The organism is Aeromonas sp. R7-4 (assembly GCF_040908055.1).
GTDB lineage: Bacteria > Pseudomonadota > Gammaproteobacteria > Enterobacterales > Aeromonadaceae > Aeromonas > Aeromonas sanarellii.
In genome coordinates, this window is sequence record NZ_JBFODA010000026.1 from 306,773 (window position 1) to 364,443 (window position 57,671).

At 64.2% G+C, this 57,671-nt stretch carries 41 protein-coding genes (1 of these 41 cut by a window edge); 18 read left to right on the top strand and 23 right to left on the bottom strand.

Annotation, left to right across the window (positions count from 1 at the left end; translation table 11 throughout):
* Positions 1–125: 125 nt before the first annotated feature.
* The 4 genes from aroA to AB5Y72_RS06260 form a co-directional block, all read right to left on the bottom strand.
* Complete coding sequence (gene aroA, locus AB5Y72_RS06245; protein WP_368198707.1) at positions 126–1,409, bottom strand: 3-phosphoshikimate 1-carboxyvinyltransferase; 1,284 nt, start codon at positions 1,407–1,409, stop codon at positions 126–128.
* 172 nt (positions 1,410–1,581) lie between these two features.
* Positions 1,582–2,670: a 3-phosphoserine/phosphohydroxythreonine transaminase gene (gene serC, locus AB5Y72_RS06250; protein ID WP_209791945.1), complete on the bottom strand. Its 1,089-nt coding sequence runs from the start codon at positions 2,668–2,670 to the stop codon at positions 1,582–1,584.
* A 224-nt stretch (positions 2,671–2,894) separates the two neighbouring features.
* Positions 2,895–3,824, bottom strand: a complete 930-nt coding sequence (locus tag AB5Y72_RS06255; protein ID WP_368198708.1) for an electron transfer flavoprotein subunit alpha/FixB family protein — start codon at positions 3,822–3,824, stop codon at positions 2,895–2,897.
* Positions 3,825–3,921: 97 nt separating this feature from the next.
* Positions 3,922–4,671: an electron transfer flavoprotein subunit beta/FixA family protein gene (locus tag AB5Y72_RS06260; protein WP_368198709.1), complete on the bottom strand. Its 750-nt coding sequence runs from the start codon at positions 4,669–4,671 to the stop codon at positions 3,922–3,924.
* A 126-nt stretch (positions 4,672–4,797) separates the two neighbouring features.
* Here AB5Y72_RS06260 and AB5Y72_RS06265 point away from each other — a divergent pair, with 126 nt between their 5' ends.
* The 3 genes from AB5Y72_RS06265 (at position 4,798) to AB5Y72_RS06275 (ending at position 8,432) form a co-directional block, all read left to right on the top strand.
* On the top strand, positions 4,798–6,441 hold the full coding sequence (locus tag AB5Y72_RS06265; protein ID WP_368198710.1) for an electron transfer flavoprotein-ubiquinone oxidoreductase: 1,644 nt from the start codon (positions 4,798–4,800) through the stop codon (positions 6,439–6,441).
* A gap of 448 nt (positions 6,442–6,889) precedes the next feature.
* Positions 6,890–7,837 carry a magnesium/cobalt transporter CorA gene (corA, locus tag AB5Y72_RS06270; protein ID WP_042075357.1) on the top strand — a complete coding sequence of 316 codons (948 nt, stop codon included), beginning with the start codon at positions 6,890–6,892 and terminating at the stop codon, positions 7,835–7,837.
* Between the two features lie 133 nt (positions 7,838–7,970).
* A complete protein-coding gene (locus tag AB5Y72_RS06275; protein WP_042075354.1) occupies positions 7,971–8,432 on the top strand; it encodes a DUF2919 domain-containing protein in 462 nt (153 codons plus the stop codon).
* On the opposite strand, the gene AB5Y72_RS06280 is transcribed toward AB5Y72_RS06275, so the two are convergent.
* Positions 8,426–9,178 (bottom strand): hypothetical protein, encoded by a 753-nt coding sequence (locus AB5Y72_RS06280; RefSeq protein WP_368198711.1) that lies wholly within the window; start codon positions 9,176–9,178, stop codon positions 8,426–8,428. The genes AB5Y72_RS06275 and AB5Y72_RS06280 overlap by 7 nt on opposite strands.
* Positions 9,179–9,392: 214 nt before the next feature.
* Between AB5Y72_RS06280 and AB5Y72_RS06285 the strand changes: the two genes are divergently transcribed.
* From AB5Y72_RS06285 to AB5Y72_RS06305, 5 genes are all read left to right on the top strand, one after another.
* Positions 9,393–10,628, top strand: coding sequence for an MFS transporter (locus AB5Y72_RS06285; protein ID WP_368198712.1), 1,236 nt, complete (start codon positions 9,393–9,395; stop codon positions 10,626–10,628).
* Positions 10,629–10,688: 60 nt separating this feature from the next.
* Complete coding sequence (locus tag AB5Y72_RS06290; protein WP_368198743.1) at positions 10,689–12,662, top strand: siderophore amonabactin TonB-dependent receptor; 1,974 nt, start codon at positions 10,689–10,691, stop codon at positions 12,660–12,662.
* Positions 12,663–12,737: 75 nt separating this feature from the next.
* The gene (locus tag AB5Y72_RS06295) at positions 12,738–13,754 is read left to right on the top strand and encodes an amonabactin ABC transporter permease subunit 2 (RefSeq protein WP_368198713.1); all 1,017 of its coding nucleotides are present in this window, start codon (positions 12,738–12,740) and stop codon (positions 13,752–13,754) included.
* A gap of 12 nt (positions 13,755–13,766) precedes the next feature.
* Positions 13,767–14,816, top strand: coding sequence for an amonabactin ABC transporter permease subunit 1 (locus tag AB5Y72_RS06300; protein ID WP_368198714.1), 1,050 nt, complete (start codon positions 13,767–13,769; stop codon positions 14,814–14,816).
* Between the two features lie 43 nt (positions 14,817–14,859).
* Positions 14,860–15,663, top strand: a complete 804-nt coding sequence (locus AB5Y72_RS06305; RefSeq protein ID WP_368198715.1) for an amonabactin ABC transporter ATP-binding protein — start codon at positions 14,860–14,862, stop codon at positions 15,661–15,663.
* Positions 15,664–15,721: 58 nt separating this feature from the next.
* Here the strand turns inward: AB5Y72_RS06305 and AB5Y72_RS06310 are convergent, their stop codons facing one another.
* Positions 15,722–16,453 carry a 4'-phosphopantetheinyl transferase gene (locus AB5Y72_RS06310; RefSeq protein WP_368198716.1) on the bottom strand — a complete coding sequence of 244 codons (732 nt, stop codon included), beginning with the start codon at positions 16,451–16,453 and terminating at the stop codon, positions 15,722–15,724.
* A gap of 185 nt (positions 16,454–16,638) precedes the next feature.
* Here AB5Y72_RS06310 and AB5Y72_RS06315 point away from each other — a divergent pair, with 185 nt between their 5' ends.
* Complete coding sequence (locus AB5Y72_RS06315; protein WP_368198717.1) at positions 16,639–17,577, top strand: ABC transporter substrate-binding protein; 939 nt, start codon at positions 16,639–16,641, stop codon at positions 17,575–17,577.
* Positions 17,578–17,653: 76 nt separating this feature from the next.
* Here AB5Y72_RS06315 and amoH read toward each other — a convergent pair whose 3' ends face one another.
* From amoH to amoC, 7 genes are read right to left on the bottom strand one after another with little or no spacing between them, the layout of a single operon-like run.
* The gene (amoH, locus tag AB5Y72_RS06320) at positions 17,654–19,198 is read right to left on the bottom strand and encodes an amonabactin biosynthesis glycine adenylation protein AmoH (protein ID WP_368198718.1); all 1,545 of its coding nucleotides are present in this window, start codon (positions 19,196–19,198) and stop codon (positions 17,654–17,656) included.
* Entirely contained in the window at positions 19,195–25,467 is a 6,273-nt protein-coding gene (amoG, locus tag AB5Y72_RS06325; RefSeq protein ID WP_368198719.1) for an amonabactin biosynthesis non-ribosomal peptide synthetase AmoG, read from the bottom strand. Before amoG ends, amoH begins: the two co-directional genes overlap by 4 nt.
* A 14-nt stretch (positions 25,468–25,481) precedes the next feature.
* On the bottom strand, positions 25,482–26,231 hold the full coding sequence (amoA, locus tag AB5Y72_RS06330) for an amonabactin biosynthesis protein AmoA (protein ID WP_368198720.1): 750 nt from the start codon (positions 26,229–26,231) through the stop codon (positions 25,482–25,484).
* 20 nt (positions 26,232–26,251) lie between these two features.
* Entirely contained in the window at positions 26,252–29,353 is a 3,102-nt protein-coding gene (amoF, locus tag AB5Y72_RS06335) for an amonabactin biosynthesis non-ribosomal peptide synthetase AmoF (RefSeq protein ID WP_368198721.1), read from the bottom strand.
* On the bottom strand, positions 29,350–30,261 hold the full coding sequence (amoB, locus tag AB5Y72_RS06340; RefSeq protein WP_368198722.1) for an amonabactin biosynthesis bifunctional protein AmoB: 912 nt from the start codon (positions 30,259–30,261) through the stop codon (positions 29,350–29,352). The genes amoF and amoB overlap by 4 nt, the downstream gene beginning before the upstream one ends.
* Positions 30,262–30,275: 14 nt before the next feature.
* Positions 30,276–31,949, bottom strand: coding sequence for a (2,3-dihydroxybenzoyl)adenylate synthase (locus AB5Y72_RS06345; RefSeq protein ID WP_368198723.1), 1,674 nt, complete (start codon positions 31,947–31,949; stop codon positions 30,276–30,278).
* Positions 31,946–33,139 carry an amonabactin biosynthesis isochorismate synthase AmoC gene (gene amoC, locus AB5Y72_RS06350; RefSeq protein ID WP_368198724.1) on the bottom strand — a complete coding sequence of 398 codons (1,194 nt, stop codon included), beginning with the start codon at positions 33,137–33,139 and terminating at the stop codon, positions 31,946–31,948. Before amoC ends, AB5Y72_RS06345 begins: the two co-directional genes overlap by 4 nt.
* Positions 33,140–33,460: 321 nt before the next feature.
* On the opposite strand from amoC, the gene AB5Y72_RS06355 reads away from it, so the two are divergent.
* Both AB5Y72_RS06355 and AB5Y72_RS06360 read left to right on the top strand, forming a co-directional pair.
* Positions 33,461–34,012, top strand: coding sequence for a lipoprotein (locus tag AB5Y72_RS06355; RefSeq protein WP_368198725.1), 552 nt, complete (start codon positions 33,461–33,463; stop codon positions 34,010–34,012).
* 146 nt (positions 34,013–34,158) lie between these two features.
* Complete coding sequence (locus AB5Y72_RS06360; protein ID WP_223915552.1) at positions 34,159–36,159, top strand: hypothetical protein; 2,001 nt, start codon at positions 34,159–34,161, stop codon at positions 36,157–36,159.
* A gap of 58 nt (positions 36,160–36,217) precedes the next feature.
* Here the strand turns inward: AB5Y72_RS06360 and glgC are convergent, their stop codons facing one another.
* Complete coding sequence (glgC, locus tag AB5Y72_RS06365; RefSeq protein WP_039038908.1) at positions 36,218–37,492, bottom strand: glucose-1-phosphate adenylyltransferase; 1,275 nt, start codon at positions 37,490–37,492, stop codon at positions 36,218–36,220.
* A 188-nt stretch (positions 37,493–37,680) separates the two neighbouring features.
* Here glgC and AB5Y72_RS06370 point away from each other — a divergent pair, with 188 nt between their 5' ends.
* Positions 37,681–39,318, top strand: coding sequence for an EAL domain-containing protein (locus AB5Y72_RS06370; RefSeq protein WP_368198726.1), 1,638 nt, complete (start codon positions 37,681–37,683; stop codon positions 39,316–39,318).
* Here the strand turns inward: AB5Y72_RS06370 and AB5Y72_RS06375 are convergent.
* From AB5Y72_RS06375 to recR, 9 genes are all read right to left on the bottom strand, one after another.
* Positions 39,281–39,775 carry a hypothetical protein gene (locus AB5Y72_RS06375; RefSeq protein ID WP_216990067.1) on the bottom strand — a complete coding sequence of 165 codons (495 nt, stop codon included), beginning with the start codon at positions 39,773–39,775 and terminating at the stop codon, positions 39,281–39,283. The two genes, AB5Y72_RS06370 and AB5Y72_RS06375, sit on opposite strands and share 38 nt — an antisense overlap.
* Before the next feature lie 158 nt (positions 39,776–39,933).
* Positions 39,934–40,296, bottom strand: coding sequence for a DUF2750 domain-containing protein (locus AB5Y72_RS06380; RefSeq protein ID WP_042075319.1), 363 nt, complete (start codon positions 40,294–40,296; stop codon positions 39,934–39,936).
* A 124-nt stretch (positions 40,297–40,420) separates the two neighbouring features.
* The gene (locus tag AB5Y72_RS06385; RefSeq protein WP_368198727.1) at positions 40,421–42,049 is read right to left on the bottom strand and encodes a methyl-accepting chemotaxis protein; all 1,629 of its coding nucleotides are present in this window, start codon (positions 42,047–42,049) and stop codon (positions 40,421–40,423) included.
* A 161-nt stretch (positions 42,050–42,210) separates the two neighbouring features.
* Complete coding sequence (locus AB5Y72_RS06390; RefSeq protein ID WP_042075314.1) at positions 42,211–43,515, bottom strand: inosine/guanosine kinase; 1,305 nt, start codon at positions 43,513–43,515, stop codon at positions 42,211–42,213.
* 176 nt (positions 43,516–43,691) lie between these two features.
* Positions 43,692–44,084, bottom strand: coding sequence for an MAPEG family protein (locus AB5Y72_RS06395; protein ID WP_216990066.1), 393 nt, complete (start codon positions 44,082–44,084; stop codon positions 43,692–43,694).
* Between the two features lie 67 nt (positions 44,085–44,151).
* Complete coding sequence (hemH, locus tag AB5Y72_RS06400; RefSeq protein ID WP_216990065.1) at positions 44,152–45,126, bottom strand: ferrochelatase; 975 nt, start codon at positions 45,124–45,126, stop codon at positions 44,152–44,154.
* Between the two features lie 114 nt (positions 45,127–45,240).
* The gene (gene adk / locus AB5Y72_RS06405) at positions 45,241–45,885 is read right to left on the bottom strand and encodes an adenylate kinase (RefSeq protein ID WP_005301834.1); all 645 of its coding nucleotides are present in this window, start codon (positions 45,883–45,885) and stop codon (positions 45,241–45,243) included.
* Between the two features lie 283 nt (positions 45,886–46,168).
* The gene (htpG, locus tag AB5Y72_RS06410; RefSeq protein ID WP_219144052.1) at positions 46,169–48,082 is read right to left on the bottom strand and encodes a molecular chaperone HtpG; all 1,914 of its coding nucleotides are present in this window, start codon (positions 48,080–48,082) and stop codon (positions 46,169–46,171) included.
* A gap of 135 nt (positions 48,083–48,217) precedes the next feature.
* Positions 48,218–48,817, bottom strand: coding sequence for a recombination mediator RecR (recR, locus tag AB5Y72_RS06415; protein ID WP_318163096.1), 600 nt, complete (start codon positions 48,815–48,817; stop codon positions 48,218–48,220).
* A gap of 553 nt (positions 48,818–49,370) precedes the next feature.
* Here recR and AB5Y72_RS06420 point away from each other — a divergent pair.
* The 6 genes from AB5Y72_RS06420 to hypE all read left to right on the top strand — a co-directional run.
* On the top strand, positions 49,371–50,372 hold the full coding sequence (locus tag AB5Y72_RS06420; protein WP_325782161.1) for a hypothetical protein: 1,002 nt from the start codon (positions 49,371–49,373) through the stop codon (positions 50,370–50,372).
* Between the two features lie 613 nt (positions 50,373–50,985).
* Positions 50,986–52,854 carry a low affinity potassium transporter Kup gene (kup, locus tag AB5Y72_RS06425; protein ID WP_368198728.1) on the top strand — a complete coding sequence of 623 codons (1,869 nt, stop codon included), beginning with the start codon at positions 50,986–50,988 and terminating at the stop codon, positions 52,852–52,854.
* Positions 52,855–53,290: 436 nt separating this feature from the next.
* On the top strand, positions 53,291–55,696 hold the full coding sequence (gene hypF / locus AB5Y72_RS06430; protein WP_368198729.1) for a carbamoyltransferase HypF: 2,406 nt from the start codon (positions 53,291–53,293) through the stop codon (positions 55,694–55,696).
* Positions 55,697–55,701: 5 nt separating this feature from the next.
* On the top strand, positions 55,702–55,953 hold the full coding sequence (locus AB5Y72_RS06435; RefSeq protein WP_124253047.1) for a HypC/HybG/HupF family hydrogenase formation chaperone: 252 nt from the start codon (positions 55,702–55,704) through the stop codon (positions 55,951–55,953).
* On the top strand, positions 55,947–57,065 hold the full coding sequence (hypD, locus tag AB5Y72_RS06440; protein ID WP_368198730.1) for a hydrogenase formation protein HypD: 1,119 nt from the start codon (positions 55,947–55,949) through the stop codon (positions 57,063–57,065). Before AB5Y72_RS06435 ends, hypD begins: the two co-directional genes overlap by 7 nt.
* A protein-coding gene (hypE, locus tag AB5Y72_RS06445) for a hydrogenase expression/formation protein HypE (protein ID WP_368198731.1) crosses the window boundary here: on the top strand, positions 57,062–57,671 show its 5' portion. Its footprint extends 395 nt past the window's final position; the window shows 610 of its 1,005 coding nt (coding positions 1–610); the start codon lies at positions 57,062–57,064; the stop codon falls past the right edge of the window. The genes hypD and hypE overlap by 4 nt, the downstream gene beginning before the upstream one ends.

Consider the following 57,671-nt stretch of genomic DNA (forward strand, 5'->3'; position numbering starts at 1 on the left):
GAAAATTACATTCCCTGATAAAGAATTTTATTACGTAACCTTGCAAGTTTTATCAATGCTGCTAAAGGCGGGAGCTGGCGGGGAGCAGAAACGAAAAGGCCCGCACCAAGGCGGGCCCGACGGGCTTAAACGGCCTGACTGACGCTGGCCAGCTTGTCGAAGTAATCCGGGAAGGTCTTGGAGGTACAACCCGGATCGTTGATGGTGACCGGGGTGTCCGACAGGGCCACCAGGGAGAAGCACATGGCGATGCGGTGATCGTTGTAGGTGTCGATGGCCGCGTGCTTGAGCTGCTCTGGCGGGGTGACGGTGATGAAGTCGTGCCCCTCCTCCACCTCCACGCCCAGCTTGCGCAGCTCGGTGGCCATGGCGTGCAGGCGATCCGTCTCCTTCACGCGCCAGTTGTAGATGTTGCGGATGGTGGTGGTGCCCTTGGCGAACAGCGCCGTGGTGGCGATGGTCATGGCCGCATCCGGGATGTGGTTCATGTCCATGTCGATGCCGTGCAGCTCGCCCTGCTCGGCCTCGATGAAGTCGTCGCCCCAGGTGATGCGGGCGCCCATCTTCTCCAGCACGTCGGCGAAGTGGATGTCCCCCTGGATACTGTGCTTGCCGATGCCGGTGACCCGCACCTTGCCCTTGATGGCCCCCGCCGCGAGGAAGTAGGAGGCGCTGGAGGCATCCCCTTCCACCAGGAAGTCACCGGGGCTGACATAGCTCTGGTTGCCCTTGATGTAGAACACCTTGTAGTCGTCGTGCTCGATGACCACCCCGAACTGCTTCATGATGTGCAGGGTGATGTCGATGTAGGGCTTGGAGACCAGCTCCCCCTTGATGTGGATGCGGGTGTCGCCGGCCGCCATGGGCGCCGCCATCAAAAACGCCGTCAGGAACTGGCTGGAGACGGAGCCGTCGACGTGGACGTCGCCGCCCCAGAGCCCCTTGGCATCCACCACCAGGGGCGGATAGCCGTCTTTCTTCAGGTACTGGATGTGGGCGCCCGCTTCGCGCAGGGCATCCACCAGGTGACCGATGGGGCGCTCTTCCATGCGTGGCTCGCCCCCCAGGGTGTATTCGCCGGAGCCCAGACACAACGCGGCGCACAGCGGACGCATGGCGGTGCCGGCGTTGCCGAGGAACAGGTTGACCGGATCCTTGACCGCGAAGCTGCGACCCAGACCGAGCACGGTGCACTCCGTCTTGTCGGCGGAGAGCTTGTACTTCACGCCAAGCTGGGTCAGCGCCGCCAGCATGTGGCGGATGTCGTCGCTGTCGAGCAGGTTGGTGAGCCGGGTGGTGCCACGGGCCAGGGCTGCCAGCAGCAGGGCCCGGTTGGACACGCTCTTGGAGCCGGGCAGATTGACCACCCCGGCCACGCTAGAAATGGGTTCCAAACGCAACGAATTCATAGACTTCCTGTACGATCTCAAGTAAATCACCTGACCGGACGTTAGCAGCCCGCGCCCCGCGCGGCAAGACCGGCGGCGGCACAAAACCGGGACGAGAACGTCGGCGGTCAGGATCTTCTGGAAAAACAGACGCCGGGCATTCCCGGCGTCAATGCTATCGGGGAAACACGCCTCAGCCGTGGCGTTTGGCGAAGTCATCCATAAAGCTCACCAGGGCCTTGACCCCTTCCAGCGGCATGGCGTTGTACAGGCTGGCACGCATGCCACCGACAATGCGGTGCCCCTTGAGCGCCAGCAGGCCGGCGGCCTCCGATTCGGCCAGGAAGAGTCCGTCCAGGGCCTCGTTCTTGAGCTGGAACGGCACGTTCATGCGGGAGCGGCAGGCCGCATCCACCTTGTTGCCATAGAAGCTGGACTGATCCAGGTAGCCGTAGAGGAAGTCGGCCTTCTCCTTGTTTCGCACCTCCATCGCTTCAAGCCCCCCCTGCTCCTTGAGCCACTCGAACACCAGGCCGGCCAGATACCAAGCGTAGGTGGGCGGCGTGTTGAACATGGAGTCGTGCTTGGCGGTGAGCCGGTAGTCGAAGACAGAGGGCACGTCGGCGCGGGCCTGGTTCAGCAGATCGTCCCGTACTATGGCGATGGCCAGGCCCGAGGGGCCGATATTCTTCTGGGCGCCGGCATAGAGGATGCCGAAGCGGCTCACGTCGAGGGGACGGGAGAGAATAGTGGAGGAGAGATCCGCCACCAGGGGTACATCGCCGGTGGCCGGGATGTCGAACATCTCGATGCCGTCGATGGTTTCGTTCGGGCAGTAGTGCACATAGGCGGCATCGGTGCGAAACGCCGGCGTCGGCAGCAGGTGGGACACTCCCTGCTCGTTCTTGGCCACCCCCTGGAAGGTCTGGATGTCGCCATATTTCTGGGCTTCATCCACGGCGCTCTGGGCCCAGACGCCGGTCACCAGGTAATCCGCCTTCTTGTTGGCGCCCCCCAGCAGGTTCATGGGCACGGCGGAGAACTGGCCCCGGCCGCCGCCGTGCATGAAGAGCACCTTGTAGTTGTCCGGCACGGACAGCAGGTCGCGCAGGTCCGCTTCGGCCTTCTCGGCGACCGCCATATAGGGCTTGCCACGGTGGGACAGCTCCATGACCGAGGCTCCCAGCCCCTGGAAATTACAAAATTCGCGCTGGGCGCGCTCCATGACTTCAACCGGCAGCATGGCGGGGCCGGCGCAGAAGTTGTAAATCTGTTTGCTCATGACGCTTTCCGTGAGTGGATGAGAGTGATCGATGACTCGAACGTTTTTACACGACAGGCCCCCGTGGGGGCAAAGGCTTTTTGGGATCCGGCGCAAGCTTTTGCCCCCGCGCCACCGGGTACCGACCAGAAAAAAGCCCTGAACGAGTCAGGGCTTGCAGAGAACATGCGTGGATATGGGAGCAAGCGCGCACCATTGACGCCTCCCGCCCCGCGTCGACAGATTTACAGCTTGGCGGTGAGCTCCGGCAGCAGGGTGAAGAGATCCCCCACCAGGCCGTAGTCCGCCACCTGGAAGATGGGGGCCTCGGCATCCTTGTTGATGGCGACGATCACCTTGGACTCCTTCATCCCCGCCAGATGCTGGATGGCGCCCGAGATGCCCACCGCGATATAGAGCTCGGGGGCCACCACCTTGCCGGTCTGTCCCACCTGCAGGTCGTTGGAGACATAACCTGCATCCACCGCCGCCCGCGACGCCCCGACCGCGGCCCCCAGCTTGTCCGCCAGGGCGTCGATAAGGGCAAACTGCTCCCTGGAACCGAGCGCCCGCCCGCCGGAGACCACCACCCGGGCCGCCCCGAGCTCGGGCCGTGCCGAGCGCACCGCACGCCGCTCGATGAGGCGGGTACGGCAGCACATCTCGGTCACCGGCAGACGCTCTATCACGGCGTGACCGCCGCCGGGTCCGGCCTTGGCGAAGGCGGTGGGCCGCACGGTGAGCACCTTGACGGGGGCACTGCTCGCCACCCGGGCAATGGCGTTGCCCGCATAGATGGGGCGCAGGAAGGTATCGGGCCCCTCGATGCCGATCACCTCGGCGATCATCTCGACGCCGAGCCGCGCCGCCACCCGCGGCAGCAGATCCTTGCCCTGGCTGCTGGCCGCCATCAGGCAGTGCTGATAGTCCTTCACCACGCTGGCCAGCAGCTTGTCGACCCCGTCGTTCAACTCCTCAGCCAGCATGGGGTGCTCGGCCAGCAGCACCCGGCTCACCCCCGTGAGGGCGGCGGCCTGCTCGCCCGCCTCCGTCAGCCCCTGCCCCAGCAGCAGGAGGTGCACCTCGCCCCCCAGCAGGCCCGCCGCCGTGACCAGCTGGGCCAGGTTGTCGACGATCCGCCCCTGATGATGTTCCGCAATCACAAGTACGCTCATGGCAGCACCTTAATGTCATCCATTGATCTCTCGCTCCCCGGGGCCCTTGCCCCACGCACGGCGCCCTGGCCTGCGGGAGGCATCCCTACCCCGCCCATCAGAGCACCCCGGCTTCGTGCTTGAGCTTGTCCAGCAGCTCGTCCACCGAGCCCACCCTGATGCCGGCACGGCGCACCGGCGGCGCCATCACCCCGAGCTGCCGGGTCTGGCCGGCCGGTACCACCCCGAGGGCGGCAAACGGCTGGCTCTCCAGCGGCTTGCGCTTCGCCTTCATGATGTTGGGGAGCGAGGCAAAACGCGGCTCGTTGAGGCGCAAGTCCACGGTCACCACGGCGGGCAGCGCCATGCCGAGGGTCTCGAGGCCGCCGTCTATCTCGCGGGTCACCTGCAATTCCCCCTCCACCAGCCTGATGGCAGAAGCGAAGGTGGCGAGTGGCCAGTCATTGAGGGCGGCGAGCATCTGCCCCACCTGATTGTTGTCAGAATCGATGGACTGCTTGCCGAGCAGCACCAGACTGGGCTGCTCCTGCTCGCACACCGTTTGCAGCGCCCTGGCCACGGTGAGCGGAGTCAGGATTTCGTCGGTCACATAGTGCAGCGCCCGATCCGCCCCCAGGGCCAGGGCGTGGCGCAGCTGTTCGGCCGCGGCCTCGGGGCCCAAGGTCACCACCACCAGCTCGCTCGCCACCCCGGCTTCCCGCAGCCTGACCCCCTCCTCCACCGCGATTTCACAAAACGGGTTCATACCCATCTTCACATTGGCGAGCTCCACATCGGAGCCATCGCCCTTGACCCGGATCCTGACGTTGTAATCAACGACCCGTTTGACTGCGACCAGCAGCTTCATGGCGGTCATCCCTCGTGCCTGTTGTGTGGGTCCACCTTGTCGTCACTCACTTTTCTGCTGACAAAGTGATTTACGTTTACGTAAACTACCAGCACTACCCTAGGCCAAGTCGAGTGCAGAGGCAAGATGGAACGCGAAGCAATGGAATTTGATGTCGTCATCGTCGGTGGCGGCCCGGCAGGCCTGAGTGCCGCCATCGCACTGAAGCAGCAGGCCCCGGCCCTCTCGGTCTGCCTGCTGGAGAAGGGGGCCGAGATCGGCGCCCATCTGATCTCCGGCGCCCTGTTCGACCCCGTCGCCCTCAAGGAGCTGCTGCCGGATACGTGGCAACAGGCTCCGCTCGGAGTCGAGGTCAACGACGATCAGGTGCACCTGCTGCAAAGCGACAGCCGCGCCCTGCAACTGCCCCACTGGGCGGTGCCGCCGCGCATGCACAACGACGGCAGCCACATCATCAGCCTCGGCAACCTCTGCCGCTGGCTCGGCAAACAGGCCGAGGCCCTGGGGGTGGAGATCTACCCGGGCTTCGCCGCGAGCGAGCTCATTCTGGAGGCGGGAAGGGTGAGAGGCGTGATCACCGGTGATCTCGGGCTGGATCGGGAGGGCAACCCCAAGGGGGATCACGTGCCCGGCATGGCGCTATATGGCCGCTACACCCTGTTCGCCGAGGGGGCCCGCGGCCACCTCGGCAAGCAGTTGATCGACGCGTTCAACCTGGAGAGCAGGATCCAGCCGCAACATTACGCCATCGGCTTCAAGGAGTTGTGGCAGGTGCCGGCGGGGCAGTCCCACCCGGGCCGGGTGCTGCACGGCAGCGGCTGGCCGCTCGGCGAGGGGAAGGGCAGCAAGAGCCAGGGGGGCTTTTATCTCTATCATCTGGCCCAGGATCAGGTGGCGGTCGGCCTTATCGTCGATCTCAACTACCAGAATCCCTGGCTCAGCCCCTTCGACGAGTTCCAGCGCCTCAAGCACCACCCGCTCATCGCGCAGACCCTGCAGGGGGGCGAGCGCATCAGCTACGGTGCCCGCGCCATCGCCAAGGGGGGCTGGCACTCCTTGCCGCGCATGCACTTCCCCGGCGGCCTGCTCATCGGCTGCGACGCCGGCACCCTGGATTTCTCCCGCATCAAGGGGATCCACACCGCCATGAAGTCCGGCATGTTGGCGGCCAGCACGGTCGCCATGGCCCTGCGCGAGGGCGATGAAGGGGGGCGGGATCTGGCCGAGTATCAGGACGCGCTGCAACAGAGCTGGCTGGCCAGGGAGCTGATCGCAGCCCGCAACTTCGGCGCCGCCCTGCACCGCTTCGGCCCCTGGCTGGGAGGCGCCTTCAACTGGCTGGAGCAGCGCCTCTTTGCTCGCAATTCCCCCTTCACCCTGAAGGATCGGGAGCCGGACTACCGCCAGCTGCGCCTGGCGGGACGCTGCCAGCCCATCGACTATCCCAAGCCGGACGGGCGGCTCAGCTTCGACAAACTCTCTTCCGTTTATCTTTCCAACACCAGCCACGACGAGGATCAACCCTGCCACCTGAGGCTCCAGGACGCGCGCATTCCGGTCGAGGTCAACCTGCCCACCTGGGCCGAACCCGCCCAGCGCTACTGCCCGGCCGGCGTCTTCGAGATCCTGGATGAAGAGACCCGGCCAAGGCTGCAGATCAACGCAGCCAACTGTATCCACTGCAAGACCTGCGACATCAAGGACCCCAGTCAGAACATCGTCTGGACCCCGCCTCAGGGGGGCTCGGGGCCCAACTATCCCAATATGTGAGGAGACCCGCTATATCCGGGATGCTCGGTACCAGAATACAGTCCCGGCCCGCCCCAGGGGGTTTGGGGCCCCACGATCCCGATATGCGAGGAAGCCGGTGGCCTTGAGGATCCACCGCCGCGGCCCCTTTACGGCTGGGGTCTGCGCCCCACAACCCACAAGAAGACGGCTCAACCTCCCCCATGGGGGGATGGGAAAGGGCGGCGCCAGGATCCCCGCTTTCGCGGCCGGATCCGCTGCTCCGACCTCGCCGCTTTTTTGAGCAAACAGGCTGAACCCCCGATGAATAGGCCCTGACAAGCGGGGCCCGCCCCTGTATAGTTCGCCGCATTCAGGTTGTCCATCGGCCTCGTTATGCTATTTCATGGGATCGCTTTCCGTGCGATCTAAGGCCGCATGAACCTGTGCAACCATCCCTGATTACCCATGACTTCTTAAGGGGGGACAGATGATCACCGCCTACATTCTCAACAACAAGGTGCTGGACATAGTCACGCTCGGGCCGGACGACATCGTCCCCGACAACACCGTCTGGCTGGATGCCTACAAGCCGGATACAGCGGAGCGAGAATGGTTGACGGGCCTGTTCCTGGAAGAGGTCCCCGACAAGGAAGAGCTGGATGACATCGAGGCGTCCGCCCGTTTCTACTGGGACACCGACGGTCTGCACATTCACTCCCTGTTCCCCCAGCGCATCGGCCGCGACACCAAGGGTGTCCACGTCTCCTTTACCCTGCGCAACAACCTGCTAATCAGCATCCGCGAGGATGACATCGGTCTGGTGCGCCTGCTGCGCCATTACATGCGCCAGGACAGGCTGGAAGTCGAAGATGCCCTGGACATCCTGCTGGAGGTGCAGAACCTCAAGGTCGAATACCTCTCCGACCTTATCGAAGATGGGTACAAGACCCTGGAAAACACCGCCGATCAGATCTTCGAACCGGACCAGATCAACCCCATGCTCAAGGAGTTGATGGCCCAGGAAGAGGCCAACGGCCAGATCCGCCTCTCCCTGCACGATACCCGCCGCGCCCTGCGCTTCCTCAAACGCAGCCTGCGCCAGCGCATGACGAGCGAGCAGAACAAGTGGATCGACGAGATGCTGCACGACGTGGAGTCCCTGCTGCCCCACACCCAGTTCCTGTTCGACAAGATCAACTTCCAGCTGGAGGCCTCCATGGGGGTAACCAACCTGGAGCAGAACAAGGTGATCAAGATCTTCTCGGTAGCCGCCGTCATCTTCCTGCCGCCGACCCTGATCGCCAGCATCTACGGCATGAACTTCGGCCGCATGCCGGAACTCGCCTGGGAGTATGGCTACGCGATGTCCCTGGTGCTGATGGTGATGTCGTCCCTCGGCACCGGCCTCTTCTTCAAGCGCAAGGGCTGGCTGTAACGGCCATCCGGGCACCGGACAAGAGAGACGTGGATTGGGGGGCAGGGCCCCCCGATTAATTCCCCCGCCTTGCAAAGGGCAGACCCCCGCCCCATATCCCCTGCATCAATAGTTCAACCCCGGAACGGGCCTTATGACCCTCTACCCCGAACACCGCTACGACGATCACGGCCAGTTGCGCCCGCCGCTCTGGTTCTGGCCCATCGCCCTGCTGCTGACCCGCTCGGTCTGGCTGTTTCTGATGGCCGGCGTCACCCGGGAGAGCGGCAGCGCCATCCTGACCCTCTTCTACCCGGACAGGATCACCCTCTATCTCAGCCTGCTCACCGACCTGCCCGCCATGCTGGCGCTGCTCGCCTGCGGCGGCACCTATCGCCAGACCCGAAGCCCGCGCGCCTGGCTCAGGCGCCACAGCCGCGCCCTGTTGCTCTGCTCCACCGCGAGCGGCCTGGTAATGCAGTTGCACAGCCTCAACCTGCAGCAGTGGTCGTTCAGCTGGCCCACCGCCCTGGTGCTGATCGCCAGCCTCTGGGCGCTCTGGTATCTGCTAAAGAGCCGCCAGTTGCGGGATTACGCCGTGGATCAGCCTCATTGACGGGTGACCCGGATCTGCAGGGTCTGGCGCTCGCTGCCGCTGGCCGTGTTTATGCCTGATGGGTTGGCGATCGCGGCCCCCTGGCTTCCCTGGGTGGTGGAAAGCTCTCCCACCGTCATCCACTCACCCGGCGCGCCGCTCACCTCGGTGGCACTCTGGCCTGTCTTGACATCCCCTCTCTCCAGGCGAGCCTGCTCGCTGCTGAGCGCCACCTGCACCCTCTCCCCTATCAGGGTCGCGGTGGCGTAGAGGCCGTTCACCAGCGGCATCATGGCCACCACCCTCCCCCCCTGCCACCGGTAGAAGGTGACCGGCTGATAGGAGCCCATCTGCAGCAGCACGGGCCGCCCGGAGAGGCCGCGTACCTGCCAGTTGTCCTGCTGGGTGCGCTGGTAATCCTCCGCGCCCCCCTCCACCAGCCACTCTCGTCTGGCATTGTCATTGCCAACACCCACTCCCAGTTGCCGGCTGCTGGACGCCCCCGCCACCCGCCACTCGATGAGCAGGCTCTGGGGGGGCAGGTTGAGCTGGGCCAGAGTTGCCTCGGCCTCCTGCAACTGGGCGGGCGTCCCGCTCAGCACCAGCTGGTTGCCCATGGCGCTCACCCCGAGATCCGGGTAGATCTCCTTGAGGGTCTGCACCATGGCCTGCGCCTCAAACACCGGGATCACCTTGACCTCGGCCCGCAGGGGCTGGGCCCAGAGCCAGCAGCACCCGAGCACCCCATATAACCACACTCTCGTCATCGCCTTCCCCTCGCATCCATCACTCCTGCCATCATGGGCCATGGCACCCCGATTGCAATGAACGTGCTCGTCCAGACTCCCGCCGGATGGCGGGAACCTCCTTCATAAAGACTCATTGAGAGACCACCCAATACAAATAAAAATGGTTATCATTTGTTGTCACATCAAAAACCCTCGGATACAATTCGGACTCATTTTTTCGAGTCAGCCTCTGATGAAGCCAGAACCCGTCGTCCCCACCCCTGCTGCCATCCATCTGGCCCTGCTCATCAACATGCTCTCCATGGGCAGCATGATGATGGTGATGCCCCTTGGGCCGGATCTGGTGACGAGTCTCGGCATGGCGCCGGAGCAGACCGGTGACTTCAGCGGCGGCGCCACCCTGGCCGCCGCCCTGATGGGGCTCCTGGCCGCCCCCTGGATGGATCGGGTCAATCGCAAGCCCGCCCTGATCCTGTTGCTGACGCTGCGCTTCCTGCTGCTGATGGCCTGCGCCCTGGCCGAGGATAGCCAGACCCTGCTGCTGCTCTTTATCCTGTCCGGCTGCGTGGCGGGCCCGCTCTCCGCCATCCTGATGGCGGCGGTGCTGGATCTGGTTCCCCCAAGCGATCGCGGACGCCGTCTCGCCTACGTGGGCATGGCGTTCTCCCTGGCCGCTATCCTGATCGTGCCCGTCGCCCTCACCCTGGCCCAGTGCCTCGGCTGGCAGAGCCCCTTCCTGCTGTTTGGCGCCAGCGGCCTGTTGCTGGCCCTGCTCTGCGCCCGGCTGCTGCCGTCCCTGCCGGTCAACCGGGCCCCGGCAGGCCAGGGCGTGCGCCAGTTGCTGGGGTCGCCGCTCTGCCAGGGGGCCCTGTGCATTCTCTGTTTGCAGATGTTCGGCCACTTCCTGCTGATCCCGCACTTCGCGAACTACTTCCAGTTCAACCTGGGTTTCCCGCGCGAGCAGATCGCGACCCTCTACCTGTGCGGCGGCCTCGCCAGCATGGCCACCATGCGCCTGTGCGGCGGCTGGATTGACCGCGGCCGCGCCCAGGGGGCCATCCTCATCACCAGCCTGCTGCTGGCCCTGGTCACCCTGCTGGGCTTCGCCCTGCCGGCAGGCCTGCCCGTCTATCTGCTGTTTACCCTCTTCATGGCCCTGAGCTCCGCCCGCGCCAGTACCACCCTCGCGGTCACGGCGGCCATTCCGGCCCCCCATCAGCGCGCCGCCTTCATGTCCTTCCAGGGCACGGTCACCAATGTGGCGGCCGGGCTCGGCAGCCTGCTCTCCGCCAGATACCTGGTCTCCGACGAGCGGGGCGCCCTGCACGGCTTCGCCACCCTGGCCTGGATCAACATCGCCTGCGGCCTCCTGGCCTGCGCCGGCGTCTGGCTCCTCATCCGGAGCCTGAAGAGCACAAGAGATAACAATAATCCTGCCTCTGGTACTGCCAGACAAGGAAGTCAGTGAGCACCGGATCAGAAGAATCCGGACCCCATAACCTCGGTTTTATTCATGGAGTTTTTGACAATGCAGTTGCAGCACGGCCCGTTTAAATTGAACCCCATCCTGCTCTCCCTCGGCCTTATCGCTCTGCCGGGCCTCGCCCAGGCCGAGTCGGTCAAGGCCAACGAGACTGTGGTGGTCACCGCCACCCAGACCCAGCACACCGAGCTGACCGCCCCGGCCAGCGTCTCAGTGGTGACCCGTGCCGATCTGGACAAGATGAACGTCAACAACATCGGCGATGCCCTCAAGCACGTGCCCGGCGTCAACATCATCGCCACCAACCCCACGGGTCGCAACGAGATCAAGATCCGCGGCATGGGCGGCGACTACACCCTGCTGTTGATCAACGGCAAACGGGTCAACGCCCGCGAGACCCTGGGCAGCGCCTACGGCAACGACTTCGACCTGAGCTCCATCCCCATGGCCGCCATCGAGCGCATCGAGGTGATCCGCGGTCCCGTCTCCTCCCTGTACGGGGCCGATGCCCTGGGGGGCGTGGTCAACGTGATCCTGCGCCAGGCCAAGGAGAAGACGGAAGCCGCCGTGGGTTACACCCACAGCATGCCCACCAAGGGGGAAGGCGGCGATGCCAACCAGGGCAGCGCCTTCGTCTCCGGCGCCCTCATCGACGACAAGCTGCTGGGCAGCGTGGTGGTGGAAGGGTATCAGCGCGACAACTGGAAGAGCGATCAGTCCAACAACCCGGACGCCGACGCCCTGGAGAAGCGCGAGGTGGTCAACGTGCTGACCAGCCTGAAGTGGCTGGTGGCGGACAACCAGGACATCGACTTCGATCTGGGTTACAACCAGAACGACATGGACAGCTACTTCAACAACGTGCCGCGCGCCCCGACCGCACCGGCCACCCCGCACAACGTGCAGAAGCTCGATCGCCTGAGTCTGGGGCTGACCCACAACGGCCGCTGGGAGCACTTCGACAGCCGGGCTCGTTACTACTTCGAGCAGACCGATCTGATGGACGACTCCCAGCTCAATGGCGGTGCCGCCGACATCACCCAGACCAACAACACGGTGGACGGTCAGGTCAGCGGCTACCTCGGGGATCACCTGCTCACCTCGGGCGCCGAGCTGCGCAAGACCGAGCTGGAGCACAGCCGCAACATCGCCAATGGCAGCGTGGATGCGACCCAGAGCGCCGTCTACCTGCAGGACGAGTTCGGCTTCGGCGATCTCGCGCTGACCCTCTCCGGTCGTCTGGATCACCACGAGACCTATGGCTCCGAGTTCAGCCCCCGTGCCTATGCCCTCTACACCCTGACCGACGAGTGGGTGATCAAGGGTGGCGCCGGCAAGGCGTTCAAGGCACCGACCCTGGCCCAGTCCAGCGAAGGCTTCTCCACCACCGCCTGCCGCGGCGCCTGCCAGGTGATCGGCAACCCGGATCTGAAGCCGGAAACCGCCGTCAGCTATGAGCTCGGCACCGCTTACGAGGCCGCGCGCTTCGGCGCCGGGGTGACCGGCTTCCACAACGAGATCGAGGATCTGATCCAGAGCGATCAGTGGGGCCCGGGCTACCGTCCGACCGTGATGACCTACCTCAACGTCAAGGAGGCCCGCATCAAGGGTCTGGAGCTGACCGGCTGGGTCGACGTGCTGGACAACGTGAAGCTGACCGGCAACCTGACCCTGCTGGACTCAGTGGACAGGAGCACGGGTGACGATCTGGCCAAGACCCCGGATCACACCGGCAACCTCGGCCTGGACTGGCAGGCGAGCGAGCTCGTCAGCGCCAACCTGGCCTGGCAATATGTTGGCAGCCAGGTGATCAAGGTGCCGGCCCGCAACTCCCAGGCGTTCACCTCCAAGCACTACCAGACCCTGGACGTGAACACCAACTGGACCGTCACCCCGGCGCTGGATTTCAAGCTCGGCATCACCAACCTCACCAACACCCAGCGTGACGAGGTGGCCACCGACGCCGACTTCATCCTGGAAGGGCGTACCGTCTACGCCGGTGTCGATTACAAGCTGTAAGTTCTCCCTGTGGGAGCCCCGAATTCGGGGCTCCCTTTTTGCGTTTCTACCGCCCCGTATCAAAGGAGTTCTTGCGTGCTCAGATACCAAGCACAGCTGTTCTGGCTCAGCGTGCTGCTCCTCTTCCTGCTGATTTGTCTGTCACTGGCCACCGGGGCCGGTGTCTATGGTGGCCGCGAGGTCGCCGGTTTCCTGCTGGGCGATCCCGCCTTCGTGGCCGATGAAAAGCTCGCCATGATAGTCCACACCCTGCGATTGCCCCGCACCCTGGCGGCCCTGGTGGTGGGGGCCTGTCTCGCGCTCGCCGCCTCCATGCTGCAGAGCGCCACCCGCAATCCCCTGGCCGAACCCGGCCTGCTCGGGGTCAACGCCGGCGCCGTGTTCGCCCTGGTGATAGGCCTCACCTGGTTTGGCGTCGAGTCCGCCTACGGCTATCTGCTCTGGTCCGGCATGGGGGCCCTGCTCGGCAACCTCGTCGTGCTGGGCCTCGGCCTCATGGTGGGGCGCTCCAACCCCCTCAAGCTCATCCTGGTGGGGGTCGCCCTCTCCGCCACCTTCGGCGGCCTCTCCAACTTCCTGCTGCTCTCCAACCGGGTGGTGCTGGAGCAGTTCCGCTTCTGGAACTTGGGATCCCTTGCCGCCTCCAGCCTGGAAGCGGTACTCACCGTGGTCCCCTTCGCCCTGGCCGCCCTGCTGCTGACCCTGGCGCTCTGTCGCCCCCTCACCCTGATGCAGATGGGGGATCACCAGTCCAGGGCCCTCGGCATCCGCCCCACCCGGGTACGGATCGGCGTGCTCTTGGCCGCAACGCTCTTCACCGCCTGCGCCATCGCCATCGCCGGTCCCATCGGCTTTGTCGGCTTCCTCGCCGCCTACTGCGCCCGCCTGGTGGAGCCGGTACGCCTCGCCATCCAGGTGCGCTTCTCCGCCCTGTTCGGGGTGCTCTTTCTGCTCGGTGCCGATGTGCTGGCCCGCTGGCTGATCCAGCCCTACGAGCTGCCCAACGGCGTCATTCTGGCGCTCATCGGGGCGCCCGTGCTCATCCTGGTGGTGCGCAGCGGCGGCTTCCGCTCCCTGCTGGCCGTCAAATAAGGTGCCACGCCCATGAAGAACTCTCTCTCACTCCCGAGCGGCACCCTCTGCCTTCGCCTTGGCAGCCGCACCCTGTTGCTGCACCGCCGCGCCTGGCTCATCACCCTGGGGCTCCTGGTCGCCCTCACCCTGCTCTCCCTGCTGGCCCTCACCCTGGGTTCCGGCAAGATCACCATGATGGGGGTGATCCAGACCCTGCTCGGGGAGGGAAGCCGACTCGATCAGGTGACCGTCTTCAAGATCCGCCTGCCGCGCCTGTTGGCGGTGCTGGTGGCCGGCGCCGCCATGGGACTCTCGGGCTGCCTGGTGCAGACCCTGGTGCGAAACCGCCTCGCCACCCCGGACATGATCGGGGTCAACGAGGGGGCATCCCTTGCCATCATCATCTTCTCCCTCTATCTGACCCTGGGCAGCTGGCCCTGGTGGGCCGCCCCCTTCGGCGCCCTGTTTGCCGCCGCCGTGCTCTATGCCCTGTGCAACAAGCCGGGGGAGCAGGGCTACCTGTTCGTGGTGATCGGCATCGGGGTCTCGGAGCTGATGAACGCCCTCGGCCAGTTCGTCATGTCCACCCAGTCCCTGGTGCACCTCACCAGCCTCTATCTGTGGAACATGGGCAACTTCGTCGGTCAGGGCTATGGCACCCTGCTGCCGGTGAGCCTGCTGCTCCTGCTCATCTGCCCCTGGACCGTCTGTCTCTCCCGCTCCCTCGGCGTGCTGCGCCTGGGACCGGTGACGGCCAGCACCCTCGGGGTCAACGTGAACCGGGTCCAGCTCGGGGTACTGGCCCAGGCCATCATAGTCGCGGCCCTTGGCACCGCCATCGGCGGCCCCGTGGTCTTCATCGCCATGGCGGCCCCCATCCTTGCCTCCTGGCTCAGCCGGGATCGCATCGTGCCGCTCTGGATTGCCGCCCTGTGCGGCGCCCTGATGCTGCTCGCCAGCGACACCCTGGTGCGGGTGCTGGCCAGCCCCCACGAGGTGGCCACCGGCATCATGACCCGCATTCTCGGCGGCCTGATGCTGCTCTTCATCCTGCTCAAAGATCGCCAGAAGGCCGACTGACCATGGCATTCATCCATTTTCAACACAGACCGAGGGCCGCCCGATGACGCTCACCGTGAACCGACTCCAGTTCGGCTACCCGCAAAAGACCATCTTCAAGGAGATCTCCTTCTCCCTCCCCCGGGGCAAGCTGGTGGGGATCGTCGGCCCCAACGGCGGTGGCAAATCCACGCTGCTCAAGCTCCTTGCGGGACAGGAGCAGCCCCGGTCCGGGGAGATCCTGCTCAAGGAGAAGCCACTCGGTGCCTATGGCGCCAAAGCCCTGGCTCGGGAACTCGCCTATCTGCCACAACGTCCCCTGGTCCCCCCCGGTATCCTGGTGGAGCAGCTGGTGCAATATGGCCGCCATCCCCATCAGGGCTGGTTCAATCAGTGGAGCGAGGAAGATGCCCGCATGGTGGACTGGGCCCGGGAGCGGATGCATCTCGATGCCATCTGGCACCAGAGTGCCAGTTCGCTGTCCGGCGGTCAGGCCCAGCGGGTGTGGCTCGCCATGGTGCTGGCCCAGGATGCGGACATCATCTTGCTGGACGAGCCCACCAGCGCGCTGGACATCGGCCACCAGACCGAGGTGATGGAGGCCATCCATCGGGTCGCCGCCGAGGGCAAGACGGTGCTTATCGTCATCCACGATCTCGCCACCGCCGCCCGCTACTGCGACGAGCTGATCGCGCTGGGGGATGGCGCCATCCAGGCCATGGGCCCGGCCCGGGAGGTGGTGACCAAGCCCCTCATCGATCGCCTCTACCAGACAGACGTGGACATACTGCACGCCCCCGGCGACGGGGCCCCCGTCATAGTGCCGCGCCGGCGCACCGAAGCAACGGCGGACCAGCAGCGCGCCTGACACCAACAATAAAAAACCGCCCATCGGCGGTTTTTTATTGTCTGACGTTCTGGCGGATTCAGAGCGCCAGCAGGGTAAACAGGCCTCCCGGCAGCCGCTGCCAGCGCAGGGTACAGCGCCAGCCGGCGGGCAGGTCCGGGGCAAGGGCCGTCTTCAGACTCAGCCTCAGGGTCTGGGCCCCCATGGCCGACCAGCTCGCATCGAGAAAATCGAAGTAGCGCCCCACTCTGGGATGGAGCGCCTTGAAGAGGCTCTCCTTGGCGGAAAACACCAGGGTCACGCCCTCTGCCAGGCTCAACTGGGCGTCGTGAACCCCCGCCTCCAGCCGTCCCCACTCCTCCCCATCCACGATGCCGGGCCAGAGCTGCGCCCCTTGGTCGGCCTCAAGCCAGGCCTCCAGATCCAGGCCCAGCCCGCCCTTGCCTGGGCGCACCGCACACAGGGCCACCCCCTCCCCCAAAAGCACGCTGTGGCTGATGCTCCCCTCCACCCCTTCAGGCCAGAGCGGCTCCCGGGCAGCTCCGATGGCCACGCAGTTTCCCGCAAGACCGAAGGGACGCAGGGCCTCGCGGGCTGCGAGACGCCCCGCCAGAAACTCCCCGAGGCGCTTGGGGGCAGCCCCCTGCAATGAAGCAGGCAGCATGATGCCCTGTGCCCCAAAGCACTCCGGGGAGAAGGCGGCGGGATCAAAACAGACCCGATGAAGAGGCAGCGTCTCCAGGCCCGGCAGGCACAAGGTATCGGATTGACGGACAAAGGATCCGTCGAGTGAGGGACAAAGAGGCAACATGAAAGGCTCCTGACAGGGGCCTGCGATGGTACCAAAACAAGCCGAGGCCATGCCACAAATACAAATGACAACGTTTCTCACTTGCTTTGTGGTAGCATATCCCCGCCCATTCGGGGCTGGCCGGGCGGCTCTCAGGCACTTTCCACAGGCTCCGGCCCACCGATTTCACCCATAAGGATGTCACCATGAAGATCTTCTCCCCGCTGGCCACCTTGCTCATGCTGGCCAGCCTGACGGGCTTCCAGGCCCAGGCGGGCAGCCGCCAGGTCATCGATGCCAACGGCCAGCCCCAGAGCGTCCCCGATGCGCCCCGGCGGGTCGTGGTGTTGAGCGAACTCGATCTCGACAGCGCCCTGACCCTGGGGGTGCAGCCGGTCGGCACCGTCAATGGACGCGGCCAGTCCACCCTGCCCCGCTATCTGCTGGACAAGGCGGGCAAGGAGATCGCCGTGGTCGGGGATCTGGACAACCCCAATCTGGAGAAACTCATCGATCTGGAGCCCGACCTTATCCTGACCGGCCAGACCAAGCCAGAGCTGCTGGCCCTGCTGCAGGAGATAGCCCCCACCGTCGTCACCGGCAACTGGGGCGAACCCTGGAAGACCGTGTTCGGCCGCAGCGCCGACGCGATGAACCGGGGTGCCGAGGCCAAGGCCTTCCTCACCCGGTATGACGCCCGCCTGGCAGAGGCCCGCAGCAAGCTTGCCAAGCACCAGGGGGAGCAGGTGAGCATAGTGCGCTGGAACCCCAAGGGGCCGAGCTACATGCACGGCGGCACCTTCGCCAGCAGCGTGGTCACCGAGATGGGGCTGGCTCGCCCTGCCCATCAGATAGGCGACAAGAGCCCCCACTCCCCGGCCCTGAGCCTGGAGTCCCTCAACCTGCTGGACGGCGACTGGCTGGTGATCGGCACCCTGAGCACCAGCGGCGATGCGGTGGATGCCATGAAGCAGGCCGAACAGACCCCGGCCTTCCAGCAGCTCGGCGCCATCAAGGGCAAGCGTTTCGGCGCCGTGGACGGGTCGCTCTGGACCTCCACCGGCGGCCCCCAGGCGGCGCTCAAGGTAATCGACGACGTAGAGCAACTGCTGACCAAACCGGATGCGGCCTCCATCGCTCACTAAGCCCGCCCTCGGTTGACGGCCAACAAGAAGCCCGCATGATGCGGGCTTCTTTTTTATCCATGGCTCGGCAAGGCACTTACTCCGGCAAGGGCAGCGCCTTTCTGTCCAGTTTGCCGCTGCCGGTCTTGGGCAGGGCATCCAGCAGGATAAGCCGCGCCGGCACCATGTAGTGCGGAAGCGTTGCCTGCAACCCCTTGCGCAGGGCGAGGCGATTGAGGGTCACTCCGGCCCTGGCCTCCACATAGCCCACCAGCATAGCCTCGTCCCCCTCGCCCACCAGACGCACCGCCGCCTCCTGCACTCCGGCCTGGCGGCGCAGCCCCGCCTCCACCTCCCCGAGCTCGATGCGAAAGCCCCGCAGCTTGACCTGATCGTCGCGCCGCCCCAGATAGAGGAAGCGGTCCGCCCCCAGCCGCCGCACCCGATCGCCGGTGCGATAGAGGCGGTGGGTGGCAAGGCGCAGGAAGGCCGCGCTGGTCAAGGCAGGCTTGCGCCAGTACCCCTCGCACAGGGCCGGGCTCTCGATGCAGAGCTCGCCGCACTCCCCCTCTGCCACCGGCTGCCCCGCCTCGTCCAGCACCCAGTGCCGATAGCCTGGCAGGCTGTGGCTGATGGTGATCTGACCATCGACCGGTGGCCAGCGCACCTCGCTCACCAGGGACCAGACGGTGGCCTCGGTGGGCCCGTAGCAGTTCCACAGTCGCCGGGTGCGGGCACAGAGCTGCTCGGCCAGACCTGGGTCCAGCGCCTCGCCGCCGCACAGGGCGGTGAGGGTATTGCGCCCCTGCCAGCCAGCCTTGAGCAGCATGCGCCAGCAGGCCGGGGTGGCCTGCAGCCAGTTGATGGAGGACTCGGCCTCGAGCAGCGCCAGCATCCCCAGGGGATCCTTGTTGTGCTCGCCGCCGGCCACCGTCAGCCGGCCACCGCCCCAGAGCGGCCCCAGCATCTCCAGCAGGGAGATGTCGAAGGCCGGGGTGGTGATAAAGAGCCAGTGGCAGCCCGGTGAGAGCCCGAGCCGCTCGCGGATCCCGTCGAGGAAGCAGAGCAGGGCCCGCCGGCTGATGACCACCCCCTTGGGCTCGCCGGTGGAGCCCGAGGTGAACATCATGTAGGCAGCCAGGGCGTCATCCACCTGAGGCCAGGCAACCGGCCCTGCCGCTGCCGGCCCATCCAGGGTGCGCAGCGGACAGCCAAAGGCGGGAGCCGGCCTGTCGCCGTCGCAGATCACCGCCGACAGGCGCGCCTGACGGGCGATCCCCTGCAGCCGCTCCACCGGAAAGTCCGGCTCAAGAGGCACGAAGGTGAGACCGAGGCGCAGGCAGGCCAGCAGGCTGGCCACCAGATCGGGGCTGCGGGAGAGATAGAGGCCGACCCGCTCCCCCACCGCCAGCCCCTGCAGGCGGGCGGCAATCTCGCCGACCCTGGCATTGAGCGCGCCATAGCTAAGCCACTGCTCATCTGATCCGCCCTCACTGATGTCCTCCCCGCCCATACGGATGGCAGGAGCCAGCGGAGTGGCGGCCAAACAGGCCGCCAGCCGCGCACCCAGGTTGGCCGCCCCCTTGGGGGCGTCTCTCAGGGGGGACACGGCCGGGGCCTTATGCTTGATGGTCATCGTCATAGCGCTGCCTCCGTTTGGCGCACCAGCCAGTGCCGATAGAGCCGGCTGGGGGATGGATGGGCCTTGAGCATCTGCAGGGTAAGTGGCGCCCGATCCTGCGCGAACGCCTCGTTGAGGGCCGCCAGCAGGGCGAGCTGCTGCACCGAATCCACCCCGAGTTCACACAGGGTCTGCTGCCAGATGCCGGGCACGCCGCATTGGCGCTCCCACAGGGCCACCAGCACGCGGGCCTCGGCCGGCGGTTGCGTCAGGCCGGGCTCCGCCTTGGTGGCGGCCACCAGCGGCATCACCGGGGACTGTACCGCCGCCACTCTGGCCAGCTGGCTCAGATCCGCCTGCGCCAACCAGTCGAGCTCGGCCAGCCAGTCAGCCAGCACCGCCTCTGCCCGGGCCTCGGGGATCTGCTCGCCATCGAACTCGAGGCGCAGCTGGAGCGTCTCGCCCCGGCTGCTGACCACGAGCGACAGAGGAAGCTCCACCTTCTCCACCACGGTGCCAAAGCGCGGCACCAGTTGGTGGGGTTCGGGGGCGACAGGGGCCGCCGGCATGGGGTAGTTCTCGAACACGAACAGGCTCTGGAACAGACGCGCCCGACCTTTGGTCAGTGCCGCCAGCGACTGGGTGCCGTGCTCGTTGAGCGCCATCAGGTCGGCCTGCAACCTGGCGATATGCTCGGCCAGGGTCAGCTCGGTGCGCCACGCCAGCGCCAGTGGCAGGCTGTTGATGTAGAGCCCGACGCTCGCGGTGATCCCCTCGATGGGGTAATCCCGGCCCGGGGTCACGTTGCCCACCAGGGTGACGGCATCGCCAGAGCGGCATGCCAGCAGACGGTGCCAGGCATATTGGGCCAACAGGCCCGCGGTCACGCCAAGCTCGCGGGCACGGCGCGCGAGCAAGGTCGCCACCTCGGTCGGCAGCACCGTGGCGCACACCGCCGGTCGCTGCTGGGTATGGCGCCCGCTTGAGCCAGCGTCCAGCGTCACCCCGAACAGGCAGGCGAGATCGTTAGGCTTGGCCAAGAGCTCGCCCCGCCCCTGCCAGTAGGCCTCGGCGCTGCGGGCTTGGCTCGCGATATGGCGGCCAAATTCGAGCCAGGCGGTATCCGGATCTCGCTGCGGCAACAGGCCGTTCATCAGCGCCTGATAGGCGCGATGCAAGGAGCCCAGCAACACGGGGCCGCTCCAGCCATCCAGCACGCCGTGATGGGCGCTGAAGATCACCTTGTGGTGATCGGGGGCCAATTTGAAACAGGCAAGGCGCAGCAGGGGCGCTTGCTCCAGCGGGATCGGGCGGGCCAGATCCTGCTCACGGTAGGCCTGGACCCGTGTCTCTGCATTTTCCACTTCAGACAAGTCCTCATAGTGGAATGGCAACTCGGCGCGCTTGAGGATGCGCTGCAGCGCCACCCCGTCTGCCAGCACCAGTTCGCTGCGAAGGGCCGGCCAAAGGGCGATCTGCCCCTGCCAGGCCTGACGGTAGACCGCCACGTCCAGAGGCTGGTGATAGGCGATCTCGGTCTGCAGGTGATAGGCGTGATCCCCGGGCAGCAACGCCCTGTGATGGAACATGCTCTGCTGAAGCGAGGTCATGGGCAGCAGGGTCTCCACCTCGCGTCCGCTCAGCACCCCATCGAGCGCGGCTTGCGAGAGGCCAAGCCCCGGGAAGTCGCTCGGGGTATGGCGCGGAGCCTTCAGGTTGCAGCAGTGTTCCACCAGCGCCGTCAGGTTGTCCGCCAGCCGCGCCATCAGGGCGTCGCTCGCCTGCTGGTTGAGGGCGCCCACCTGGCGCAAGGTGAGGCGCCCGTCATAGACGCCCCCGTGCAGGCTGACAAGCTCGCGCGGCAAGTTGTCAGGGGAACTAGGTGCCCCCGGCGCCAGCGGCAGCGGCTGCCAGGGCTGAGCAGCCTCGCCCTGATGGCTGACCCCCAGATAGTTGAAGACCACCAGGGCTTCGGGCAGTGCCCAGCCACGGGGGTGGTGCAGCCGCAGGGCGTTGAAGCCCACCCCCTTGTCCGGCACGGCGCGCAGCTGCTCCTTGGTGGCGCACACCAGTGCATCCCACTCCTTGGCATCCGCCAGCGCCAGCGGGTAGGTGCTGGTGAACCAGCCGAGGGTACGGCTCACGTCGAGTTCGGCATCGATGGCCTCTCGGCCGTGTCCTTCCAGCATCACGCAGTGACGGCTGCCGTAACCCTGCTCGCTCAGGGTACGAGTCAGGGCCGCCAGCAGCAGGTCGGGCACCCGGGTGAAGTAGGCCTGGTTGGCGGAGTCGATGAGACGGGCCGTGGTCTCCTGACTCAGTTGCAGCAGGCTGGCGGCGGCGCGGCCATCGGCGGCGCGGGCCGCTTCCAGCAGGTGACCCTGGCTGCCCTCCCCCTGAGCCAGCCAGAAGCCAAGCTGCTCCTCTTCCCGCTTGGCGTAGGCCGCGAGCCCCTCGCCCCACTGGCGATAGCTGCTGCCCTTGGCGGGCAGCGGCTCGCCCCTGCTCACCCGAGCCAGATCCTCGGCCAAAATACGCCAGGAGACCGCATCGATGACCAGGTGATGGAAGGCGAGGAAGAGCCCCTCCACCGTCTCGCCCTCGCGATCGCCCGCCAAGGAGAGATTGCGCAGGCGAGCCCAGGCCAGGGTGTGGCCGCTGGCAGGGTCGAAATCTCCCTGCAGCTCGGTCAGGCGGGCCTGCAGCTCGGCCTCATCAAGATTGGCGGCATCCAGGGTCGGCAGCGGCGGCAATGGCAGTTCGGCCAGGTAGCGTTGGCCGGTCGGGGTCACCGCCAGACGCAGGGCATCGTGGTGCTGGCGCAGGGTATCCAGCCAGCCGCGCAGGGCCTCATCGTCCACCCCGGCCGGCAGGCGCAGGATCACCCCCTGGTTCCAGTGACCGGACTTGGCAAAGCCCTGCTCGAAGAACCAGTGCTGAATGGGGTGGAGCGGGAACTCGCCGGTCAGGCTGCCCTGCTCGCTCCTGTGGCTGACGGCCTGCTGCTGGCCGAGCTGGCGGCAGAGGCGGCGCACCGTCTTGGCTTCGAACACGTCCTTCACGCTGCAGTGCAGCCCCGCATCCCGCAACCGGGTGGTGAGCTGGATGCTGAGGATGGAGTCACCGCCCAAGCGGAAGAAGTCATCCTCCACCCCGAGCGGTTGCTTGAGCACCCCTTGCCAGATGGCAAGCACGGTCTGCTCCAGTTCGTTTTGCGGCTCGCCCTTGCTCTGCTGCCAGACGATGGCGGGCAGGCGGCGCAGGTCCAGCTTGCCGTTGGGGGTGAGGGGCATCTCGGGCAACCAGCACAGGCGCGCCGGCACCATGTATTCGGGCAGGCACTCGCCGGCACGCTGCAGCAGGGCATCGCCGTCGGGCTCCCTTGCCCCGGCCTGCAAACAGGCATACGCCAGCAGGCGCCCCTCCTGCACCACCACCTTGATCTGGCGAATGGCCGGGCACAATTCGGCAAGCCGGGTCTCTATCTCACCCGGCTCGATGCGATAGCCCCGCAGCTTGATCTGCTCGTCAAGCCGGCCCAGATACTGGATGTTGCCGTCGCGGCGCCTGAGGGCCCGATCGCCGGTGCGATAGAGGCGATGGGTACGTTCCTCATTCGTTGCATCAAAGGCCAGCTCGATAAAGGCCTCCTGGGTACGCTGTGGCAGATTGAGGTAGCCGCGGGCTAGCCCCAGCCCCGCCAGGCAGAGCTCGCCGGGGACCCCCACCGGGCAGAGGTTGCCCGCCTCGTCCAGGATCAGCGCCTTCAGGTGGTTGACGGATCGACCTATGGTGATGGGCGCCCCCGGGGTGAGCCGCGCGCAGAGCGCGGTGACGGTGCACTCGGTCGGGCCGTACATGTTGAACAGGGCCACCCGCTCTCCCCAGCGCTCCACCAGGCTGCTCGGGCACGCCTCGCCGCCAAAGCCGATAGCCTTGAGGGAACCGAGTTCCGCCGGAGGCAGCAAGTTGGCGAGCAGGGCGGTAGGCAAAATCATATGGCTGGCACCCCGAGCGATGGCGGCACTGATCACCCCCTCGCCCGGCTCGCCAAAGTGCAGGGCCGCGCCGCAGTAGAGCGGCAGCAAGCTGGTCATGTTGCCCGCATCAAACGAGAGGGACATGCAGTTGAACATGGCGCCATTTTGATCAAGGGCGATGCGCTCGCCGTGATCCGCCATCAGGTTGACCAGGCTGCCCTGCTCCACCATGACCCCCTTGGGCAGGCCGGTGCTGCCGGAGGTGTAGATGATCTGGGCCAGCATGGCGGCGTCCCGAGGCAGTGCCGGCGTGCTGGTTGGCATCCTGTCCAGCGCAAGCCCGTGCAGATCGTGATATTCGGCCGTCGTACCCGCCAGCGCCTCGCCAAGCCGCGGGTCCGGCACGCCACCCAGCACCAGGCTGATGGAGGCATCGCCGAGGATATGGGCCAGCCGCTCGGCGGGATAGGCAGGATCGAGCGGTACATAGGCCGCCCCCGCCTTCCAGCAGGCGAGCAGGGCAACCACGAAAGCGACATCCCGTCTGGCCTGGATGCCGATGGCGGCGCCCGGGGTGACGCCGCGAGCCTGCAGCCAGTGAGCCAACCGGTTGGCACGCACCTCCAGCTCGCCACAGGTCAACGATTGCGCGCCGTCGCTCACCGCCAGCGCGTCCGGCAACTGAATCGCGCGCCGCTCGATATGACAGAGCAGGGTGTCGCGGCTCGGGTAATCCCGCGGCAGGTCGGCAAGCTCGGCGGCCAGCGCGGCCTGGTCGGTGCCCGCCTCCAGCGGCAACTGCCAGATGTCGGTCTCGGGGGCCGCCACCACGGCGCGCATCAGGTGCAGCAGGCGATCGGCAAAAGCCTGGATGGTCTCTCGCTCGAACAGGGCGGTGGCGAACAGCCAGTCCACCCTGACGGAGTCCATCAGCTCGGTCACCTTGACCGAGATGTCGGTCTTGGCCGGCAACACAGGCGAGGTCTCCTCCACCAGCTGGCAGCCGGGGATGAGATCGTTGAAGTCCACCTTGGCCTGATAGACCAGCATGATCTGGAAGATGGGGTTGATGGCAGTGGTGCGATCGGCGCCGATGGCTTCGGCCAGCGCCTCGAAGCGGTAGAGCTGGTGATCGAAGGCCGCCAGATCCTCCTCCCGGCACTGCTGTAGATAGTCGACAAAGCTGGGCTTGCCGCTGAGTTGAGTGCGCAGCACCAGGGTATTGACGAAAAAGCCCACCAGGGACTCGATCTCGTGGCGCTCGCGATAGGCAAGCGGGGTGCCGATCACCACCTCCTTCTCGCCGCTCTGGCGCACCATCAGCAGGGCAAACAGGGCGTGCAGACCGATGAAGTTGGAGGTGCTGTGGCGCTGACAGAGGCGCTTGAAGCTCTCCCACAGGTCGCTCTCGATGGTGGAGAAGACCAGCTCGCCGCCGCTGTCCTGATGGGCCGGGCGCGGCTTGTCGAGCGGCAGACCGTGCACTTCGGGGCTGCCACCGAGCCGATCGACCCAGAACGGCTTGAACTCGGCGTGATAATCGAGAAAACGCGGTGAGTTGAACCAGCGGGCATAGTCGATGTAGGTGAGCGGCAGCTCGCTCACCTGCAAGGGCTCGCGGTTCTGATGGGCAAGAAAGGCACGCTTGAGATCCGCGAACATGTTCTTGACCGACCAGCCGTCGGAAATGATGTGGTGCTGGGTGATCAGCAGTACGTGCTCGCGGCTGCCCAGCCGAATAAGATGCACCCGACTGAGATCCCCCTGGGTCAGGGAGAAGGGGCGGCCTATCTCTTCCCGCACCCGGCGAGCCACATAGGCCTCGCGCTCGGCAGCGGGCTCTGCGCTCACGTCCTCAATCTGCAGCTTGAAGGGCGTATGGGGAAGGATCTCCTGGGCCCCCCTGCCCGCTTCGTCCTTGATGAAGCGGGTACGCATGCTGGGGTGGCGGGCAAACAGGTGGTCGAAGGCAAACTCCAGCGCCGCCGTGTCCAGTTCTCCCTTGACGCGAAAATAGACCGGCATGTTGTAGAGGTGGGAGGCCTCCTCGTACTGCTCGATAAACCAGAGTCCGCTCTGGGACGAGGAGAGCGGCCCCTGCCGGGCGCCCTCGGCGGCGATAGGTTCTTCGAAGGCGGCACGGGCCGCCAGGCAGCGCACCAGCTCATCCTTGTGGGCCTTGATGGTGGCACCGATGGCCGGCGTCACCGCCTCCTTGCTCGACTGGGAGATAAGCTGACCTTTGTCGTTCAGAGCCAGCTTGACCCCCTGCCGTTCCAGCTGTTTCAACAGCAAAATCATATTGTTCATCTGTTTCTCAAGCCTCAGGCACTCAGGGTGGCGCCGCCGTCGACGACCAGATCCTGCAGCGTGATGTGGCTGGCCAGATCCGAGGCCAGGAAGAGGACGGTATGGGCGATCTCCGCCGGGGTGGCGACCTTGCGCAGGGGGATGCCGAGCTTGAACTGCTCCGGCAACCCGGCAATGGTGCGGGCCATGGCCTCCTCGCTTGGCAGCATGCCGCGCAGCATGGGGGTATCCGTCGAGCCCGGCGACACCAGGTTGGCGCGCACGCCGAAGGGGGCCAGCTCCAGCCCCACCGTCTGGGTCAGGCTGGTGACCGCCGCCTTGGAGGCGCAATAGGCCGCCATCTGCATGCGCGGCACATGGGCGGCGTTGGAGCCGATGGTGACGATGGCACCGCGCTGCTGCCCCTTGAAGTGGGGCACCAGGGCCCGCAGCAGATAGAAGACGCCGCTGGCGTTGACCGTCATGCAGTCGTGCCAGTCGTCATCGCTCAGGGCGTCGGTGGGGCCGAGGCGCAGCACTCCGGCCCCGTTCACCAGCACATCGAGCCCGCCGTCCGCCAGCAGCGCTGCGCAGCAGGCGTTGACCGCCTTCGAGTCGCCGATATCGAGCCGCCGGGTGGCATAGGGGTAGTCGGCTTCGGGAAACGCCAGATCAAGCCCCACCACGGATGCGCCGGCCGCCACGAACTGCGTTGCCACCTCGCGGCCGATGCCGCGCCCGGCCCCGGTCACCCAGACCCGCTTGCCAGTGAAATCAAAGGCCATTGCTTGTTGCTCCTTATCCATCACCACACCATCTCCACGCTCTCTTCGTCCTCGGCAAGCAGGCCGTCGAGGAAACGGCAGAAGTCGTCCAGGCGCGGGTGATCGAACACGTCGGAGACCTTGACCTGCACCCCGAACTCGGCGCCGAGCCGGTTGACGATCTGAATGGTCTGCAGGGACTGGCCCCCCAGTTCGAAGAAGTTGTCCGTGGGCGCCATGGTGGCCAGCCCAAGGATCTGCTGCCAGATAGTGCCGACCCGGTTCTCGGTCTCGCTGCCCAGGGTCAAGGCTTCGCCGCCCGCCTGGTAGGCGGCCAGCAGGGCCTTGCGATCCAGCTTGTTGGAGCCGGTGCGGGGCAGCTGGTCATAGTGGCGATAGTCGGTGGGGATCATGGCGGCAGGCAGCACCTTGGCCAGCTGCGCCTTGATGACCCGGCTGTCGCGCTCCGACCCCGCCACGAAGGCCACCAGCCGGCGCACGCTGCCGATGCTCACCCCCTGCACGCAGGCCTCGTCCACCCCCGGCAGGGCCAGCAGCTGGGCCTCCACCTCGCCGGGCTGGATGCGATAGCCGCTTATCTTGAATTCGTTGTCGCGCCGACCAAGGTAGACCAGCCGGCCGGCCACCAATCGCACCCGATCGCCGGTGCGGTAGACAGGCATCTGCTCCGCCCCAACACGCAGGGTATCGAAACTACCTTGCACGTCCCCCACGTAGCCGTTGGCCAGCTGCGGGCCGAGCAGCACCAGCTCCCCCTCGCTGGCGGGTTGCTCCCCCGCCCCCAGAATGAGCGCCTGCATGCCGGGCAGCGGCAGGCCGATGGGCAACTGGGCCTGGCTCGGGTCTTCCTGTTGCAGCTCCTGGGTGGTGACCACCACTGTGGTCTCGGTGGGGCCGTAGGTGTTGAAGAGGCGCACATCGGAGCGGCACTGGCGCTGCCACTGGGCCAGCTGCTCGGGGTAGACCGCCTCGCCGCCGATGATGACGGTGGTAAGCCCGGCAGGAATGTGGGCCTGACCCGCCGTCAGCGCCACCACCCACTCGTTCCAGAACGCGGTGGGCAGGTCGAGGTGAGTGATCCCCATCTGCGCCACCCCGGCCGCAAAGGCGGACATGGATTCGAGCAGGGCGTCGGTGCGCAGCACCAGGGTGGCGCCGGCACTCAGGGTGGCGAACACCTCCTCGATGCTGGCATCGAAGTTGAAGGGGGCGAATTGCAACATCCGCGCGTCTTCATCCAGGTGATAACGGCAGCGGGCGGCGGCGGCGAAGTGATCCAGCGCGCCGTGGCTGACCGCCACCCCCTTGGGCAGACCGGTGGAGCCCGAGGTAAACATCAGGTAGGCGACGGCGCGACCGGCGGCCGGCTGGTTGAGCCGATCAATGCTCACTAGATCCCCCGCCAGCAGGGTGCGCCCCTCAAACAGGCTGGCCAGTTTGTGGCGGTACTCAGCCTGGGTGATCAGGGTCTTGACCTCCCCCAGCCGCAGAATATGGCCCTGGCGCTCCAGCGGCTGCTCAGGGTCGAGCGGCACGTAGACGGCGCCGGCCAGCAGCACCGCCAGCTGGGCGAAGATGGCCTGGGGGGTGCGGGCCAGCATGACCCCCACCTTGTCCCCGGGGGCGACGCCTTCGGCCTGCAGAGCGGCCGCCATCTGTTCGCTGCGGGCCAGCAGCGCCTCGTAGCTGAAGCGGGCCTCTCCCTGCGCCGTGCTCTGAATCAAGGCAATCTTGTCCGGGGTCTGGGCGGCGAAGTGGCAGAGCGCCTCCAACACCGGCCGCGTCTTGATCACTTCATGGGCGGGGCCGGCGATCAGGGCGCTGGCTCGCTGCTCGGCCAGCCAGTCGGCCTTGAGCGCCCCCAGCGTCTGGGCAGGCTCGGCCAGCCAGCGTCCCAGCAGGGCAAACAGGGTATCGGCGATGGCTGCCAGCTCCCCCTGCTGGTAGCAGCCGGGGTTGGCGTCCAGATCCAGTCTGGGCTGGCCATCGACGCCGACCTGCACCTCGATGGTGAGATCCTCCACCGGGCCGGCACTGATGTTGAGAATATGGGCAGATAGCGGCCCGAAGCGGCGAGCATGATCGAACGGCATGATGTTGACCAGCGGGCCGAACAGGCGCTTCTCGCCCCCCACCAGACCAAGGTCGCGGCGCAGCAGCTCGTAACGGTAGTGCTGGTGCTTGCGCACCCCGCGCTTGGCCTTGGCCACGGCGCCGGCGGCTCCCGCCAGATCCAGTTCTTCACCCAGTGTCAGCGCCAGCGGGGTAATGTTCATCTGCATGCAGGGCACGGTCAACGACGCCGAGCCGATGCGGTTCATCATCATCAGGCCGAGCAGGGTCTTATCCTGGCCGCTCGCAAGCGACAGCTGGGCCGAGAGGCCGGCCAGCAGCAGATCGGGCCAGCCCAGCTTGTGCTCGTCGGCAAAGCCGGTCAGGGATTGCCAGAGCGCCGCCGGCAGCGGACGGCTCTCGCGGATAAATTCGGCGGCAATCGGCGCGCGGGTCTCGCCAAAGGACTTCACCTCGGGCCAGCCTTGCAACTGCTCCTGCCAGAAGGCGCGGGCGGCGGCGTTCTTGCCGCTCTGCTCGCGGCTCGCCTCTTCGGCCAGCACCTCAGCCAACGAGCCGAAGGGGGATGGAGAGTGCATCTCACCGGCCAGTCCCTCTGCATAGAGCTCGGCGATGCGCTGGAACAGCAGGGTGGTGCCAAAGCCGTCGAGGGCGATGTGGTGCACACAGCTGTAGAGATAATCGCGGCCGGGGCCGCGCAGCAGGGCGAAACGGCAGGGCGCCTCTTGGGTCAACTCGAACGGGCGGCGCAGATCGGCCCAGGCCCAGGCGCGGGCCAGCGTCTCGTCATCGCGCTCGAGGGAGACCTCTTCATAGGCCAGGGGCAGCTCATGCGAGACGAAGCAGACCGCCTCGCCGTCTTGCTCGAAATGGCCCTTGAGCGCCTCGCACTCCCCCACCGCCTTGGCAAGGGCCGCGGCCAGCACGGCCGCCTCGACCTTGCCATCGAAGGCGATGCACTCGGCGGTGTTGAACATCGCGTTGTCGTCGTTCAGCAGATGTCCGGACCAGAGCCCCTGCTGGGGGATGGTCAAGGGGAAGCGGTTCATGGGGTCACCTCCAGGGCCTGGGCTGCCAGCCTGGCCTCGATGAGGCGCCACCAGCCGTTGAGGGTCGGCAGCTTGGCGAGATCCACGAAGCCGAGCTCGACCCCGGCGGCGCGCCACTCGGTGAGCAGGGCCATGATCCGCACCGAATCCAGACCGTAGTCGATGAGGTTCTCGTCGGGGTCAAACTCCCCCTCGTCCTCGTCGATATGACTCAGCAGCCGCGCCTTGAGCCCCTCATACGTCAGCAACGGATTGGTGGGCTGGGCGGCAGAAGCGGAAGCCGGAGCAAGCGCCAGCACCTCCTCGCAGCGGATCACCTTGCCGCAGCGGGTTGCCACATAGTCGAGCGCCATCTGGTGGTCGGCCAGGGAGAAGTCCGCCATCCCGTCCGCCAGGAAGAAGGGCTGGATGTCGCGCATGAAGGCGTCGCAGGCGGTCATCATGCAGCCGATATGGCCGTAGATACCGCCGATGATCAGCTGATCCCGCCCCAGCGCTTTGAGCATCTGCTCCAGCTCGGAGCGCTGGAAGGCGCTGTAGCGCCACTTGACCAGCACGGTGTCGTCACGCTCTGGGCGCAGCGCGGCCACCACCTGCTGCTGCTCGGGCCGCTTGTTGAGACCCGGGCCCCACATGTCGCTCAGCAGGGCGCGATCTTCAGGGGATTGATCCTTGGGCTGGGCGGTGTAGAAAACCGGGATGCCGAGGGCCTTGCACTGCTTGCGCACGGCGGCCAGGCGCTCGGTCAGGGCCGCGATCAGCGGGCTGTTTTCGCCATAGAAGGCGGTGAAGTACTCCTGCATGTCGTGGATCAGCAGAGCGGCGCGTTTGGGATCCAGGGACCAGTCGACCTTGTTGGCCTTCCACTGGCTGGGCATGGCGTAATTGTTCAGGGTTGGGATAGCCATAACGTCATGATTCCTTAATAGTTTTTATGCTGTAGAGGCTGGTTGGCGGCGATGGCGTGCGCAATGCGCGCCCGCAGCCCCTGCTTGTCAATCTTGCCCACCGCCGTCATGGGCAGGGCGTCCAGGGTTTCGAAACGGTCGGGCAGCTTGAAGTCCGCCACCCCGCGCTCGCGCAGAAACTTGCGCAAGGCCAGCGGCTTGAGCCCCGGCTCGGTGGTGACGATAAAGGCGCAGCTCTTCTCCCCCATGGCGCTGTCGGGCATGGAGACCAGGGCCGCATGGGTGATGGCCGGGTGGTGCAGCAGCTGGTTTTCCACCTCTTCCGCCGCGATCTTCTCGCCGCCCCGGTTGATCTGATCCTTCTGCCGCCCGACCACGGTGAGGTAACCATCGGCATCCTGTACCACCAAGTCGCCGGAGCAGTAGAAGCCCTCGGCATCGAACACCCGGGCGTTGTGGACCGGGCTCTGGTAGTAACCGCGGAAGGTATAGGGGCCACGGGTGTGCAGGGCACCAGGCTCGCCGGGGGCAACCGGGTTGCCCGCCTCATCGAGGATGCGCACCTCGTCATCCGGGCTCATGGGGCGGCCCTGGGTGTGAATGACCTTCTCGTCGGGGTCATCCAGCCGGGTGTAGTTGACCAGCCCTTCCGCCATGCCGAACACCTGCTGCAGCCGGCAGCCGAGCAGCGGCCCAATCTTGCTGGCCACCGCCTCCCCCAGCTTGGCGCCGCCCACTTGCAGCAAGTCGAGACTCTCGAGCTGAGTGCGCGCAGTGGGGTCCGCTTCCGCGGCCTGCAGCCAGAGCGAGACCGCCGGCGGCACCAGCGAGGTGAAGTTGACCCTGTGGCGGGCGATCAGCGGGAAACAGCTGATGGGGCTGGGGTCGGGTGAGAGCACCACGGTGCCGCCCGCCTCGAACACCCCCAGCGCGCCAGGGGAGCTCAGGGGGAAGTTGTGGGGGGCCGGCAGGGCGCACAGATAGCGGGTGTGGGGCCCCAATTCACAGATTTCATTGCTGCGGCGCACGCTGTACAGGTAATCATCGTGGGTGCGGGGAATGAGCTTGGGGGTGCCGGTGCTGCCACCGGAGAGCTGGAAGAAGGCCACCTCGTCCGCCGGAGTCGGGGCAAAGGAGACGGATGGGGTGCCCCCCTCATCCCCCTCGCCGAACCAGCGGGTCAGCCCCAGCGCCTCTACGTCACCATCCAGCAGCACCAGCTCGGCACCTATGGCTGTCAGCAGCTCGCTCTCGCGACCCTTGCTCGCAAACAGCGGATGGGCCAGCGAGCCGACAAAGAGGCACGGAGTGATCTGTTCGGCATAAGAGAGGAGCTCCAGCCGGTTGTGGCTAAAGAGCGCGTTGACCGGCGCGATGCCGGCCTTGAGCAGGGCGAAGAACACCAGATAGAACTCGGCCACGTTGGGGAGCTGCACCAGTGCGGTATCCCCCACCCCCAGGCCGTGTCGGGCCAGATTTGCGGCCAGCCGCCTCGAGGCGGCATCCAGCTCGCCATAGCTGAAGCGGCGCTCGCCGCAGAGGATGGCCTCGGCGTCGGGGGCCAGCTCACACTGACGCGCCAGCATGGCGGTCAGCGGCTCGCCGCGCCAATAGCCCTTGGCGCGGTAGCGCTCCGCCAATGCATCGGGCCAGCGGGTATAGGGCAGGAAGCGGTTGGACTGCGTCATTGTGCCACCTCCAAATCCAGGCCCAGGGCCTTGAGCATGGTCCCCAGCTTGGTGCCGGTCTCGGCCCACTCCATGGCGGGATCCGAACCCGCGACGATACCGGCGCCGGCAAACAGCTCCACCTGATGGCCGTCGAGCACGCCGCAGCGGATCACCACGGCCCACTCGCCGTTGCCCTGGCTGTCGCACCAGCCGACGATGCCGCTGAAGAGGGCTCGCCGGAAGGGCTCCTGTTCACGAATAAACTGGCGAGCCAGATCGGTGGGATAGCCGCACAAGGCCGGGGTGGGATGAAGCTGGCAGGCCAGGGAGAGTACCGATGCCTCGCCGCCATTGAGTCGCCCGGCGATGGGGGTGCCCAGATGCCAGAGGGTATCCGTGCTCATCAGCGAGGGATGAGCGGGGATCGCCAGCTCGCGGCAGTGGGGGGTCAACACCCGGCGGATCTCGTCGATCACCAACTTGTGTTCATGCTGATCCTTGCGAGAAGCCAGCAGATCCCGGGCGACCATTTCGTCTTGCGCCGGCTCGCTCGCCCGTCTGGCGGAGCCCGCCAGCGGGTGAGTGAACACCTCTCCCCCGCTGACCCGCAGCAGCAGCTCCGGACTGGCGCCAAGCAGGCGGCGGCCCTGGCCGAGCGGCAGGGAGAAGTGGAAGGCGTGGGGATTCTGGGCCATCAGACGGGTCATCACCCGCTTCGGATCGGCGGGTTGATGCAGGGTGAGTGTCAGCTTGCGCGACAACACCACCTTGGCGAGCCGGCCTTGTGTAAACGCATCCAGCGCCGCGCTGACCGAGGCCTGGAATTCGCTGGCCGGCGGGGTGCTCTGCACCGAGATGACCCGGTTGGCCTCGACGGCCTGCTCTGCCACAGCGTCTATCGCCGGCGCCTGTTCCTGCGGGATAAGGCGCTCACCCCGCTTATAGCGACCGGGCACATAGAGGCAAGAGGCTTCCGCCGGATCGAACGCGAAGGCACCGATAAGCAGGGGGTTGGCCTGGCCGGCGGCACTGGCCGCTGCCAGCGCGTCGGCAATCTGTTGTTCTAGCAAAGGCCATTCACAGGCGGGGGTGGTGATAGGCTGGCCCAGGTCAGTGGCACTGAGAGTGCCCTGACCCGAGGTAAACAAGAAATCAGGCGATATCTTCGCCTCGGCAGGTGCGCCATTTTCCATTACACGAGTATTCACGTTATACCCTCAAAGAAGATTCAAAATGATAATGATTATCAGTTTGACTTTGTGCGGCGGTAAAATACTCGCTTTGAAATCACGGGGTCAATGGGATTTTGCATCGCTAAAACAGGAGCTTGTCTGTGGGTATTTCAGGGATGACGCCAGGGCGGGCCTGTTGGCACAGGGGATGACAACGCTACTCGAATGAAAACGGATTGCCATCCCCATATGGGGGATGCGACAGAAACGGGACGAGGGAACCCCACTGGCGGCCGACCCGCTTTGCCCCTAAGATGGCGCCATCTGTTGTTGCCACCCATTTGATGGAACCTTCCCATGTTGAAACACCTGCTTCTGCTCCCCTTCGCCCTGCTGCTGGCAGCCTGCTCCCTCACCCAATACAGCGTCAGCGAGGGCGAGATCAACCAATACCTCAAAGAGCGAGTCGCCTTCGAGAAACAGCTGGGGATCCCCGGCATCATGTCGAGCAAGATCCGCCTCGATGACATGCAGAGCCGTATCGGTCGCAGCCAGGCCGACAAGGTCGAACTGGACGCCGCCGGCGATCTGCAGGTGGCAAGCCCCCTTGGCAGCCAGCAGATGAAGATCCGCCTCTCCCTGAGTGCCCGCCCCGACTACGTGGCCGAGCAGGGCGCCATCTATCTGCGCGATCTCGAATTGCTCTCTGTCAAGACCGAGCCGGCGGACGTGGGCACCGCCCTCTCCCCGCTCTTGCCCACCTTCAACCAGTCCCTCTCCCTGTTCCTCTCCCAGACCCCCGTCTACCGGCTCGATGGCAGCCGCCAGAACGAGGCGCGGATCAAGGAGAAGGTCGAAGCCCTCAAGGTGGAGCCGGGCCGACTGGTCATCCCCTTCAAACTGATGTGACACCTGCCGCCGCGCCTCTCCTCTTCACCCCACCGGGGCGCGGTTTTTTTCTTCTCAAGCCCCGCCCTTTGCCCCATAATGCACACCATTCTCATTTAGATTCATGAGAAGCGTCATAATAAAATCAACAATATGGTGAGAAGGACATGAGAAAAACCGTACTGGTGCAGGCGATCGCCTGCGCACTCCTCAGCAGCGCCGCACAGGCTGCCGTCAAGGTGGAGGACAAGACGTTCAACACCGCCGCCAACATGCTGGCCTACACCGAATTCGAGCTCTCCGGCGAGCCGCTGGCCGAGGCCATCGGTCTGGATCTGGATGTGCTGGACGCCAACCGCGCCGACGAGCCGACCCCGTTCGACTTCGCCGCCGGCATCGAATCCTATGAATACTCCGAAGAGGCAATGTACGCCCTCAACTACCAGTCCGGCATGGGCCCCCATCTGGTCAACGGGCCGCAAAACCAGGCCCGTGGCGGCACCCTGGCCGACCTGGGCAAACGGGTACTGGCCATGGCCGAGGCCGTCGGCTTCCCCGCCGATGAAATTCCCCAGGGCATGTATCCCCTCTCCCTGCCCTACGCCTCCGCCAACCCGGAGTTCGCCCAGGCCGTGAACGCCACCCCGGTCAACGGTGACCAGATCACCATCAAGACCGCCAAGGGCAACGAGAAGAGCGTCAAGACCCAGGTCCCCGCCTACTTCCGCGACTACGCCACCCTGCGCTGGAGCGGCAGTGACAACCTGCTGGTCCCGGCCGCCGTGGGCGGCATCTTGCTCAAGGAAGTGATGTGGTCCCAGGACTTCCTCGGGGGCATGCACGTGGCTGAGACCGATGAAGAGGTGGAAGCCGCGTCCGCCACCATGGATCAGGACGGCAAGCACAAGCTGGGGGTTTCTGCCGCCGACGGCTTCAACGGCATGATGCTGACCGAGCAGTCCATCGACAAGCTCGCCATCCTGCAAGGTCAGCTCGGCTTTGACGGCAAGACCCTGGGCGCCAAAATCACCCCGCAGTACGATCCGGCCAAGGGGGTTGTCTACTTCCCTCATCAGGTGAAAGTGACCGAGACCAGCAAGAACGACGCCGGTGCCATCGGCAAGCTGGAGGTCGTGGACGGCTCCGCCCAGTTGCGCGACGCCTGGATGCTGCTGTGGCCCCTCTCCGAGTTCTACGCCTTCAGCGATCAGCGCACGGCCAACACCAATCAGAACCCGGCCTTCCACGCCGTGTTTGACGGTGCCCCGTTCGCCGCCGCTCCGGCTGCCAACCAGACCAACGATCTGGGCAAGGCGGTGGCGGGCAGCGATGCCTTCTCCCTGGCCCTGAACCTCTCCAACCTCACCTTCAAGAACCTGCTGGCCCTGCACTTCGAGCCCAAGGCCGGCACCCTGGTCGACAGCTGGCAAGCTGGCAAACAGGCCGGGCACGTCACCACCTTCGACGCCGCCTACGCCCTGGTCGCCCTGCAGATCTTCCAGCGCGCCCAGGATGCGCTGCCTGTGGGTTACGCCGCCGGTGACAATGGCGAGCTGAACCTCAAGACCCCACAGGGTGAGCAGGCGATCGCACTGGTCCGCAAGCAGGCCGATTTCATCCTCGCCAACCTCAAGGGCAAGAACGGCCTGGTCCATGACGGTCTGACACTGGGCGGCAAGCTTGACGCCGGTCAGTCCATCGACGCGCAGTTCGCCGCCATCCGCGGCCTGACCGCCGCCTTCCTGGCCACCTCGGATGCCAAGTACCGCACCGCGGCGAGCGAGCTCTTCATCGCCGCCGACAAGGCCTACTTCAATGCCAAGGCCGGAACCTGGCTCGCCGGCAAGCAGGGTGAATACACCCCCTGGACCCAGGCCGCCATCTCCGGCGCCCTGCGCTCTGCCATGCTGAACCTGCGCAACGAAGGGGCCGAGAAGGCACCCGAGCTTGAGCTGGCACAGCTGACCCAGCGCTACGTGAGCTGGTTCCGCGGCACCGTCAACGGCGGCATGCAGATGGCCGAATGGGTCGGCGACTCCGGCGAGAACGTCATCGAGGGTGCCGGCAGCGACACCGACGAAGATGGTGTCCCGCAAGTGACCGCCGCCGGTGGCAAGCATGGCACCGCCATGGTGATGGCCGGCAAGGCCCTGGTCAGCGAGAAATGAATCGACCACCAATAGAAAGGGAGCCCAGGGCTCCCTTTTTTTGTCTGTGTCGACGAGGTTAGCCGAGCTTGGCCAGCATCGGCTTGGTCACCAGCACTATGCCCTGCTCGGAGCGGTAGAAGCGGCGTGCATCCTCGTCCGCGTTCTCCCCCACCACCAGGCCGTCTGGCAGCTTGCACCCCTTGTCCACCACCACCCGGCGCAAGCGGCAACCAGCCCCGATCTCGACCCCGGGGAAGATCACCGCCTGATCCAGGGTACAGAAGGAGTGTACCCGCACGTTGGTGAACAGCACCGAGTTGAGCACGAAGGAGCCGCTCACGATGGAGCCCCCCGCGAACATGGAGTTGATGGTCATGCCGTGCTGGCCGTTTCTATCCTGCACGAACTTGGCCGGGGGCGACATGTTCTGGCTGGTCCAGATGGGCCAGTTCTCGTCATAGATGTCGAGCTCGGGCACCACGGAGGCAAGGTCCATGTTCGCCTCCCAGAACGAATCCAGGGTCCCCACGTCGCGCCAGTAGGGTTTTTGCCCCTCCTTGGCCCCGACACAGGACATGTTGAACGGGTGGGCAAAGGCCTTGCCCTCTCCCACGATGCGCGGGATCACGTCCATGCCGAAGTCGTGCTTGGACTCCTGGTTGTGGATGTCCTCTTCCAGCAACTGGTAGAGGTACTCCGCCTCAAAGATGTAGATGCCCATGGAGGCCAGCGAGCGATCCTCGCAGCCCGGCATGGCGGGCGGATTGGCCGGTTTCTCCACGAAGGCGCGGATCTTGCGTTGCTCGTCGATGTCCATCACGCCGAAAGCCGATGCCTCGCAGCGCGGTACCTCGATACAGGCCACCGTCACCTTGGCACCGAGGCGCACGTGATCCAGCAGCATGGCGGCGTAGTCCATCTTGTAGATGTGATCCCCCGCCAGCACCACGATGTACTTGGGACCGTAGTCACGGATGATGTCGACGTTCTGGTAGATGGCGTCTGCGGTGCCGCGATACCAGTGCACCTCGTCCACCCGCTGCTGGGCGGGCAGCAAGTCGATGAACTCGTTCATCTGGTAGCGCAGGAAAGACCAGCCCGATTGCAGGTGGCGCAACAGGCTGTGGGACTTGTACTGGGTCACCACACCCACCCGGCGGATGCCGGAGTTGATGCAGTTGGAGAGCACGAAGTCGATGATACGGAATTTGCCGCCAAAGTGGACGGCGGGCTTGGCGCGGTTATCGGTCAACTGCTTCAGGCGGCTGCCCCGTCCCCCTGCGAGCACCAAGGCCATACTCTGATTCAATAGTTGCCGTGCTTTGGCGGTGTCTACGGGTTCTAGCAACATATCTACCTCTGCTCTGTTGGGGCTGTTTTCAACCCATCTTCGCTTTTTTTACAGACCATGAAAGTGTTTTCACTCACATTTAGTTGCATTCCGCCGGCGCTTTATCGTGGAGTTGCGTGAGTACTCATGTTTTGCGCCAGCGACTTGGTTAGAATTTCTACATCATGAACATCATCAAGGATGAAACGATGTTGAATAAACATGAGGGAAACCTGCTGCTGGTCAGCGCACTGGTCTGCATTCCCATGCTGCTGTTGCAGGGAGTGCTGCTCGCCCCCCCCGCCTCACCACTCACCCTGCTGCTGGTCCTGATGACCACCCTGACGGGATTCGCCCTGCTGCTCTTTCTCACCCACAGCGTGCGCCGTGGGGAAAAGACAAGGCAGGAGCAACGCTGGCTGCTGGCGCTGCAGCAGCGGGATCCCGCCATGCTCGACAGCGTACAGGCACAAACGGCTCTGCGCCAGCTCCTTGCGTCCTTCAATGAGGCCGAGATCGATGCCCACCGCCAGATCACCGAATTGCACAATCAGGCGACCCGGGACGAGATGACGGGGCTTGGCAACCGCCACGCCTTCCGGCGCGATCTGACCGAGCTGCTGCAACAGGAAAACACCCAGACCGCCATCCTGGTGCTCATCCGCGCCACCGAGCTCGGGACCCTCAACGCCCAGCGCGGCTTCCAGTCCGGGGATGCCTACATCCGGGACATCGCCGCCCTCATCAGCCACACGGTGAGCCGCTTCCCCGGCCACCAGGTCTATCGCATCTCGGGCGCCGACTTTGCGGTCCTGATGCCCCCCCTGGCCCAGATCCCCCCGCACCTGCTGGGACGGGATCTGAAACTCGCCTTCGATCGCTACCAGCACGACCATGAGCTGGAGAGCGCCGCCTACTCGGGTATGACCCGGCTCAGCAGCGAGCAGAAGATAGAGGCCATCCTGGCCAGGGCGGATCTGGCACTGGCGCGGGCCCAGACGGAGGCAGTCAACGGCTGGGCCATCCAGCAGAGCGACGAGGTGGTCGAAATTCAGGGGCAACGCCACTGGACCCAGGTATTGACCGAGCTGCTGGAGCAGGAGAGCGTCAGCTTCACCAGCCAGTCCATCCAGCCCCTGCATCGCGGCATGCTGGCCTATCACGAAATCTACCCCCGTTTTTGCAGCAGCGACGGCACCGTGCTGCCAAGCGACACCCTGCTCGCCATGGCACAGCGGCTGGACATGGTGCTGCGCCTGGCCCAGATGGTGATCCGTCACGTCATCCGCCAGTACAGGGCGTTCGGCAACCACAGCAGCCGCTGGGGCCTCAACCTGCCGGGTAGCCTGCTGCAAAACAGCGCCTTCCTGATCTGGCTCGACCATCAGCTGCAAAAGGATCCCGACATCGGGGCCAACCTGGTGTTCGAGCTCGACGAGGAGCACCTGGAGCGCAACCTGACGGGGGCCAAGCGGCTGTTCGAGCTGCTCAGGCGCCACGGCAGCCGCTCGGCCATCTGCAACTTCGGCAAGGGGATCGGCTCCTTCAGCCTGTTTCGCGAGCTCAAGCCCGACTACATCAAGCTGGATCCCGGCCTCATCACCGAGCTGGAGCAGGATCTCACCAACCAGCAGTTCGTGCGGATGATAGTCGACGTCTCCCATCGCATGGGTTGCCTGGTGATTGCGGAGGGGGTGGAGCAGATAGGACAGAAGCAGATGCTGCAGAGCATGTACGTGGACGGCCTGCAGGGCTATCTGATCGCCCGACCCCAGGAACTGGGGCCGGAGATGGGTCAGCAGGGGATCTTCACGGAGAGCGTTTCAGCTTCAACAGGGTCAGAATGATGTCGTTGAGCTGGCGATAGCGCTCCAGCTCCTTCTGGTCGTAACGGGTCGCCAGCATGGTCGGGTTGTGGCGATGCTTGAGGTAACGGTTGATCTGCAGACGGTTGAACCCGGCCACCTTGTAGACTTGGCCGAGCAGGGCATTGAGTTCGTCGTCCGCGAGTCCGGCCCGGGCCAGGTAATCGTCCTGGGAGGGGCTCTCCAGCCGGCAACTCTGCTTGTCGAGATGGCCGCGCTCCTGCAGGTAGGCGAGCCACTGCTCCACATATAGCGGCTTGCAGCCCCCCAGCAGGTTGAAGTAACCCACCGCATCGCAGCGACAGCCGGTCAGCAGCACCAGGGCCAGCTCGTCGCTGTCGCACTGGAAGCTCACCGGGCCGCTCTGGCCCCAGTCCAGCGCCTGCACCCGGATCTGCGCCTGCGCCCCCGCTCGTGTGGTCACGTCAAAGACAAACATGTTACCTCCCGATCGGCAAAGGGATCATGATGACCCATCGGGGGAGCGGGTGCAAAGCCAAAACGCCTTTTCAGCCGGGTTCAGCGCCCAGCATAAAAAAACCGGTCCCTCGCGGGAACCGGTTTCTGGGGATGGACAGGGCTGTCGCCGGGGCGGACTCAGGCGTCCAGCTCGACCAGCGCCTTGGCCAGCTCGATGGGCTCGAGCTCCTGGCCTTCCAGATCGGCGTTCCAGTTCGGGCCGACCAGCACGTCGTCCTCGTCCAGATCGTTGATCCAGATGTCGAGAAACTCTTCCAGCTCGATCACCTCGGGCTCGTAATCCGCCCACTCGTCCACGCAGTGCAGACGGGCATCGGCCTCCGCGGACCAGAGCGGCATAACGTCGGCGTCCTCGAACTCGGCGGAGCGGCACACCACCCAGTCTTCACCGTAGCGCAGACCCCACACCTGACCCGACTCGCGGACTTCTTCGATGAACAGCTGGAAATTGGCGTCAAGATTGTCAGTTAGTTTGCTCATGGGGTCTCTCTCTTGCAAAGCAATGGCAGGCAGTCGGCCAGGGCTGGCCGAGAATGGGGCTGATGGTGTCCCAAAAGCCCCCCAGACTCAAGCCTTATCCCCAAAAAGACAGGGATAAACGCCGTCAGATGCGATATTGCGCCACCAGGGCGCTCAATTCGTCGCAGGCGAGCGCCAGTTGCCCGGACGCCTGCTCGGTCAGGCGGTTCTGGGCCAGGGCATCCGCCGCCAGCTGGGTGATGGCCACCAGCCGCTGGTTGATCTCCTCCGCCGCCCGGCTCTGCTCGGCCGCCGCCGTGGCGATCTGTCCATTCATGGCGGTGATGGTGTGCACGGATCCATCGATGGCATGGATGGCGGCGTCCGCATCACCGGCCCGGTCGGCGGTCGAGCGGGAGAGCTGCTGCAACTGGGTGATCCCGCCGACCACCTTGCCCGCCCCCTCCTGCAGCCGCTGTATCATCTGCCGGATCTCGTCGGTGGAGCTGTGGGTGCGGGTCGCCAGGGTGCGCACCTCGTCGGCGACCACGGCAAAACCGCGCCCCTGTTCGCCGGCCCGGGCCGCCTCGATGGCGGCGTTGAGGGCCAGCAGGTTGGTCTGCTCCGCCACCCCGCGGATCACGTCGAGCACGGAGCCAATCTGCTGGGTCTCCTGCTCCAGCCGGCTCACCGCCTGCACCGTCTCCACCATCTCGTCCGCCAGCTGGCGGATGGTCTCCCGGGTCTGGGCCACCACCTGGCGGCCATGCTGGGCCAGATTGAGCGCCGAGTCCGCCGCCTCGGCGGCCTGGGCCGCGTGCTGGCCCACCTCGCGACTGCTCACCGTCATCTGTTCCATGGCGCTGGCCACCCTCAGGGTATCCTGCTCCTGACCGGTGACGATGGCGCCGGTGCGATCGACGATCCGCTCCAGTTGATGGGCCTGCTCCCGGTTCTGGCTCGCGATCTGCTGGCTGCGTGCCACCAGTTGCGCCATCTGGCCGGCGAAGAGGTTGAAGTTGACGCTGAGCTGGCTCAGCTCGTCCCGCCCCGACTCAGGCAGACGAAACCTCAGGTCCCCTTCCCCCCTGGCGATGTTGCCAAGGGCCGAGACCGACTGGGAGAGCGGTACGACGATGCTGCGCACGATGAGGCCGACCACGGCAAACAGCAGAACGGCCAGCACCAGCCCTATGCCGAGCAGGGTACGCAGCACCTCCTGGTACTGGGCCTCGACGTCGTCCACATAGACGCCGGTGCCGATGATCCAGTCCCAGGGGGAGAAGCGCTTGATGTAGGAGATCTTGCGCACCGGCTCGTCCACCCCGGGCTTGGGCCAGTAGTAGGCGACTTCCCCCGCCCCCTGCGCCCTCGCCAGATCGGCGAAGGCGACGAACAGCCTGAGCCCCTGCTTGTCCTCCACCCCGGAGAGATCCTTGCCGTCCAGCTCGGGCTTCATGGGGTGCATCACCATGGTGGGGTGGCTGTCGTTGATCCAGAAGTAGTCCTCCTCGCCATAGCGCAGCCCCCTGAGCAGCGCCAGCGCCTCGGCCTTGGCGCTCGCCTCGTCCAGCTCCCCCTTGCGCACTCTGGCCTCCAGTCCCGCCACCAGGCTGTAGGCGGTCTCGACCTGGGCCCGGGTCTGGCGGCTCTTCTCCCCCATCAACCCCTGGTGATAGACCTGCAGGGAGAAGAACAGCAGCAGTCCCAGCAACGCCAGCACCATCAGGGTCACCAGCGACAGGCGCCGCCCGATACTCCATTGTCTCAACATACCCTCACCCCACATCCGCTACATGTCGTTAACACAAGGTATGTCGCCGGGGCGCGGACTGTCCACGATGCACGCAAAAGCGATGCCAAAAACATGATCCAGCCCAAAAATAAGAAAGGGTGCCTGATGGCACCCTTTGGATTCATGACCGGCCGGCGCCATCAGCGCTCCCAGTACACCTCTTCCAAGCTGTCTTCCTTCTCGGGCAGGCCCCGGGAGAGGCGCGGGCTGCTCTGGGCCAGCACCTCGTAGCTGACCCGGTTGGCGTACTTGCACACCTGAGCCAGGGAGGAGTAGGTGAGGAACTCGGAGAGGTGCTTGGCGGAGTTCGGCACGTTCATGCGGTGGTAGGCGTTGGCCACCATGTCGTGCAGCACCGCGGAGAGCGCCCCGTCACCGGCGCCGTTGGTGTTCTTGATCTTCTCCGGGCCGCCCATGTAGGGGGAGATATGGGAGTAGATCCGCGCCGGCTTGCGGCACTTGTCCCGGGCCATGGGGCGGCTGAACTCGTACATGTTGAACTCGGGGATGACGCCGGGCAGCAGGGTGTGGGTGGTCTCGCGCTTGTAGTCCTCGTCGGTGTAGCTCGCCATGTAGAGGCCGATGGGGCCGGCGGTGCAGAGCACCATGTCCGCCCAGTCCAGCGCCTTGTCGGCCGCGCCGAGGGGATCCTTTATCCCGGTCAGGGCCTCCGCCTCATCCTCGTTCATGGCGAGCACGGTCACGTTCTCGCTGATGAAGTCGCGCCACCACTGGGGATTCTCGTCGATGACGAAGCGGGTGCCCAGGGTCAGCACCACGGGCACGCCGGCCTCGCGGGCATAGCGCACGGCAGCCATGGCGGCCTCCTTCATGGGGGTGCCGTCGGCGCCGCGCACCAGGTAGGCGGTGATCACCAGGGCCGAGGCCTCCTTGATGATGGACTCGGGGATGTGGTCCACGTCCAGGTGGTCCATCTTACCGGCGTTGATGCCAAAGCTGCGCTCCCCCCCTTCGGTGATGAAGGTGAAGCAGCGGCCGACCGGGCCGTCCACTGGCTGCAGGTAGTCCAGGTTGACCCGGGACGAGGTGTTGCACAGATAGCGGTAGGCGTAGCTGCCGATGCGGATGTCCTGGCTCATGACCCCGAGCAGGATGGAGTGGGAATCCGCCAGCACGGAGTAGTTGTGCATGGTGTTGCCTATGGTGCCGCCGGCAAACTCGCTCACCACCATGTTGTTGGCCTTGAGCTCGTTGTAGACCTGTTCGGCCACCTCGTCGGAGATGAGCATGGAGTGACCCTTGCTCAGGCCGTACCGGTTCAGGAAGTCCTCGTCCACATGGGCTTCGATGTCCACCAGAGTCTGATCGATGCCCACCACATAGGCCTTGCCCAGTTCGGTGAGCTGGGAGCTCTGCGGGATCAGGGGATCCCGTCTGTCGACCGGGAAGTAGTGTTTGGACTTGCGCTGACCGGGAAATTTCATGGCGATGTTCTGTGCTCTGGGGAAAAGAGGGGCGGGATTTTAACACAATCCACCACGCCGAAAAGTCGCACGATTGAATTTTGAGGTCAGTATAGACAAGGGGTTGCGGGGCAAACGTTTGATCTTTCGCCCTCAAAAAAACCACCCCGTGACGGGGTGGTTTTGCGGGGTGACATTCAGCTTTGCGAGAGTCCCTGCACCAGGGCCAGCACCGAGAAGATCCCCAGCGACAGCCAGAAGAAGAGGGTGCCGAAGAGGCGCGGCTTGTTGGGGGCCCTGGGGATCTGGATGCCGATGGCGTGCAGGATGCGCCCCACCAGCAGCAAGACACCGCCGAGGTGCAGCCAGAAGGCCCCGACGCCCGCCAGCTCGCACAGGGCCATCAGCAGCAGGGTGAGGGGCACGTACTCGGCGAAGTTGCCGTGGGCGCGGATGGCGGCGAGCATCTCGGGTGCCTCCCCTTCCCCTATCATCACCCTGAACTGGGCGCGGCGCTTGACCACCCAGAAGGAGAGCAGCAGGAACAAGAGCCCGAGCAGGCCGGCGTAGATCAGCGTGATATGCATCATCAAGACACTCCTTTATCGTGAAACCCGGGCATCCGCCGTCCTGAACGGGGCCGGATGCAGACAATCATCACGCCAGCTCGCGGCAGATCAGCGACACCATCATGCGGATATGGGCCTGATCGCTGTTGAGGGCCGGGATGTATTCAAACTGCTCGCCACCGGCGTCCATGAAGATCTCCCGGTTCTGCACCTGGATCTCCTCCAGGGTCTCTAGGCAATCCGCCGAGAAGGCCGGGCAGATGACGTCGAGCCGCTTGACGCCACGGGCGGGCAATCCCGCCACCGTCTGGTCCGTGTAGGGCTTGAGCCACTCCTCCTTGCCGAAGCGGGACTGGAAGCTCGCGGTCCACTGCTCGGGGGCGAGCCCGAGGGCCTCCGCCAGCAGGGCGGCGGTGCGCCTGCACTGCTGGCCATAGGGATCCCCCTCCCGCTCGTAGCGCTCGGGAATGCCGTGGAAGGACATCAGCAGATGCTCCCCCTGGCCGTGCTGCTCCCAGTGGCGACGCACGCTCATGGCCAGGGCCTGGATGTACTCCGGGTGGGCGTGGTAATCGCGGATGAGCCGCACCACCGGCAGGTTGCGCTCCTGCTTCATCGCCCTGGCCCAGGCATCGAACACAGAGGCTGTGGTGCTGACCGAATACTGGGGATAGAGCGGCAACAGGATCACCCGGTTGACCCCCTGGGCCTTGAGGGCCTGCCAGCCCTCGTCCAGGGAGGGGGAGCCATAGGTCATGGCCAGCGCCACCGGCACCTCGACCCCTTCCCGCTTGAGCTCCTGCTCCAGGGCCGCGCGCTGCTGCTGGCTTATCACCATCAGGGGCGAGCCCTGCTCTGTCCACACCTGCCGATAGAGCCTGGCCACCTTGGGGGAGCGCGTCGGCAGTATGATGAAGTGGAGCAGGGGGCACCAGAGGTAGCGCGGCAGGTCGACGACCCGCTGATCGTGCAGAAACTGGCTGAGAAACGCCTTAACGGCGGCCGTGGTGGGCGCGGCTGGGGTACCCAGATTGACCAGCAAGATCCCGGTTTTCGTGGTCACGTTTGCTTCCTGTCTTTCTGTTGCGATGTCTGAATGCAAGAAAGGGCCCATGCCGGGCCCTTGTCTCAATGGCGCATTGCCGCTGGCCCCTTGGGGACGATGGCAATGGCGGGCTTAGCCCAGGATGGTCGCCAGCTGCTTGCTGACCAGCTCCACCGGCTGGGTGCCGTCGATCTTGACGTAACGGGTGTTGCCCGCTTCCGCTTCCTTGCCGTAGAAGCCGATGAGCGGTGCGGTTTGCTGATGGTAGACATCCAGACGCTTGCGCACCGTGGTCTCTTCGTCGTCGGCACGGATCACCAGATCCTCGCCGGTCACGTCATCCTTGCCTTCCACCTTCGGCGGGTTGAACACCACGTGGTAGGTACGGCCGGAGCCGGAGTGCACGCGGCGGCCGCTCATGCGCTTGACGATCTCTTCGTCAGGCACGTCGAACTCCAGCACGAAGTCCACCGCCACGCCGGCATCCTTCATGGCTTGCGCCTGGGGAATGGTGCGGGGGAAGCCGTCCAGCAGGAAGCCGTTGGCGCAATCCGGTTGCGCGATGCGTTCTTTGACCAGGCCGATGATGATGTCGTCGGAGACGAGCTGACCTGCGTCCATCACGGCCTTGGCCTTGAGGCCCAGCTCGGTGCCCGCCTTGATCGCCGCACGCAGCATGTCGCCGGTGGAGATCTGCGGAATACCGTGTTTTTCCATGATGAACTGAGCCTGGGTACCCTTGCCGGCGCCCGGAGCTCCCAACAGAACAATGCGCATACACGCTCCTAGTTGATTGGTTATTCAATTCTTGAGAAGGCAAAAAACTACACGTTTTCGCCCGTATTAACAAGCTCGCCCCGTGTGAGTGGCCAGATTATCACCACCATCCCGCCCCGTCTCTGCGACCAAAGACGCAGACGACAACACCGAAAAATGATTGAAAATGCAGCACTCATCCGAAGCGGGCAATAGCGCTCCCTGGGCCGCCGCCTCCCGCACACAGGGGCGGCATCGGCCACAAAAAAAGCCCACTGCATGCAGTGGGCCTTTGGTCAGGGGATCACGCCTGCAGCAGCAGACGGTTGATGCGGGAGACGAAGCTCGCCGGGTCGTTCAGTCCGCCCTGCTCCGCCAACTGGGCCTGTTCGTGCAGGAGGGCGACCCACTCGCCAAACAGGCTGTCGTCTTCGATGGTGCCGAGCTTCTTCACCAGGGCGTGGTCGGGGTTGAGCTCCAGGATGTACTTCTGCTCCGGCACCGGCTGGCCGGCGGCGCGCATCAGCTTGATCATCTGGGTGCTCATGCCGTAGGCGTCGGTGACGATGCAGGACGGGGAGTCGGTCAGGCGGTGGGTGACGCGCACCTCTTTCACCGCATCCCCGAGGCTCTTCTTGACCCGCTCCACCAGGCCGGCGTTGGCCTTCTCGGCCTCTTCCTGCGCCTGTTTGGCGGCTTCGTCTTCCAGATCACCGAGATCCAGTTCGCCACGGGTGACGGAGACCAGCTGCTTGCCGTCGAACTCGGTGAGGTGGCTCATCAGCCACTCGTCGACGCGCTCCCACATCAGCAGCACTTCGACACCCTTCTTGCGGAAGATCTCGAGGTGCGGGCTGTTCTTGGCAGCGGCATAAGAGTCGGCGGTGATGTAGTAGATCTTCTGCTGGCCTTCCTTCATGCGGCCGACGTAATCCTCGAGAGAGACGGTCTGGGCTTCGCCCTCGCCGGCGGTGCTGGCGAAGCGCAGCAGTTTGGCGATCTCCTCGCGGTTCGCGTAATCCTCGGCCGGGCCTTCTTTGAGCACATTGCCGAACTCGCTCCAGAACTTGGCGTACTTCTCGGCGTCATCCTTGGCCAGCTTGGCCAGCATGGTGAGCACGCGCTTGGAGCAGGCCTTGCGCAGGGAGGCGGTCACCTTGTTGTCCTGCAGGATCTCGCGGCTGACGTTGAGCGGCAGATCGTTGGAGTCCAGCACCCCTTTCACGAAGCGCAGGTAGGTCGGCATGAACTGCTCGGCGTCGTCCATGATGAAGACGCGCTGCACGTAGAGCTTGAGGCCGTGTTTCTGCTCGCGGTTGTAGAGATCAAACGGCGCGCGGGCCGGGATGTAGAGCAGGCTGGTGTACTCCTGGGCCCCTTCCACCCGGTTGTGACCCCACAGCAGCGGATCCTCGAAGTCGTGGGCGACGTGCTTGTAGAACTCCTGGTACTCCTCGTCCTTGATGTCCTTCGGGTTGCGGGTCCAGAGCGCGGTGGCGCGGTTGACCTGCTCCCACTCCCCCGGCGTGCCGACTATGGTCTCGCCGTCCTCTTCCCGATCCGGGGTGCCCTCTTTATACATCTCCACCGGCACGCTGATGTGGTCGGAATACTTGGCGACCACGGAGCGCAGGCGCCAGTCGTCCAGGAACTCCTCCTCCTCGGCTCGCAGGTGCAGGATGACGTCGGTGCCGCGGCCCTCTTTGGTCACGTCGGCCACGGTGAAGGAGCCTTCCCCCTCGGATTCCCACTGCACGCCCTGACCCGGCTCGCTGCCGGCGGCGCGGGAGATGACGGTCACCTTGTCAGCCACGATGAAGGCGGAGTAGAAGCCCACCCCGAACTGACCGATCAGCTGGGAGTCCTTGCCCTGATCACCGGAGAGGTGCTTGAAGAATTCGGCGGTGCCGGATTTCGCTATGGTGCCCAGGTGCTCGATCACCTGGTCACGGGTCATGCCGATGCCGTTGTCCGAAATGGTCAACGTCTTGTTCTCTTTGTCCACCACCAGGCGCACGCGCAGCTGGCCGTCGTTTTCGAACAAAGAGGCATCGGAAAGCGCCTTGAAGCGCAGCTTGTCCGCCGCATCGGAGGCGTTGGAGATCAGCTCGCGCAGGAATACTTCTTTGTTGGAGTAGAGGCTGTGAGCCATCAGGCTCAGCAATTGTTTGACTTCAGTCTGAAAGCCGTGGGTTTCGGCGTGAACACTTTGGGTCATCGACCAATCCTCAAAACGTCGGGTTGAACAGATTCCCAAGCTAGATGGGGTTGGCCTTTCAAATATCAAGGGGCGAAGATGCAAACTTGCATGCCCACCCCTTGTTTGTACGAAATATGTTCGCCGAACAGCGATTTAGAGACGCTGGCGCCCCATCAGGGAGTGGGAAAGCGTGGTGCCATCCACCAGCTCCAGCTCCCCGCCCACCGGCACCCCGTGGGCGATGCGGCTCACCTCGACCCCGGCGGCCCGCGCCATGTCGGCGATATACCAGGCGGTGGCATCCCCTTCGATGGTGGGGTTGGTGGCGAGGATCAGCTCCTTGATGTGCTCATCCTTGAGGCGCCGCTCCAGGATCTCCAGCCCCAGCTCCTCCGGGCCTATGCCGTCGAGCGGCGACAGGTGCCCCATCAGCACGAAGTAGCGGCCGGAGAACTGGCCGGTCTGCTCGATGGCGGCCACGTCCGCCGGACTCTCCACCACGCAGAGCAGGCCGTTCTCCTCGCGCTTGGGATTGGCGCAAATCTCGCAGCGATCGTTCTCGGTGAAGGTGCGGCAGTGGCTGCAGTGACCTATTTCGGTCAGCGCCCGGTTGAGCAGGGAGGCGAGACGCAGGCCGCCGCTGCGCTCGCGCTCGAGCAGGGTGAACGCCATGCGCTGGGCCGATTTCGGGCCCACGCCCGGCAAGACCTGCAGCGCCTTCATCATCTCATCGAGCAGGGGACTGAATTTCATGGGGATATCCTTTAAAACCGCGCCGAAGGAGTGATTCGGCCCGCTTGCCTGACGCGGCGCCGACTCCTCCATCCGAACCTATCTTGTTGGCGCAGGACTATACCCGAGCCGGCCCCGAGCGCCAATGATCAGCCGCCTGACGGGGGGAGGCAGAGCCCCTTGTGACCCAAGACTGGTGCAGGGTCTTGAGGCTCATTGCTGGACGGGAGACAAGCCAAATAGGTTGCTCTACTGACAATTTTATTGAACTAAGGCCGGTTTTTAACGCCTCCCACTTCTGTTTTCCATCCGGCCGATTACTATGGTCCACTTGGCAACCAGCTCTGTAAGGGCGTTTCTATGGAATGGGTAGCTCAAACCACGTGAATTAAAGACAGTAGACTAGGCGTATTTAACTTAGAGATGGTAGCTTTGCAGATAAATATAGGGATGATATTTTCACCATTACTTAATCAAAGTCAGACTCAAAAAGATAATTTACGGCATATCTTTACAACCAAATATAGCAACACGATCCTGTTGTTGAAACCCCATGCGCAAAATAGGATGATCAATGAGCTTTTTCATATATTTAGATCAGAATTCACTAAGCGATTTACGTCAACGAAAAATTGAAGAAACTGGTAATAAGCAATTTAAGCTATTAAGACTCGCGCTAGAATCAGAGCAAGTACGCCTAGTGTACTCTCATGTGACTCTCGAGGAAATATTTCAAATACCTAAGAGAGAATACAAAAATGAACACATCGAACTTTTAGTTCAATTGAATGCTATTTATATCGAACCTCTGACACTTAAGTTAAATGAAAAAAGTCCGAAAGACATATGGAGCGCATTCTTAGAAAACAAGCAATCGAATATAGATATGGGAATTGACTCCCTCATATCTATAAGTCAGCTATTTTGGCGTAAAATGTCAGGCCTACCAGTCGAGAAAAACTTCACTGAAATACACGATCAATTAAAAGATAGTTTAAATGACTTGCTTACCAACTGTGAGGCACAGCTATCTTCAATCGACCAGAGTTCACTCAGTGAAGCAGAGAAAAAATCATTTATAAAAATTAAGCATCCAATTAGTTATTTACGAAAGAAAGCTTCTACTCTCAGGCCTTTTGAGATTAATAGCGGTCAGCAGCTAGGTCCTCAGCCATTTCGCGAGATGCCAGAGATAAAATCCATGGATATTAAAAATATGGACCCTGCCCTTGTTGTTCGAGAAATTGAACACATTTTTAAACTTGAAAATAGTAGCTTCAATCTTGAGGAATATTTCGAACGAACACCACAAACAGATGTAGCACGTGCTTATAGCTTGATGAATTGGGCGGGCTATTATGCTGATGACTTTACAAGAGTTAAAAAAGGTAAAGATCGGTTTAACGCTTCAAATAATGACATGCAACATGCTATTGCAGCTTTAGGGGCTAGTTTCTTAGTATCAAATGACGTTAATTTCCGCAAAAAAGCGGAAGCATGTTTTGCATACGTGTCTTGCCCAACTATTGTCTGCAGCCCAAAAGAGTTCGTTGAACAGCATTGCGTATTTGTATAACAATGTCTCGTAACCGTAGGGGGCAATAAGCGTAGTACATTGTATCAATTTAAGGTCTTTGTTTAGTGGTGCAATTTACTTTATTTATTGCAACCTACATCTATATCCTCTATTTATCTTTTAATTTTATAGTGGTGGCTTTTACTACGATCAATTCCCTTCCCAACTATTTCCAAGCCAGCTCACGAGATAAAGACTCCATCGCCACCCAATATCCCCAACTCCCCAGCAAGAGCCATCTATTTATTGGTCAGCATTTTATCGTTTATTTTCCGACCAGCTTGATGTAATACGCTGGCAAAAATGGATAGCCAGCTAAAACAATCACTTGCCAGGGTCTGGACGGGGTATTTCAATCAGCGGCCAATTAATAATTTCGTTACCCACCCCTTTTTGATTATTTATACCTGAGCATAAACCCGCTCACTCTGTGTCATTATTCACCGAATGGCAGATAAACAGACAGTGTTCCATGATTAGCCCCCTATTTATATCCAGTTGACTCCCTACCCCACCACTACCCCGGAAATCCCCTGAACGGTGCGCCGAGATCCTCGCGTGTTCGGGTCCCTGTGGTGACAGCCTTGTCATCCTCACACTGACAGACAACTTTATGAACTGTACTAACAAACCCGCCCTGTCCGGCGTCATGCTGGCGGCGATCGGCGTGGTCTATGGCGATATCGGCACCAGCCCGCTCTATACCCTGCGCGAGTGCCTCTCCGGCCAGTTCGGTTTCGGGGTGGAGCCCGCCTCCATCCTGGGCTTTCTTTCGCTTATCTTCTGGCTGCTGATCCTGGTGGTCTCGGTCAAGTACCTCTCCTTCGTGATGCGGGCCGACAACGCGGGCGAAGGGGGCATACTCACCCTGATGTCGCTCGCGACCCGCAACACCCCGGAAAAATGGACGCCGGTGCTGATCATCCTGGGGCTCGTCGGCGGCAGCTTCTTCTATGGCGAGGTGGTGATCACCCCGGCCATGTCGGTGATGTCGGCCATCGAGGGCCTGAAGATAGTGGCGCCTTCCCTGGACGCCTACATAGTGCCGCTCTCGGTGCTGGTGCTGACCCTGCTGTTCGCCATCCAGAAACACGGCACCGCCGCCGTGGGCAAGCTGTTTGCCCCCATCATGCTGATCTGGTTCCTGACTCTGGCGGTGCTTGGCCTGAATAGCATCCTCCACCACCCCGAGGTGCTGGGGGCGCTCAACCCCGTCTGGGCGCTGCGCTTCTTCATGACCTATCAGAGCGCCTCCTTCTTTGCCCTGGGCGCCGTGGTGCTGGCCATCACGGGGGTGGAGGCGCTCTATGCGGACATGGGCCATTTTGGCAAGAGCCCCATTCGCCGCGCCTGGTTCATGGTGGTACTGCCGTCCCTGGTGCTCAACTACTTCGGCCAGGGGGCCCTGCTGCTCGGCAATCCCGAGGCCATCGCCAACCCCTTTTTCCTGCTCGCGCCCAAGTGGGCGTTGCTACCGCTCTTGCTGCTCGCGACCCTGGCCACCGTCATCGCCTCCCAGGCGGTGATCTCCGGGGTCTTTTCCCTCACCCGGCAGGCGGTGCGGCTCGGCTATCTCTCCCCCATCCGCATCGTGCACACCTCGGAGCAGGAGTCCGGCCAGATCTATATTCCGGTCATCAACTGGCTGCTCTATCTCTCCGTGGTGATCGTCATCATGAGCTTCGAGCACTCCAGCAACCTGGCGGCGGCCTATGGCATCGCCGTGACCGGCACCATGGTGCTCACCTCCATCCTCTCCTGCTCGGTGGCCCGCCACAGCTGGCACTGGCGCAAGCCGCTGGTGGTCACCCTCTTCGCCCTGCTGCTCGCCATCGACGTGCCGCTCTTCGCCGCCAACCTCGCCAAGGTCTTCTCCGGCGGCTGGCTGCCGCTCACCCTGGGGGCCGTCATGTTCACCCTGATGACCAGCTGGAAGAGCGAGCGCTTCCAGCTTATTCGCCGCCTGAACGAGCACGGCAACTCGCTTGAGCCGATGATAGCGTCGCTCGAAAAATCCCCGCCGACCCGGGTGGCCGGCACTGCGGTCTATCTGTCGCGAGTGGTCAACGTCATCCCCCATGCGCTCTTGCACAACCTCAAGCACAACAAGGTGCTGCACGAGCGCGTCATCCTGCTCACCCTGAAGGTGGAGGATGTGCCCTATGTCCACAACGTACGCCGAGTCTGCATCGAGCAGCTCTCCCCCACCTTCTGGCGGGTGGTGGCGAGCTACGGCTGGCGCGAGACCCCGAACGTGGAGGAGATCTTCCACCGCTGCAACCTTGAGGGCTTAAGCTGCCGTATGATGGAGACCTCCTTCTTCATGGCCCACGAGTCCCTCATCATGAAGGAGCGCCCCTGGTACCTCTATCTGCGCGGCAAGCTCTTTATGCTGCTGCAGCGCAACGCCCTGCGGGCGCCCGATCAGTTCGAGATCCCGCCCAACCGGGTGATCGAGCTGGGATCCCAGGTGGATATCTGATGGCGGGCGCCGCGCCCAAGGCCATGACACGCAAGAGGGAGGCAACCGCCTCCCTCTTTCATTGCTGAGCCCCTCTCTCTTCCGCCCGGGATCTCGAGCCGCCAGCGAACGTGGCGCCCCTCACAGGATCGCAAAGAAGCGCCGCGTCTGGCACTCAAACCGGTGCGAGATCAAGGTAATGGCGACAAGTGCCCCGGTAAACTTGGCCCCCGCGGCAGGATGAGAGGCCCGCTTCCCTCCCCTGCCCAGGCTACGCCCCAGCTATCGAGACGCAGCCCGTTGCAACCCTGCGCATTGCATTCCTGTCCTGCCCCTGTCCGTTGTACCCAATGGCCGGCGCCATGGTGGCAGGCCTGCAGATGGGAGTTCGATATCACATGACACCCCTCAAGATGATCGCCATCTGGCCCGGTCTTCCCCCCCTCAGGGTGGCGCCATGACGGCCAAGACCCCGACACTGTCTCGGCTGCGCCGCGAGTTTCATCTCGACGGCATAGTGCAGGGGGTCGGCTTTCGCCCCTTCGTCTATGGGCTGGCGCTGCGCCACGGCCTTGCCGGCTATGTGCTGAACGATGCCAATGGCGTCACCATTGGCGCCGAAGGATCCCCTGAGCAGCTGGCCGCCTTTGCCCGCGAACTGCGGGAGCTGGCGCCTCCACTTAGCCGTATTGATCATTTCAGCGAGCGGGAACTGCCATTCGCTCATGACCCCGACTACGATGGCCAGTTTCGAATTAAAGCGAGCCAGCAGCTAAGCGCCGCCACGGTCGCCATCTCGCCGGATCAGGGGATGTGCGAGGCGTGCGCCACGGACGTGGCCAACCCCGCGGATCGCCACCACCACTACCCCTTTACCAACTGCACCCACTGCGGCCCGCGCTACACCATCATCCACCGCCTCCCCTACGACAGACCCCATACCGCCATGGCCGGCTTTGCCATGTGCCCGCGCTGCGCGGCGGCCTATGAAAACCCGCTGGACAGACGCTACCACGCCCAGCCGGTGAGCTGCCCCGAGTGCGGGCCCCATCTCAGCTGGCGTTCTGGCCGCGGCGATGCGCTGGCCGAGCGCGAGGATGCCCTGCACGCAGCCGCCCGCGCCCTGCAAGCGGGGGCCCTGATTGCGGTCAAGGGGATGGGGGGCTATCACCTGATATGTGATGCGCGAAGCGAGTCCGCCGTGGCACGGCTTCGCCAGCTCAAGCAGCGCGCGCGCAAGCCGCTGGCGGTGATGATGGGCTCCCTTGCCGAGGCCAAATTGCATGTCACCGGCAGCCAAGACGAGTGGCAACTGCTCGCCTCTCAGGCCAGACCCATCACATTGCTGCGCAAGCGCACCAAGGATGATCGGCCGTCAGAATTCCAACTGACAACCGCGCCGCTGGCCGAGGGGATCGCCCCCGGCATCCCCTACCTTGGGGTCATGCTCCCCTATACCCCGCTGCACCAGCTGCTGCTGGACGCCTGCGCCATGCCGCTGGTGGCCACCAGCGCCAATGGTCGCGGCAGCCCGATCCTGATCGAATGCGAGGCGGTGGTCAGGGAACTCGGGGGCGAGATTGACGGCATCCTGGATCACAACCGCCCCATACTGCACCCGTGCGACGACAGTCTGGTGCAGTGGGCCGGCGGACGACGCCAGACGTTGCGCCTCGCCCGGGGTTACGCTCCCTGCACTCCTAGCCTGAAAGAGGCGGTCAAGATGCCGCTGCTGGCAGTCGGCGCGCAGCAGAAGAACCAGCTGGCGCTCGCCTTCGGCCGCCAGCGCATCTACAGCCCCTATATCGGCGATCTGCACAGCCTGCCGATGCAGAGCCACTTCGAGCAGACCCTGGCGACCTTTCGCGAACTCTACGATCTCAAACCCGAAGTTCTGGTCTCGGATCGCCACCCGGGCTATCTCAGCCACCAGTGGGCCAAAAGCTATTGCCGCGATCACAATGCAACCCATCTCCAGGTGCAGCACCATCACGCCCACCTGCTGGCAGTGATGGCCGAGCACGACATCACAGGCCCGGTGCTGGGTGTTGCCTTCGATGGCACCGGCCTTGGCGATGACGGCACCCTCTGGGGTGGCGAGCTGCTGCTGGCCGATGTGAAGGGCTTCGAGCGGGTAGCCCACCTCCAGCCCTTCAAGCTTGTCGGCGGCGAGGCGGCCATCCGCGAGCCGGTGCGCCAGCTGCTGGGGCTGCTGTTCGAATCCTATAGCGTGGAGCAGATCCGCGCCCTCGATATTCCGTTGATCAACAAGTTGCCACCTGAGCGGCTCAGCAACCTGCACCAGCTCTGGCAGCTGGGTCGCAACGCCCCCTACACCAGTTCCATCGGTCGTCTGTTCGATGCCGTGGCGGCACTCTTGGGGGTGATCGACACCCCCGATTACGAGGGCGAAGCGGGGCTCTTGCTGGAGGCGGCCGCCTTGCAGCTTGCCCCCGATGAACAGCCCTTCCCCCTCGCCTTTGATCTCAGCCAATCAGCGGAAGGGCCACTGCAGATCGAGTGGGCAGAGTTGCTCAGAACCCTTGTCAGCGAGCGGTGCCAAGGCACCTCTACCGCCAGCCTGGCCGCCGGTTTTATCCGCGCCATCAGCAATCTGGTGGTTGCCCTTGCCGAGCGCTTCCCCGGCTATCCGGTGGCGCTCGGGGGGGGCGTGTTTCAAAACCGGGTGCTGATGGACCAGCTGGTGCCCGCGCTCGAAGCGGCCGGCCGGCAGGTATTGACCAGCGAAACCCTGCCGCTCAATGACGGTGGCATCGCCGCCGGTCAGCTCTGGTTTGCCATCCACCATCTTGCCACGCACCGGCCTGTCACCACCGGTTGTGCCACCTTGTCGGAGTCCTGAAATCCATGTGTCTATCCATCCCCTCTCAGGTGGTGCAGCTGCACCCCGAAGATAACTGCGTCACCGTCGACACCCTGGGGGTGCAGCGGCGTGTCAGCTGCATGCTGCTCGAAGAGCCTCTCCAGGTGGGCGACTATGTGCTGCTCCACATCGGCTTTGTGATGAGCAAGATTGACCAGGAGGAGGCGCAGGCCAGCCTCGAGAGCTTCCGCCAGATGGTGGCCCTGATGCCAGAGCAGGATATCTTGCCATGCTGACCTTGAATGACCTGTTTCAGGGCTTTCGCCAGCCCGAGGTGATCCGCGCCCTCGCCGCGCAAATTACCGAGCTTGCAAAAGATCTGCCCGAGCCGCTTCGGGTGATGGAGGTGTGCGGCGGCCATACCCACACCATCATGAAGTACGGCCTGCCCCAGCTGCTGCCGGCCAGCATCGAGTTTGTCCACGGCCCTGGCTGCCCGGTCTGCATCATGCCCAAAGAGCGCATCGATCAGGCCATCGAGCTGGCGAGTCAACCGAACGTCATTCTGGTCACCCTGGGGGACATGATCCGGGTGCCGGGCTCCCAAGGCACGCTGGCCCAGCAGCGCGCCAGGGGGAGCGATATCCGCCCGGTCTATGACCCCCTCGACGCCCTGCGCATAGCCCAGGAAAATCCCGACAAGACGGTGGTGTTCTTCGCCATCGGCTTCGAGACCTCCACCCCCATGACCGCCGCCTTGCTGGCCGCCGCTGAAGAGCAAGGGGCCCTGAACCTCCTGTTTCATATCAACCATGTGCTGGTACCCCCCGCCATTCATGCGGTGATGGCCGACGGAGTGGCCAAGGTGAACGGCTTTATCGGCCCCTCTCACGTCAGCGTCATCACAGGCGCAGACATCTACCTGCCCATCGTCGATCGTTATCAGGTGCCGGTGGTGGTGAGCGGCTTCGAGCCGGTGGATGTGATGGAGGCGCTCTTGATGATGGTGCGCCAGAAGGTGGAGGGTCGCTACGCGCTGGAGGTGCAATACAGCCGCGCCGTCACCGCCAGCGGCAATAAAGCCGCTCAGCGGCTGGTCGAGCGCTTTTTCGAGACCCGCGAGCACTTTCGCTGGCGGGGCCTCGGGGATATCAACGCCTCCGCCCTGCGCCTGCGCGATGCCTTCGCCAGGCGCGATGCGGAGCGTCACTTTCAACTCAGTGAGACCCCCATCGACGATCACAAGGCGTGCCAGTGCGCCGATATCCTGCGCGGCCTGGCCAAGCCGAACCAGTGCAAAGTCTTTGGCCGGGGCTGCACCCCGACCCAGCCCATGGGCAGCTGCATGGTCAGCTCCGAAGGGGCCTGCAATGCCTACTACCGATATATGGGGATCCAGGAACGATGAGAGAAATCCAACTTAGCCACGGCGGCGGCGGCGTCGAGATGAATCAGCTGATCAACCAGCTCTTCTTTCGCCACTTTGGCAACGAGATCCTGCTGCGCGGTGAAGATGCCGCCCTGCTGCCGGTAGAGGGCCCCGTCGCCTTCACCACCGACAGCTTTACCGTCTCGCCGCTGTTCTTCGCCGGTGGTGATATCGGCAAGCTGGCCATCGCCGGCACGGTCAACGATCTGGCCATGATGGGGGCCAAACCCGAGTATCTGAGCTGCAGCTTTATCATCGAGGAGGGGTTCCCCTACGCAGACCTCGCCCGCATCGTCGAGTCGATGGCAGCAGAGCTTGCCAAGAGCGGCGCCCGTATCGTCTGCGGCGACACCAAGGTGGTGCCCAAGGGGGCCGCCGACAAGATCTTCATCAACACCAGCGGGGTCGGCACCTTCCCCCTGCCCGAACAGAGCCGGGGCATCTCGGTGCGGAGCCTCAAGGCCGGTGACGCCATCCTGGTGTCGCGAGATATCGGCAGCCACGGCGCCTGCATCCTGATGGCCCGCGACGCCCTGCAACTGGGATCTGATCTGAAAAGCGACTGCACTACCCTCTGGCCGCAGG

What these genes read in the sequence shown, in the direction of transcription:
- aroA (WP_368198707.1), bottom strand. Translation starts at nt 1,409, where the DNA reads ATGAATTCGTTGCGTTTGGAACCCATTTCTAGCGTGGCCGGGGTGGTC.
- amoB (WP_368198722.1), bottom strand. Translation starts at nt 30,261, where the DNA reads ATGGCTATCCCAACCCTGAACAATTACGCCATGCCCAGCCAGTGGAAG.
- hypD (WP_368198730.1), top strand. Translation starts at nt 55,947, where the DNA reads ATGCTGACCTTGAATGACCTGTTTCAGGGCTTTCGCCAGCCCGAGGTG.
- AB5Y72_RS06275 (WP_042075354.1), top strand. Translation starts at nt 7,971, where the DNA reads ATGACCCTCTACCCCGAACACCGCTACGACGATCACGGCCAGTTGCGC.
- AB5Y72_RS06300 (WP_368198714.1), top strand. Translation starts at nt 13,767, where the DNA reads ATGAAGAACTCTCTCTCACTCCCGAGCGGCACCCTCTGCCTTCGCCTT.
- AB5Y72_RS06285 (WP_368198712.1), top strand. Translation starts at nt 9,393, where the DNA reads ATGAAGCCAGAACCCGTCGTCCCCACCCCTGCTGCCATCCATCTGGCC.
- AB5Y72_RS06280 (WP_368198711.1), bottom strand. Translation starts at nt 9,178, where the DNA reads ATGACGAGAGTGTGGTTATATGGGGTGCTCGGGTGCTGCTGGCTCTGG.
- amoF (WP_368198721.1), bottom strand. Translation starts at nt 29,353, where the DNA reads ATGAACCGCTTCCCCTTGACCATCCCCCAGCAGGGGCTCTGGTCCGGA.
- adk (WP_005301834.1), bottom strand. Translation starts at nt 45,885, where the DNA reads ATGCGCATTGTTCTGTTGGGAGCTCCGGGCGCCGGCAAGGGTACCCAG.
- AB5Y72_RS06390 (WP_042075314.1), bottom strand. Translation starts at nt 43,515, where the DNA reads ATGAAATTTCCCGGTCAGCGCAAGTCCAAACACTACTTCCCGGTCGAC.
- AB5Y72_RS06360 (WP_223915552.1), top strand. Translation starts at nt 34,159, where the DNA reads ATGAGAAAAACCGTACTGGTGCAGGCGATCGCCTGCGCACTCCTCAGC.
- serC (WP_209791945.1), bottom strand. Translation starts at nt 2,670, where the DNA reads ATGAGCAAACAGATTTACAACTTCTGCGCCGGCCCCGCCATGCTGCCG.
- AB5Y72_RS06255 (WP_368198708.1), bottom strand. Translation starts at nt 3,824, where the DNA reads ATGAGCGTACTTGTGATTGCGGAACATCATCAGGGGCGGATCGTCGAC.
- AB5Y72_RS06315 (WP_368198717.1), top strand. Translation starts at nt 16,639, where the DNA reads ATGAAGATCTTCTCCCCGCTGGCCACCTTGCTCATGCTGGCCAGCCTG.
- hypF (WP_368198729.1), top strand. Translation starts at nt 53,291, where the DNA reads ATGACGGCCAAGACCCCGACACTGTCTCGGCTGCGCCGCGAGTTTCAT.
- glgC (WP_039038908.1), bottom strand. Translation starts at nt 37,492, where the DNA reads ATGTTGCTAGAACCCGTAGACACCGCCAAAGCACGGCAACTATTGAAT.
- AB5Y72_RS06345 (WP_368198723.1), bottom strand. Translation starts at nt 31,949, where the DNA reads ATGACGCAGTCCAACCGCTTCCTGCCCTATACCCGCTGGCCCGATGCA.
- AB5Y72_RS06380 (WP_042075319.1), bottom strand. Translation starts at nt 40,296, where the DNA reads ATGAGCAAACTAACTGACAATCTTGACGCCAATTTCCAGCTGTTCATC.
- AB5Y72_RS06265 (WP_368198710.1), top strand. Translation starts at nt 4,798, where the DNA reads ATGGAACGCGAAGCAATGGAATTTGATGTCGTCATCGTCGGTGGCGGC.
- AB5Y72_RS06310 (WP_368198716.1), bottom strand. Translation starts at nt 16,453, where the DNA reads ATGTTGCCTCTTTGTCCCTCACTCGACGGATCCTTTGTCCGTCAATCC.
- amoA (WP_368198720.1), bottom strand. Translation starts at nt 26,231, where the DNA reads ATGGCCTTTGATTTCACTGGCAAGCGGGTCTGGGTGACCGGGGCCGGG.
- AB5Y72_RS06370 (WP_368198726.1), top strand. Translation starts at nt 37,681, where the DNA reads ATGTTGAATAAACATGAGGGAAACCTGCTGCTGGTCAGCGCACTGGTC.
- AB5Y72_RS06375 (WP_216990067.1), bottom strand. Translation starts at nt 39,775, where the DNA reads ATGTTTGTCTTTGACGTGACCACACGAGCGGGGGCGCAGGCGCAGATC.
- amoH (WP_368198718.1), bottom strand. Translation starts at nt 19,198, where the DNA reads ATGACGATGACCATCAAGCATAAGGCCCCGGCCGTGTCCCCCCTGAGA.
- corA (WP_042075357.1), top strand. Translation starts at nt 6,890, where the DNA reads ATGATCACCGCCTACATTCTCAACAACAAGGTGCTGGACATAGTCACG.
- AB5Y72_RS06260 (WP_368198709.1), bottom strand. Translation starts at nt 4,671, where the DNA reads ATGAAGCTGCTGGTCGCAGTCAAACGGGTCGTTGATTACAACGTCAGG.
- AB5Y72_RS06395 (WP_216990066.1), bottom strand. Translation starts at nt 44,084, where the DNA reads ATGATGCATATCACGCTGATCTACGCCGGCCTGCTCGGGCTCTTGTTC.
- htpG (WP_219144052.1), bottom strand. Translation starts at nt 48,082, where the DNA reads ATGACCCAAAGTGTTCACGCCGAAACCCACGGCTTTCAGACTGAAGTC.
- recR (WP_318163096.1), bottom strand. Translation starts at nt 48,817, where the DNA reads ATGAAATTCAGTCCCCTGCTCGATGAGATGATGAAGGCGCTGCAGGTC.
- AB5Y72_RS06290 (WP_368198743.1), top strand. Translation starts at nt 10,689, where the DNA reads ATGCAGTTGCAGCACGGCCCGTTTAAATTGAACCCCATCCTGCTCTCC.
- AB5Y72_RS06305 (WP_368198715.1), top strand. Translation starts at nt 14,860, where the DNA reads ATGACGCTCACCGTGAACCGACTCCAGTTCGGCTACCCGCAAAAGACC.
- amoG (WP_368198719.1), bottom strand. Translation starts at nt 25,467, where the DNA reads ATGAACAATATGATTTTGCTGTTGAAACAGCTGGAACGGCAGGGGGTC.
- AB5Y72_RS06385 (WP_368198727.1), bottom strand. Translation starts at nt 42,049, where the DNA reads ATGTTGAGACAATGGAGTATCGGGCGGCGCCTGTCGCTGGTGACCCTG.
- AB5Y72_RS06420 (WP_325782161.1), top strand. Translation starts at nt 49,371, where the DNA reads ATGAGCTTTTTCATATATTTAGATCAGAATTCACTAAGCGATTTACGT.
- AB5Y72_RS06435 (WP_124253047.1), top strand. Translation starts at nt 55,702, where the DNA reads ATGTGTCTATCCATCCCCTCTCAGGTGGTGCAGCTGCACCCCGAAGAT.
- kup (WP_368198728.1), top strand. Translation starts at nt 50,986, where the DNA reads ATGAACTGTACTAACAAACCCGCCCTGTCCGGCGTCATGCTGGCGGCG.
- AB5Y72_RS06355 (WP_368198725.1), top strand. Translation starts at nt 33,461, where the DNA reads ATGTTGAAACACCTGCTTCTGCTCCCCTTCGCCCTGCTGCTGGCAGCC.